This window comes from uncultured Cellulomonas sp., from assembly GCF_947494015.1.
In the GTDB taxonomy this organism is placed as follows: Bacteria; Actinomycetota; Actinomycetes; order Actinomycetales; family Cellulomonadaceae; genus Pengzhenrongella.
In genome coordinates, this window is record NZ_CANLTL010000013.1 from 1 (window position 1) to 57,671 (window position 57,671).

Annotated in this window: 45 protein-coding genes and 2 tRNA genes; 23 read left to right on the forward strand and 24 right to left on the reverse strand. The window is 74.1% G+C overall.

Annotated elements, in window-relative coordinates; translation table 11 throughout:
- Together Q0840_RS14215 and Q0840_RS14220 are read left to right on the forward strand one after the other, a co-directional pair.
- Nucleotides 1-567: hypothetical protein (locus tag Q0840_RS14215; RefSeq protein ID WP_298460466.1), on the forward strand; the 567-nt coding region annotated here is incomplete at its 5' end.
- A 222-nt stretch (nucleotides 568-789) separates the two neighbouring features.
- Complete coding sequence (locus Q0840_RS14220; protein WP_298460468.1) at nucleotides 790-3,111, forward strand: hypothetical protein; 2,322 nt, start codon at nucleotides 790-792, stop codon at nucleotides 3,109-3,111.
- A 36-nt stretch (nucleotides 3,112-3,147) separates the two neighbouring features.
- Here Q0840_RS14220 and Q0840_RS14225 read toward each other — a convergent pair whose 3' ends face one another.
- The 6 genes from Q0840_RS14225 to Q0840_RS14250 all read right to left on the reverse strand — a co-directional run bounded on the left by Q0840_RS14225 (nucleotide 3,148) and on the right by Q0840_RS14250 (nucleotide 8,428).
- Nucleotides 3,148-3,693, reverse strand: a complete 546-nt coding sequence (locus Q0840_RS14225) for an NUDIX domain-containing protein (protein WP_367183137.1) — start codon at nucleotides 3,691-3,693, stop codon at nucleotides 3,148-3,150.
- Complete coding sequence (locus tag Q0840_RS14230) at nucleotides 3,672-4,550, reverse strand: hypothetical protein (protein WP_298460470.1); 879 nt, start codon at nucleotides 4,548-4,550, stop codon at nucleotides 3,672-3,674. Before Q0840_RS14230 ends, Q0840_RS14225 begins: the two co-directional genes overlap by 22 nt.
- A 624-nt stretch (nucleotides 4,551-5,174) precedes the next feature.
- A complete protein-coding gene (locus Q0840_RS14235) occupies nucleotides 5,175-5,429 on the reverse strand; it encodes a tyrosine-type recombinase/integrase (protein ID WP_298460472.1) in 255 nt (84 codons plus the stop codon).
- An 876-nt stretch (nucleotides 5,430-6,305) separates the two neighbouring features.
- Nucleotides 6,306-7,172 (reverse strand): hypothetical protein, encoded by an 867-nt coding sequence (locus Q0840_RS14240; protein WP_298460474.1) that lies wholly within the window; start codon nucleotides 7,170-7,172, stop codon nucleotides 6,306-6,308.
- Nucleotides 7,173-7,390: 218 nt separating this feature from the next.
- The gene (locus Q0840_RS14245; RefSeq protein WP_298460476.1) at nucleotides 7,391-7,963 is read right to left on the reverse strand and encodes a hypothetical protein; all 573 of its coding nucleotides are present in this window, start codon (nucleotides 7,961-7,963) and stop codon (nucleotides 7,391-7,393) included.
- A 297-nt stretch (nucleotides 7,964-8,260) separates the two neighbouring features.
- On the reverse strand, nucleotides 8,261-8,428 hold the full coding sequence (locus Q0840_RS14250) for a hypothetical protein (protein ID WP_298460478.1): 168 nt from the start codon (nucleotides 8,426-8,428) through the stop codon (nucleotides 8,261-8,263).
- Between the two features lie 447 nt (nucleotides 8,429-8,875).
- Between Q0840_RS14250 and Q0840_RS14255 the strand changes: the two genes are divergently transcribed.
- The gene (locus Q0840_RS14255; RefSeq protein ID WP_298460480.1) at nucleotides 8,876-10,492 is read left to right on the forward strand and encodes a CYTH and CHAD domain-containing protein; all 1,617 of its coding nucleotides are present in this window, start codon (nucleotides 8,876-8,878) and stop codon (nucleotides 10,490-10,492) included.
- A 119-nt stretch (nucleotides 10,493-10,611) separates the two neighbouring features.
- Here Q0840_RS14255 and Q0840_RS14260 read toward each other — a convergent pair whose 3' ends face one another.
- The 6 genes from Q0840_RS14260 to Q0840_RS14285 form a co-directional block, all read right to left on the reverse strand.
- Entirely contained in the window at nucleotides 10,612-11,358 is a 747-nt protein-coding gene (locus Q0840_RS14260; RefSeq protein ID WP_298460482.1) for a phosphocholine cytidylyltransferase family protein, read from the reverse strand.
- Complete coding sequence (locus tag Q0840_RS14265) at nucleotides 11,355-12,440, reverse strand: CDP-glycerol glycerophosphotransferase family protein (protein ID WP_298460484.1); 1,086 nt, start codon at nucleotides 12,438-12,440, stop codon at nucleotides 11,355-11,357. Before Q0840_RS14265 ends, Q0840_RS14260 begins: the two co-directional genes overlap by 4 nt.
- A 552-nt stretch (nucleotides 12,441-12,992) precedes the next feature.
- Complete coding sequence (locus Q0840_RS14270) at nucleotides 12,993-14,045, reverse strand: ABC transporter ATP-binding protein (RefSeq protein WP_298460487.1); 1,053 nt, start codon at nucleotides 14,043-14,045, stop codon at nucleotides 12,993-12,995.
- On the reverse strand, nucleotides 14,042-15,565 hold the full coding sequence (locus Q0840_RS14275) for an iron ABC transporter permease (protein ID WP_298460489.1): 1,524 nt from the start codon (nucleotides 15,563-15,565) through the stop codon (nucleotides 14,042-14,044). Before Q0840_RS14275 ends, Q0840_RS14270 begins: the two co-directional genes overlap by 4 nt.
- Complete coding sequence (locus tag Q0840_RS14280) at nucleotides 15,549-16,622, reverse strand: extracellular solute-binding protein (RefSeq protein ID WP_298460491.1); 1,074 nt, start codon at nucleotides 16,620-16,622, stop codon at nucleotides 15,549-15,551. The genes Q0840_RS14275 and Q0840_RS14280 overlap by 17 nt, the downstream gene beginning before the upstream one ends.
- Nucleotides 16,619-19,366, reverse strand: coding sequence for an AMP-binding protein (locus Q0840_RS14285; protein ID WP_298460493.1), 2,748 nt, complete (start codon nucleotides 19,364-19,366; stop codon nucleotides 16,619-16,621). Before Q0840_RS14285 ends, Q0840_RS14280 begins: the two co-directional genes overlap by 4 nt.
- Nucleotides 19,367-19,389: 23 nt before the next feature.
- Here Q0840_RS14285 and Q0840_RS14290 point away from each other — a divergent pair, with 23 nt between their 5' ends.
- From Q0840_RS14290 to Q0840_RS14300, 3 genes are all read left to right on the forward strand, one after another.
- Entirely contained in the window at nucleotides 19,390-20,037 is a 648-nt protein-coding gene (locus Q0840_RS14290; protein WP_298460495.1) for a 4'-phosphopantetheinyl transferase superfamily protein, read from the forward strand.
- A 128-nt stretch (nucleotides 20,038-20,165) separates the two neighbouring features.
- A complete protein-coding gene (locus Q0840_RS14295) occupies nucleotides 20,166-22,181 on the forward strand; it encodes an SdrD B-like domain-containing protein (RefSeq protein ID WP_298460497.1) in 2,016 nt (671 codons plus the stop codon).
- Nucleotides 22,182-22,242: 61 nt separating this feature from the next.
- Nucleotides 22,243-23,793 (forward strand): NAD(P)/FAD-dependent oxidoreductase, encoded by a 1,551-nt coding sequence (locus Q0840_RS14300; protein WP_298460499.1) that lies wholly within the window; start codon nucleotides 22,243-22,245, stop codon nucleotides 23,791-23,793.
- Between the two features lie 132 nt (nucleotides 23,794-23,925).
- Here the strand turns inward: Q0840_RS14300 and Q0840_RS14305 are convergent, their stop codons facing one another.
- From Q0840_RS14305 to Q0840_RS14315, 3 genes are all read right to left on the reverse strand, one after another.
- Nucleotides 23,926-24,942: a glycine betaine ABC transporter substrate-binding protein gene (locus Q0840_RS14305; RefSeq protein WP_298460502.1), complete on the reverse strand. Its 1,017-nt coding sequence runs from the start codon at nucleotides 24,940-24,942 to the stop codon at nucleotides 23,926-23,928.
- Nucleotides 24,943-25,065: 123 nt separating this feature from the next.
- Entirely contained in the window at nucleotides 25,066-25,833 is a 768-nt protein-coding gene (locus Q0840_RS14310) for an ABC transporter permease (RefSeq protein WP_298460504.1), read from the reverse strand.
- Nucleotides 25,830-26,510, reverse strand: a complete 681-nt coding sequence (locus Q0840_RS14315; RefSeq protein ID WP_298460506.1) for an ABC transporter permease — start codon at nucleotides 26,508-26,510, stop codon at nucleotides 25,830-25,832. The genes Q0840_RS14310 and Q0840_RS14315 overlap by 4 nt, the downstream gene beginning before the upstream one ends.
- 81 nt (nucleotides 26,511-26,591) lie before the next feature.
- Here Q0840_RS14315 and Q0840_RS14320 point away from each other — a divergent pair, with 81 nt between their 5' ends.
- Both Q0840_RS14320 and Q0840_RS14325 read left to right on the forward strand, forming a co-directional pair.
- Complete coding sequence (locus Q0840_RS14320) at nucleotides 26,592-27,629, forward strand: ABC transporter ATP-binding protein (protein ID WP_298460507.1); 1,038 nt, start codon at nucleotides 26,592-26,594, stop codon at nucleotides 27,627-27,629.
- 9 nt (nucleotides 27,630-27,638) lie between these two features.
- The gene (locus tag Q0840_RS14325) at nucleotides 27,639-28,550 is read left to right on the forward strand and encodes a RimK family alpha-L-glutamate ligase (RefSeq protein WP_298460508.1); all 912 of its coding nucleotides are present in this window, start codon (nucleotides 27,639-27,641) and stop codon (nucleotides 28,548-28,550) included.
- A 76-nt stretch (nucleotides 28,551-28,626) separates the two neighbouring features.
- On the opposite strand, the gene Q0840_RS14330 is transcribed toward Q0840_RS14325, so the two are convergent.
- The 3 genes from Q0840_RS14330 to Q0840_RS14340 form a co-directional block, all read right to left on the reverse strand.
- Nucleotides 28,627-28,700: transfer RNA gene (locus Q0840_RS14330), tRNA-His, on the reverse strand.
- Between the two features lie 106 nt (nucleotides 28,701-28,806).
- Nucleotides 28,807-29,460: an oligoribonuclease gene (orn, locus tag Q0840_RS14335; protein ID WP_298460509.1), complete on the reverse strand. Its 654-nt coding sequence runs from the start codon at nucleotides 29,458-29,460 to the stop codon at nucleotides 28,807-28,809.
- 185 nt (nucleotides 29,461-29,645) lie between these two features.
- Nucleotides 29,646-29,771, reverse strand: coding sequence for a hypothetical protein (locus tag Q0840_RS14340; protein ID WP_298460511.1), 126 nt, complete (start codon nucleotides 29,769-29,771; stop codon nucleotides 29,646-29,648).
- 166 nt (nucleotides 29,772-29,937) lie between these two features.
- On the opposite strand from Q0840_RS14340, the gene Q0840_RS14345 reads away from it, so the two are divergent.
- A complete protein-coding gene (locus tag Q0840_RS14345; protein ID WP_298460513.1) occupies nucleotides 29,938-30,696 on the forward strand; it encodes a phosphatase PAP2 family protein in 759 nt (252 codons plus the stop codon).
- A gap of 18 nt (nucleotides 30,697-30,714) precedes the next feature.
- On the opposite strand, the gene Q0840_RS14350 is transcribed toward Q0840_RS14345, so the two are convergent.
- Nucleotides 30,715-33,780 (reverse strand): efflux RND transporter permease subunit, encoded by a 3,066-nt coding sequence (locus tag Q0840_RS14350; protein WP_298460515.1) that lies wholly within the window; start codon nucleotides 33,778-33,780, stop codon nucleotides 30,715-30,717.
- 144 nt (nucleotides 33,781-33,924) lie between these two features.
- Between Q0840_RS14350 and Q0840_RS14355 the strand changes: the two genes are divergently transcribed.
- The 4 genes from Q0840_RS14355 (at nucleotide 33,925) to Q0840_RS14370 (ending at nucleotide 37,380) form a co-directional block, all read left to right on the forward strand.
- Nucleotides 33,925-34,509 (forward strand): MarR family winged helix-turn-helix transcriptional regulator, encoded by a 585-nt coding sequence (locus Q0840_RS14355; protein ID WP_298460518.1) that lies wholly within the window; start codon nucleotides 33,925-33,927, stop codon nucleotides 34,507-34,509.
- A 170-nt stretch (nucleotides 34,510-34,679) separates the two neighbouring features.
- Nucleotides 34,680-36,641, forward strand: coding sequence for a SpoIIE family protein phosphatase (locus Q0840_RS14360; RefSeq protein WP_298460520.1), 1,962 nt, complete (start codon nucleotides 34,680-34,682; stop codon nucleotides 36,639-36,641).
- Nucleotides 36,638-36,994 carry an STAS domain-containing protein gene (locus Q0840_RS14365; RefSeq protein ID WP_298460523.1) on the forward strand — a complete coding sequence of 119 codons (357 nt, stop codon included), beginning with the start codon at nucleotides 36,638-36,640 and terminating at the stop codon, nucleotides 36,992-36,994. The genes Q0840_RS14360 and Q0840_RS14365 overlap by 4 nt, the downstream gene beginning before the upstream one ends.
- A complete protein-coding gene (locus Q0840_RS14370) occupies nucleotides 36,991-37,380 on the forward strand; it encodes an STAS domain-containing protein (RefSeq protein WP_298460525.1) in 390 nt (129 codons plus the stop codon). The genes Q0840_RS14365 and Q0840_RS14370 overlap by 4 nt, the downstream gene beginning before the upstream one ends.
- Nucleotides 37,381-37,496: 116 nt before the next feature.
- On the opposite strand, the gene Q0840_RS14375 is transcribed toward Q0840_RS14370, so the two are convergent.
- Nucleotides 37,497-37,569 (reverse strand) — tRNA-Arg (locus tag Q0840_RS14375).
- Nucleotides 37,570-37,645: 76 nt separating this feature from the next.
- Complete coding sequence (locus Q0840_RS14380; protein WP_298460527.1) at nucleotides 37,646-39,523, reverse strand: gamma-glutamyltransferase family protein; 1,878 nt, start codon at nucleotides 39,521-39,523, stop codon at nucleotides 37,646-37,648.
- Nucleotides 39,524-39,633: 110 nt separating this feature from the next.
- Here Q0840_RS14380 and Q0840_RS14385 point away from each other — a divergent pair, with 110 nt between their 5' ends.
- From Q0840_RS14385 to Q0840_RS14430, 10 genes are all read left to right on the forward strand, one after another.
- A complete protein-coding gene (locus Q0840_RS14385) occupies nucleotides 39,634-41,310 on the forward strand; it encodes a GTPase (protein ID WP_298460529.1) in 1,677 nt (558 codons plus the stop codon).
- Nucleotides 41,307-42,950: a GTPase gene (locus Q0840_RS14390; protein WP_298460531.1), complete on the forward strand. Its 1,644-nt coding sequence runs from the start codon at nucleotides 41,307-41,309 to the stop codon at nucleotides 42,948-42,950. Before Q0840_RS14385 ends, Q0840_RS14390 begins: the two co-directional genes overlap by 4 nt.
- A gap of 84 nt (nucleotides 42,951-43,034) precedes the next feature.
- Nucleotides 43,035-43,649, forward strand: coding sequence for a single-stranded DNA-binding protein (locus tag Q0840_RS14395; protein WP_298460533.1), 615 nt, complete (start codon nucleotides 43,035-43,037; stop codon nucleotides 43,647-43,649).
- A gap of 171 nt (nucleotides 43,650-43,820) precedes the next feature.
- Entirely contained in the window at nucleotides 43,821-45,503 is a 1,683-nt protein-coding gene (gene ettA / locus Q0840_RS14400; RefSeq protein WP_298460535.1) for an energy-dependent translational throttle protein EttA, read from the forward strand.
- Nucleotides 45,504-45,509: 6 nt separating this feature from the next.
- A complete protein-coding gene (locus Q0840_RS14405; protein ID WP_298460537.1) occupies nucleotides 45,510-47,573 on the forward strand; it encodes a dynamin family protein in 2,064 nt (687 codons plus the stop codon).
- Nucleotides 47,570-49,228: a GTPase gene (locus Q0840_RS14410; RefSeq protein WP_298460539.1), complete on the forward strand. Its 1,659-nt coding sequence runs from the start codon at nucleotides 47,570-47,572 to the stop codon at nucleotides 49,226-49,228. The genes Q0840_RS14405 and Q0840_RS14410 overlap by 4 nt, the downstream gene beginning before the upstream one ends.
- An 87-nt stretch (nucleotides 49,229-49,315) precedes the next feature.
- Nucleotides 49,316-49,810: a thioesterase family protein gene (locus tag Q0840_RS14415; RefSeq protein WP_298460565.1), complete on the forward strand. Its 495-nt coding sequence runs from the start codon at nucleotides 49,316-49,318 to the stop codon at nucleotides 49,808-49,810.
- Entirely contained in the window at nucleotides 49,807-50,562 is a 756-nt protein-coding gene (locus Q0840_RS14420; protein WP_298460567.1) for a glycosyltransferase family 2 protein, read from the forward strand. The genes Q0840_RS14415 and Q0840_RS14420 overlap by 4 nt, the downstream gene beginning before the upstream one ends.
- 103 nt (nucleotides 50,563-50,665) lie before the next feature.
- On the forward strand, nucleotides 50,666-52,702 hold the full coding sequence (locus Q0840_RS14425) for a bifunctional diguanylate cyclase/phosphodiesterase (RefSeq protein ID WP_298460569.1): 2,037 nt from the start codon (nucleotides 50,666-50,668) through the stop codon (nucleotides 52,700-52,702).
- The gene (locus Q0840_RS14430; RefSeq protein ID WP_298460571.1) at nucleotides 52,699-54,003 is read left to right on the forward strand and encodes an APC family permease; all 1,305 of its coding nucleotides are present in this window, start codon (nucleotides 52,699-52,701) and stop codon (nucleotides 54,001-54,003) included. Before Q0840_RS14425 ends, Q0840_RS14430 begins: the two co-directional genes overlap by 4 nt.
- 170 nt (nucleotides 54,004-54,173) lie before the next feature.
- On the opposite strand, the gene Q0840_RS14435 is transcribed toward Q0840_RS14430, so the two are convergent.
- The 3 genes from Q0840_RS14435 to Q0840_RS14445 are packed head-to-tail and all read right to left on the reverse strand — an operon-like array spanning nucleotide 54,174 to nucleotide 57,555.
- Nucleotides 54,174-55,697, reverse strand: coding sequence for an SDR family oxidoreductase (locus tag Q0840_RS14435; protein ID WP_298460573.1), 1,524 nt, complete (start codon nucleotides 55,695-55,697; stop codon nucleotides 54,174-54,176).
- Nucleotides 55,690-56,670 carry a DNA topoisomerase IB gene (locus Q0840_RS14440; protein ID WP_298460575.1) on the reverse strand — a complete coding sequence of 327 codons (981 nt, stop codon included), beginning with the start codon at nucleotides 56,668-56,670 and terminating at the stop codon, nucleotides 55,690-55,692. The genes Q0840_RS14435 and Q0840_RS14440 overlap by 8 nt, the downstream gene beginning before the upstream one ends.
- Before the next feature lie 45 nt (nucleotides 56,671-56,715).
- Nucleotides 56,716-57,555 carry an acyl-CoA thioesterase II gene (locus tag Q0840_RS14445; protein ID WP_298460694.1) on the reverse strand — a complete coding sequence of 280 codons (840 nt, stop codon included), beginning with the start codon at nucleotides 57,553-57,555 and terminating at the stop codon, nucleotides 56,716-56,718.
- Nucleotides 57,556-57,671 lie beyond the last annotated feature (116 nt).

Genomic DNA, 57,671 nt, shown 5'->3' on the forward strand with positions numbered 1-57,671 from the left:
TTGGGCACGGTGCACATCCTCCCAGCGGTGCCCCTCGGCACCACAGGTCAGGTGTCACCTATCCGTGCAGCAGACCCCCGCCTGCTGTCGGCGATCGGCACGACTCACCTCGTGGGGGCCATGGTCAGCGCTCGCTCGAAGGACCGCCGAAGCGCCGATATGCACCTGGCCGGCGCCCGCCGTGCGGCGACTGTGCTCGGGTCCGACGGCAACCACATGTGGACCGCGTTCGGCCCGACCAACGTCACGATCCACGAGGTGGCCGTCGCGGCCGAACTTGGCGACTTCCAACGGGCGGCAGCCCTAGGCCAGCAGGTCGACGCATCATCGATGCCGATGGAGCGGCAGGTCAGGCACAGTCTGGAGGTAGCGAGAGCGCTGCACTTCCAGCGCAAGCAACCTGAGGCGCTCGCGCTTTTGCTCGGAGCCGAGCTGCGCGCCCCTGAGCAGGTACGGCGGCACTACATGACCCACTCGCTCCTCCATGAGTGGCTTCGCACGCGACGCGTGACGCCCAGCACCGAGCTACACGGTTTGGCCAGTCGAGCCGGCATCCTCGCCGAGTGATCCGACCGCTACCTATCCTGACCACGTGACCGAGGAAGAGAAGTTCGCTACCCCCCGCGTGGCCGCCGGCGGAGCCGGCGCCTTGATCTCCTAGAGGCCAATTCGGCAGAGTAGCGTGAGCAACTATGAGTCGCAGGTGTCCGCGTAGATCGATAGCGGGCCCTGGGTTTTCGCCGGGCAGCCGCGCACCGCTTCAGTCAATCTCTACTAGGATGCCTGCGCATGACATATGAAATGGCCGAGGTTCGTGGACGGGTATCCATCCGTCCATGGAGGGTGAGTCCGCTGGTGGACGCAACATCGGCGACCGAGGTTCGCAATGCGATTGTGCGACTATCGGGGGTGTGGGGCGGCTATTACATGCCGATCCTCGATGTGAGGAGTTCGCCTGACCATTTGGAGGCTCAGGCCGAGATTCTTGATGTCGACTCGATCTATGCCGATGGGCCCGCGGGTCCTCACGAGGAACTTCTGCGCAAGGAAGGGTGGAGTTGGCCGGGAGGGAAAGAGTGGGGGCCCTTTAGCCGCTCGGAGCAAGGTTTCCGCACGGCTCTACTGCCGACAAACGCTGTGCTCAATTCCCGTGAACATGTTCTACTCCCAATCTGGCAACCGGGCGACACTTCTGATCTTCTATACGCTGCGACCTGGGGCGTACCCGAGGGTCTAGCCGACGGCGTCAGCGCGCGGCGGGATATTCAGATAGATACCGCGACGCTCAACGAAGTCCTGGGTTCGTGGAACGCAGGCGACTTGCAATCCGTTGGACTGTTGGACGTCGGCCGTCGACATGTCAGCATTCGATATGGCGCGGGGCTCGTTGGTTATCACGGAGTTTACATTGTGCGGGCCGGGCGCCCCGAAGACGTTGTAGGCTTCTGGAACTTGCGAAGTCACGGCATGCGGATGGTTGGCGTGCCGGACGACGGAGAAGCGGATGTCGTCGCCGCCCTGCTCGATGTTGGCTTTGCGGGCGTAGATTGGCAGTCGGGCGGGTCGCAGGCGGAGTCAAAGCGTGTGCTCAGCGTGTGGGGCATGGACGATGCCTCCACGTCCACAGTTCGTGCGATTAAGGAAGCTGCACATCGGTCCGGACTCGTTGCACTTCGTCGGGACCGCGAGCACTCTCCCCACCGCATGTTCCAAGGCCTCAAGACACCGTTCGTGCGTTCCGTCCGGGTTGACTGCCGGCCCGAGGCTCGCTGGTTCGACGTCCAGTTGCCAGCATTCGGACTAAGTGACGAGCCCGACGCCATTGCACGCGGCGTAGTCGCCGCCGAAGTATCGGTACATAGTGTGAATGGTCTAGATCCCCGACGCACGGCATCCATACCGCCTTTTCGTAGGCACTCGTCGCTATTGCGCTCGGCAGTCACGACCGAGAGTATTCGGCACTACCGCGTGACAAGCGAGGGCTTCGCGCTTGGCATCGAGGCCACCCGTGATAACGTCCGCGTGCCGTTCGCATACAATCTCGATGTAATGGCCGTCTTGTTTGATGACGAGGCAGTCACTATCGGTCAATCAGAGCTCGGGAAGTTCCAGACACGCGCCGCTGGCAAGCTAGGGGGGGCTTTTAGTGGCGTCTTGAATCAACCGGGAATTCGCGCAGCGCTCGCTCTGACGGCGGCTAGGGCGACAGGGGTTACGTTTCCGCATCTTCGCGAAGAGATCAGACGTAATCGAGGTTCTTGGCCCGACTCGCTGTTCGGGCCGGAGACAGATGAAAAAGCGTACGCGGCGGGTCAGTTGGACTTTCTTTTGCATAGCGGTCTTTTCGTCCCCATGTTGCGGGTCCACTGTAGCCACTGCCGGGTCGAACGCATGGTGTCTGCTGACGAGTTACTGGCCACGATGCGCTGCGAGCTCTGTGGGCAAGAATTCGGTCTGGCGTTGTCTTTATCGCTTGCGCCGAGCGAGTGGCGACTACGCCTTGCGGCTCATCTTCGTCCAGACCAGGTTCAGGCGCTCATGCCCGCCCTGGCGGTAACAGGGTTGATCCGGCAGTTCCGTCACATCGAAGAGCCTCCACTCGCCCACGTTCTTGGCCTTGAGGTGACCGCCAAGGGCAAGACGGTCGAGGTCGACGTTGCGGTGTTCATCCCGGACCGCGATTGGCTTGCAGTGCTCGGTGAGGTGAAGACAAGCAACCGCATCGATGGGAAAGACATTGACGGGCTGGAGAACCTACAGCGAAGACTTCTTGAGCGCGGCGTCCGCTGCATGTTGCTGTTCGCGACACTTAAGGAGCGCTTCACCGACGACGAGCGCCGGCAACTACGTGGCCTCGTGGAGCGATCCTCTCCTCTTAAGCTAGCGAGCGGGGCGTTGGCGCCGAACCTGCCAATCGTTCTGACGGGTCCGGATCTGTCGCAGCCGCCAGGCAGCCGGGATCACCCCTGGAGATGGAAGACACCCGCCGGGATTGGCTATGGCCTTGTGAGTACAGCTCAGGCCTCGTGCGAGCGCAACCTCGGGCTCAAAGAAGTGGCCGCGGGGCTCGAAGATGGTGAGCCGATGTTCCACTTCGAATGGGGCGATTGAAGATCCCGTCCGTGGCGGCGCACAACGTTCCATCTCTCATTTGGAGTGGCGTGTAGGCACAGGCCTGTCGTGCTCGAGATAGGTTGCGGTGTCATGGCGTGCGGCGTGGGATACACGACGAGCCAGGCGCTCGGGCATCAGGCCGGCTAGTTCTTCTACGCGGAAAAATTGAGCTTCGGATAGTTCCCTGTGATCGAGATCGAAGCGGTCGAGGTCCTCTTGCGCGAGCGTGCCACCGCGAAAGATGAACAGGAGTTTGTCACCTTCTGCGGGGTGCGGCGCCCAGTCCGAGACCAGTAGGTCAGTGACGTCCAGGTGCGCGCCGAGCTCTTCGCTCACCTCGCGAATTGCGGCGGCGCGGGGACTCTCGCCCTTCTCGACGTAGCCGCCCGGGATCTCCCAGCCGTCCTTGTAGGTCGGCTTCACGAGCAGGACGCGGCCGGTGTCATCGCGGAATAGGACGCCGGCGCCCGGCCTGCGGGCGGCGCTAGCGCGCCGTCCTCGGCCGGGCGTGCCGCACTCGACTGTACGGGCGCCCAGGTAACGACAACGGAGCTCCGCTATTTGACGGTTCGGAGAAATCTGATGCCAAACCCGCTCTTCGCGGCCCGATCCAACATCGTCGTCTGTACCACCTCCGGCAGCCTTCCGCCCACTTCCAGAGTAATGCGGCGCTGACTATCGACTTCGATCGGTCGTACACGCACCTGCACGCCCGCCGCTATCTCCTGCAGGTCCACGATCACGGCGACAGCGTCCGCAGGGAAGTCTCCGACAAGTTTCAGCGTCTCGTCAGCACGCGCGTGCCACCTGAAGTTGGCCAGCAAGTTTTCGGCCGAGCTGTGTGTGTCGTCGGACTCGCGGTCCCTTTTGCTTCCGCGCAATTCGGTGAGCACGAGATCCAGTTTTGCCGCGATTGGGTCATCTCCCTCGGGGGGAGTGCTCGCGCGCCTAGTGAGACCAAAGTACTGCCATAGAGGGTTCGACCCTGCGGCCCTATCCGCACTCGCACGAATGTGCGCAGCAAGTTTCTCAACCTCGCCCTCAAGCTTCCACGGCGCGAGGGTTGCGTCATACTGAAGTGTATTAATGCCTGACGTATCGAACGGCAGTCGTTCAGTCGTGGAGTCGCGAACTAGGGCAATCGGGCGGTCGAGCGCGGTGCGGATGCCAAGCTCAAAAAATACGTTCGGATTGTGGCGGCTGATATCGCAGAGCACTAGGTCTGCCAATTCCAGGTTCTTCACGATCTCGGCGTGAATGAGGTCGGCTCCACGCATGATTGGTCGGACGGCTTCAAATCCCGCTCGCTCGACCGCTGGTGCAAACAGGTGGTCGAGTACGTGAATAAAGTGCTCGATGTCACCACCGTACAAATCGAGGTCTTCGGGGTGAGTTGTCAAGGGCATGGCTATGAAGCATCTACGGGGGTCCGCCATGGCGACATGCTCGCAGAAACCGCGCCCACCTGCCGCGCCTATGGCGGGCGCGTTGCGAACAGGGTTGGCAGCGCTCGTTCACCAAGCACCGGCCCCACTTGGATCACGTTGGACTGCGCGATCGAACCTCCGAGCCGCCGACCCGATGGCCGAGCATCCGCCCGCCTCCGGCCCGCGTCAAGGGTGCCTGCGGCGTCACTACGTGATGAGCTGCGCTCACCCTTGACCCGGGCCTCCGTCGGGCTCTTTGCTCCGCTATCGGGTCGGTGGCTCTCCCTGGTCGCAGACCGCGCCTGTTGCGTGCCTGATGGGACCGCGGATCACGCTCGCACGTACCGATTGGTTGGCTACCGCGCTGACAGTCACCCCTGCAGTCGCACGTGTGCTGCCCGCGAGGGTGACCCATCTGACCTCCACGCCAGATCCCGAACTGGTGGTCTCGGTTGAGGTCGGGTCCACGTGCGGGTCCACGTCGTGGCGAGAACCACCATGGTCGCCCGGTCCGTCTACCAGACGCGACCTGCGCTTCCATGCTGCGCGCGCGGCCTACGTGGACGTCCAGACCAAATCAGCGGGTTCGGGGTTCGAGTCCCTGATGGCGCACCACCACCGCAGGCCAGCGACCTACACCGGGTCGCTGGCCTGAGGCATGTCCGGGGCCGGGTCCACGTGCTGTGCCGGGTCTCGATCGAACAGCGTGTCCAGGCTGGGCGCGACGTCGGCTCGGGGCAGCCGCCGGCCCATGTGGACGTCCTGCGTCATCGACACCCTCGCGTGGCCGAGCTGGTCGGCGATCGACCTCGCCGTCGACCCGTGCTCGTCGAGCAGCGTCGCCACCGTCCGGCGAGCCGTGTGCGGGACGAACCACTCGAACTCCATACCAGCCGCACCATGCGGACACCGCGACTGACGTCGTCGCAGTTCCACCAGCCGCCCGTGGTGTCGAGGAAGACCGCTCCGGCGCCGTCCGACGACGCCGGGCGCTCGCGCAGCATCGCCACGCACCAGACCGGCACCGGCAGGACGCGCTGCGACATCGTCGACTTGCGCCCGTGCCTCCTTTGCCTCGCAGGAGCGGTCGAGGACCTGAACACCCCGCCCGCCGCATCGCCTCATCGACAGACTGCGTGAGCGCTCGCTGTGCTGCCACCTTCGAGCGCCCGAGCGCGGTCCACCGGCCGCGGCGGCCCTGGTGGTCGCGGAGGTAGACCCGTGCCGCCACCGAGCCGTCGGGCGCACAGTGCGGGTGATCTCCGCTCGCCCGCCAGGTGCCAGGTGCCGCATCAGGCGACCACATCGATGGACAGACTGTCCCTGTACCTGGGCGTACCCGTGAACGATCGGTACGCCTGGCGCTCGGAGTGCCGAGGACCCTGCTTGGCCCGTCGCGTGGGTCGGTACCTGCACTACGGCCCGGACAACATGCGCGAGTGGGTGGCCAGGCAGCCGATCAACTCCGGCAGAGCGCACTGGACAGCGCGGACATGAGTTCTGTCCGGGAGTCACGTGCATGCGGCCCCGTGTCGGTCGGGCTTACCGCTTTTGCGCGGTTGGACTTCGGCGTGCGACCGCCGCTGCACGTGCGGCCACGTGCGTGTGTCGGCCGAAGCGCTTTCTAGTCAACCAGGTTCACCTTCCGCGCTTCGGCACTCGGCGGGACTGACCATCAGGGCGCAGGCTCCTGATCACCCGAGTCGCCGCTGACCTTCGGCCTTCCTCCTCTCCTACAGCCGTCCATCGTCGATGCACGCATGTTCAGAACAGCGCGAAGATGCCTGCGACGACCTTCCCGACGTCCACGATCTTCTTACCCACCGCGACTGCCTCATCGAGGTCGTGTGAGAGCATGTTGCGGGGGTTCTCCACCAAGAGAAGACGCACGGCAGCCATCTTCGCCATGATCTCCGTAGGGACGACCTCCTCGTAACTGCTTGTCCGCGACGAAGGTTTCCCCGGGATCCACGTGCCGTCCACGCCGAGGGTGTGCAGCTCGCTACGCCACAGCACAGCGTTGGCTTCGTCCACCACCAGCACGCCGCACGCTCCATGAAAGCCATAGGACTCGTTGCGAGTCCAGACATGCAACTCGGTGTGCAGTCGGCCGTCTCTGGTCAACGTCGCGTCGGCGGAGACCCACTTGCCTCTCGACAGTCGCGACTGACCGTTGATGCGCATCGGGAAGAGTGACTCGGCCGGCAAGACGGTCACCGTGAACGTCTCCCACTGAGCCGCCGCTGAGCGGTTGGCGACAACTTCCCGACCGCCCGCCCCTTCTGCGCAGATGTAATGCCCGTCATGAACTCGGAAGTGGACCTGGCAGCCGGAGGCGATGTCGGCGACACCGTCGACGCGCTCGATCAGGAAGGTCTCCCAGATGGACGGAACTGTCCTGTTGGCCACGACCTCCCTGTCCCCTCCACCTTCGGCGCACAAGAAATGCATGCCATCGGCGGTCACGATGTTGACCGGCACTCCGGATCTGAGCTCTGCGCCCTGGGCAGCCACGAGGCGGAACGTCTCCCACTGGGCCGGCCACGTACGAATCGCGTTGACACCACCACCGCCGCCGCCGTCCGCACTCACGTAGTGCTGGCCGTCGTAGGTCTTGAGCTGGATGAACATGAGTCCCCCTCGATCGGCCGGGTCTGGTCGGGGCCAGACGTCGATGCCCACACCTCGTGGGCCGGCTCAACACCCACGATGCTGACGACGCCACCGGCCCCACAGAGAACTTGGTCCTGAGCCACTCGACCGACTGCAAAAGCAGCTGAAGACGCGCGCTGCCCGCGCCATCGAGTTGCAGCCGCCCGTCCACGAGGATCTCGTGGGCGGGCGGAGCCTCATGCATGGCCCCGGACCGGCGGATGACCGTCCTGGTCGGCGCGTCCGGCAGCGCTCAGAGGCGGCGGAGGCGGCGGCGCATTCGGAGGTCCGATGTCCATCGACCTCTCCCGCAGTAGCATCGCCTGCTTCTGGCGTTCGAGGCGACGCTCGAGCCGCTTCAGGCCCCAGGTCGTCCGAGGGACTGCATAGGGATCGTGTGAGAACAGGCGGTTGATAGGAGGAGCGTCCTCGACCGCCTGGCGGACGTCGTCCTCCAGAGCAATGAGCCGGCCAGCGAGGGCCTTCAGCTCTGCGGGCGCCAGGTCGACGTCCGTGTAGTAGCCGGCATCATATTGCGCGCCGGTCTTCTGGTCGACACCGGGCACGGCAACATATCGGGTCTGAATGCTCTGCCAGCCTGCGCGACAGACATCGTTCAGCGGACCCTCCAACCTCATGAGGTCGCTGGCCGCCCTGCGGTGCTTTCGTGCTCGTTCGGTTGGGTCCCACGCCGCGTTGAGCGCAGAGACCACGGCCGTCGTGACGGCGAACACCGCCGTCAGAGCATCGTTGTTCGCGAACAGGCTCACCGCACTCAGGGACGCTGCGAGCGCAAGAGCTAGTCGGGTCCAGGAATCGAGGACGCTCCATCGCCCAGCGAGGATGTCATGCTTCTCGGCGCGCCACTGGGCCTCCTCAAGCGCCCAGCCCGCGCGGTCGTAGAGTTCTTGTCCCGATTGAGGATCCAGCCTGCTCGCCGTTCTCCGCCGGCTGGGGGCCCGGCGTCCGCGATTCCCCGCCGGAGCTCTGACCTCTCGGCTTGTCGTTGTGGCCGTACCAAAGTCAGTGGACATACGCCTCGCCTCCTAGCGAGACCACCAAGACAATCAGTCGAGCAATGCTGCGGCAAGGGACCAAGGTCCGGTGCCTGCGTCGCCGGCCACGACCCCTTTCGCGAACGTGATGTGGGCGGGAGCGAGCTCGTCCAGATCCGCGGTGACGCTGTTGTCGGCCGCCCACCAGGTGCAGGCACCGGCGATCGTCAGCGCGCCCACGCGCAGGTCGGCGCTGCAACGCTTGGAGCCGGCGGGGTGGGACGGGAGTCGAGTACACCGTCGCTCGCCGCCAGACGCGCAGCCGCTTCGCCGGCGGGGGTGACCCTCGACTCCCGGATGGCGCACCATCACCGCAGCTCGAAGGTCACCACGGCGCCGGGGGGCCGGTCGTCCGAGGTGACGTCGACGTGGCCCTCGAGCGGCCCGTCGATGCACACGTACTCCGCCATGACGACCTCCGGACGACGAGCGCAACCGCGGGCGTGATCCACGCGGGTGGGGGTGGTGCAGAGTTGAATGGTGCGGCTCCGTGGGCGCTGCTCCGCTGAACGGCGCATGAACGGTTGGTGAACGCCGGGCGCGTCGGCACATCCGCGCCGCGGCGGCGCGCGGCAGTCACGCACGGAACGACGGCGGCCACCTCAGGCCCGGTGGTACCACTGGCCCATGACGGAGCCACACCTCGAGGTCGAGGCGAAGTACGAGGCGGACGCCGCGTTCGAGATGCCGGACCTGGCTGCACTGGTCGAGTCGGTGCGCGGGGACGGTCGCGCGCCCGAGGGGGACCACGACCCGTGGACCGCGGGCGAGGCGGCGACGCAGCGGCTCCGGGCGACCTACTTCGACACCGCCGAGCTCGACCTGGTCCGGGCGGGCCTGACCCTGCGCCGGCGCACCGGCGGGGCCGACGCCGGGTGGCACCTGAAGGTGCCGACGGCCGACCGCGCCCGGTCGGAGGTCCGCCTGCCGCTGGGCCGGGGGACCACCGAGGTCCCCGCGGAGCTCGAGTCGATGACCTACGCGGTCACCCTCGGGCGTGCGCTGGTCCCCGTGGTGCGGATCGTGACCGCCCGGACGGTGCGGCAGCTGGTGGACGGTGCGGGGCGCGTCCGCCTGGAGGTCGCGGACGACCGGGTGACCGCCCGCCGGCTGGCGGCGCCCGGGACGTCCGAGCGGGACGGTGACGACGAGGTGTGGCGCGAGGTCGAGGTCGAGCTGGTGGACGCCGACCCGGGTCTGCTGGACGCCCTGGACCCGGCCCTGCGGGCGAGCGGTCTGGTGCCCGCCGGATCGGCGTCGAAGCTCGCCCGGGTGCTCGGGCCTGTGGCGGACGACGGCGCCGTCGGGCACGGCGCCGCACCCGTGAACCCGAGGCCGGTGCGGGCCGGGCGGTGGCGCAGGTCGTCGCCTGCCGGCGACGTCGCCCTGGCCCACATCGGCGCCCAGGTGGACCAGATCCGGGCTCTGGACCTGCCCGTGCGCCTCGACGCGCCCGGTGCGGTGCACGCGATGCGGGTTGCCAGCCGGCGCCTGCGCAGCGCGCTGCGGACCTACGAGCCGCTGTTGCGCGCCCACCGGACCCGGCCGCTCGGCATCGAGCTGCGCTGGCTGGCCGGCGTGCTCGGGCAGGCCCGCGACGCGGAGGTCATGCGCGACCGGGTCGTCGGGTCCACCGAGCAGCACGGCTCGGCGGACCTCGACGACGGTGCGCGGGACGAGGTGCGCGGCGAGCTCGACGCGACGTACCGCGCCGCCCACGACGACGTGCTCGCCCAGCTGGACGGCGAGCGCTACCGGGAGTTGCTCGCCGCGCTGACCGGCTTCATGGCCGACCCGCCGCTGCGCGGCCGTGCCCGTCGACCCGCCGGCGACGTCCTGCCCCGGCTCGTGGGGCGCAGCGAGCGGCGGGTCCGTCGCACGATGCGGGCCGCCCACGCGGCCGACGACGCCGCGCGCCGTGAGGAGCTGCTGCACGACGCGCGCAAGGCCGCCAAGCGGGCGCGCTACGCCGCCGAGTCGGCCGCCCCGGTGTTCGGCAGGGACGCCCGCCGGCTGGCCGCGGCCATGGAGGCGGTCCAGGAGCACCTCGGCGACCACCTGGACTCGCTGAACACCCGGGCGCGGCTGACCGAGCTCGCGTCGCGCACCCCGCGGCCGAGCACGGCGTTCGCGCTCGGGCGGCTGCACGCCCAGGAGGAGGTGCGGGCCGAGCAGTCGGCGGCGCGCGCCGACGCGGCCTGGCGCGCCGCGAAGAAGGAGCGCCTGCGCCGCTGGCTGCGTTGATCGCGCCACCGACCGCGCCACCGACCGCGCCACCGACCGCGCCACCGACCGCGCCACACCGACGCCGCCGACCGCGCCGGAGTGCCCCAGCACCCGACGCGTCCGGTCGCGAGACGCGGTCAGAAGGCGGAGTCGCCCATCGGCTCCATCCAGAGGTTCGCGGCGTCGATCTGGTCGGCGCGCTCCAGGTCGTCGGCGAAGTCGACCTCGACGACGTCGAAGGCGGACACGTCCACGGGGGCGACCCGCAGACCGCGACGCGCGATGGCCGTCTCCAGGGCGCGCTCGAAGTAGTCGGTCTCGGCGCAGTCCCGCAGCTCCTCGATCAGCACGGCCTTGTCCGACGCGCTGACGTAGTTGATCCCCACCGCTTCGCCGAGGCCATCGGTGACCGTCTTGGACAGCTCCCGCACGAAGCCTTCCGCGTCGACCGTGTACTTGACCTCCTCCTCGGCGACGGCCGCGGTGTTGACGCACACGAAGGTCTCGTCGCGCTCGAGCCACGGCCGCACGTGCCGCAGCACGCGCGGGTCGAAGACGATGTCGCCGTTCATCCACAGCACGCCCCCCGGGTGGGAGGTCTCCAGGGCGCGCAGCAGGCTCTGGGAGGTGTTCGTGGAGTCGAAGAGCTCGTTGTAGGCGAACCGCAGGTCCGGGTGCGCCTCCATGATCAGCAGCGCCTTGAAGCCGACCACGACGGCGACGCGGACGTCGGGTCCCAGGGCGGACGTCAGGTTGTCCAGCTGCTGGCGCATGATGGTGCGCCCGTCGCGCAGCGGGGTCTGCGACTTCGGCAGCGGCCGGCCGAGCCGGGTGCCGAGGCCCGCGGCCAGGATGACGGCCTGCACGGCCGGGGTGCGGCTCACGCGGACACCACCGCGGCGGGCAGGAGGAGGTCGAGCACGCGGTCGGCGGCGCGACCGTCCTCGGCGTGGCAGAACCGCTCCCGGAACTCCCGGTAGCGGTCCGCGGACGCCGCCTGCACGGCGTCGAGGTCGGCCAGGGCGTCCAGCACCTCCTCGCCCGTCCGCAGCAGCGGTCCGGGCGCGATCTCGGCCAGGTCGAAGTAGAAGCCGCGCAGCACGTCCCGGTAGTGCTCGAGGTCGTACACGAACGACAGGATCGGGCGGCCGGTCAGCGCGAAGTCGAACATCGCCGAGGAGTAGTCGGTCACCAGCACGTCGGCGGCCAGGTACAGGTCGTTGATGTCGGGGTGGTCCGAGACGTCCACGACGCCGGGCACGTCGCCGCCGCGGACGGCGTCCGGCACCAGGTGGTGCAGCCGCAGCAGCAGGACGTGGTCGTCGCCGAGGCGCTGCGCGAAGCGGTCGGGGTCGAGGGGCAGGCCCGAGGCGGGCGCGTCCCGCAGGCGGTCGTCGTCGCGCCAGGTGGGCGCGTACAGCACGGCGGTCCGGCCGTCCTCGATGCCCAGAGCGGCGCGCACGCGGTCGCGGCGTGCGGCGGCGTCGGGCGCGAGCAGGGCGTCGTTGCGCGGGTACCCGGTGACCGGGACGCGGCCGGTGAAGCCGAACGCGGCACGCAGCGGGACGGCGGCCGCCTCGCTCGGCCCGAGCAGGACGTCCCAGCGGGTGACGTCGTCGTCGAGCCGGGCCAGCACCTCCTCGCTGTCGGTCTGGCTGAGCGCGTCCCGGTGGATGCGCTTGAGCGGCGTGCCGTGCCAGGTCTGCAGGTAGGTGGTGCCCGGGCGCTTGTCCCACACCGGCAGGTGGTTGTCGGCGACGACGACGTCCGCCCCGTGCAGCGCCGCCAGGGCCTGCGGGGTGCGCACCGGGACCGTCACGGTGCCGGCGGGGAAGGCAGCGGCGCGCGAGGGGTGGGCCAGCCACACGTGCTCGACGTCGGCCGCGGTGCGGGTCAGCGCACGCTGGTGGAGGGCTCGCGGGCTGTCGGAGTACCGCCCCCCGAAGCTGTAGTAGACGATCTTCACGCTGCTCTTCCTGTCGTCGGACGGGTCACGCGATGGTGGACCCACGGTGAAGTGTGCCGCCTGCGCGGCCTCGACGACGCCGCGCGGCTGCGCGGGCGGCGTCCGGCGGCTGCGGTCGTCGGTGAGGGAGGGTCGTCGGCGAGGGTGACCGCCCGCCACGCTGTCCCGGTGGTGGGAACCATTGTGCGGCCGACGGCGGTTGGTTGGGGCCCTCCGGCGTCACCGCGTCAGGGCGGGGAACACCACGGCCGCGTCTGCAGCCGATGAGGCAGCCGACGGCGGCCTGGCCGGTGGTGTGCCGGCCGGCCCGCCACCGTGCGCAGGCGATCACCCGCCCGGCGAGCATCGCGACGACCGCCGCGGTCACGGCGACGCGCGCCGGCGGCGGCGAGGACGGCGCAGACCACGACACCGGGTCGAGCACCTGGCTGACGACGTGGCCCACCGGGGACCGGCGTGCGGCCGCCAGGCGGGCGGCGTCGGGATCGACGGTGGCCATGGGTGGGAGGGTCGGTGCCGGCGTCGCCGGACGCTGCGTGCGGTACCGCCGGGTCAGGTGACCACCGACGGCGGGTAGACGCGGACCGGCCCGATCACGTCGAGCCCGACCCGGTCGCCCGGGGAGGGCGGCTGGAGCCCGACCACGCGGGCGCGGATGCCGTGCCGGGTGGCGTCGTCGACCAGGTCGAGCTCCACGACGGCGTCGTGCCCGAAGTAGGCGATGCTCACGACGGTGGCGTCGACGCGTCCCGCGCCGGCCCGGGTGAGGGCGATCTGCTCGGGGCGCAGCATCACCTCGACCGGGCCGTGCGTGACGAAGCCGCGGACGGTGAGCGACCCCAGGGTGCAGTCCACACGTCCCGCGGTGGCGGTGCCCGGCACGAGGACGGCATCGCCGAGGAAGACGGCGACCTGGGCGTCCACCGGCTCCCCGTAGACGACCGGCGGTGCGGCGACCTGGCGGAAGGCGCCGCCGCCGAGGATGGCGACCTCGTCGGCGAACGACAGCGCCTCGCCCTGGTCGTGCGTGACGAGGATCGCCGTGGCGCCGGTGGCGCGCAGCGCGCGGGCGGTCGCCTGCCGGGTGGAGGCGCGCAGGGCGGTGTCGAGGGAGGAGAACGGCTCGTCGAGCAGCACGAGGTCCGGTCCGGGGGCCAGGGCCCGGGCCAGCGCGACCCGCTGCTGCTGCCCGCCGGACAGGTGGTCCGGCTGCCGGTCCGCGAGCTCGGCCGGCAGGCCGACCAGGTCCAGGAGCTCCAGCACCCGGTCGCGGTGGCGTCGGCGCGGCCACGGCAGGCCGAAGGCGATGTTGCCGGCGACCGACAGGTGCGGGAACAGGCTGCCCTCCTGGCGCACGTACCCCACGCCGCGCCGCTCCGGCGGCACCCACGTCCCCGGGCCGGCGACGGTGCGGCCGCCGATCGTCACCTCCCCGGCGGTGGGCCGCAGGAAGCCGGCGATGATCCGCAGCAGCGTCGTCTTGCCGCTGCCCGAGCCGCCGAGGACCGCCGTCGTGGAGCCGGCCCGCACGGTGAGGTCGACGGCGTCGAGCACGGGCGTGGCCGCGTACCCGGCGCTGATGCCGCTCAGCCGCACCTCGCTCACCGGTCGTCCTCCATCTGCCGCCGCAGCAGCACGGTCAGCGGGGCCGACAGCGCCACCATCGCGGCGGCGTACGGCGCTGCGGCAGCGTAGTCGAGCTCGCTGGCCGCCCTCCAGAACGCGATCGCGAGCGTCTGCGTCCCGGTCGGGGCGAGCAGCAGGGTGGCGGTGAGCTCGGTCGAGACGGCCAGCGCCACCAGCACGAACCCGGTGAGCATCGACGGCGCCGCGAGCGGCAGGACGACGCGGGCCAGCGTCGCGGTCCCGCCGAGCCCCAGGGAGCGCGCCGCCTCGGAGAGCTCGGGTGGCGCCGCCGCCAGCCCCGCGCGGAGCGTGACCATCGCCCGGGGGACGAACAGGATCGTGTAGGCCACCACGAGCAGCCCGACGGTCTGGTAGACCGGGCGCGCCCACCGCACGGACAGCGTCACGAGCGCCAGCCCGACCACGACGCCGGGCAGCGCGCTCGCGAGGAAGGTGGCCCGCTCGAGGAGCAGGGACGCCGCCGCACGACGTCGGTTGAGCAGCCAGGCACCGGGCAGCGCGGCCACGGTCGTCACCAGACCGCCGACCAGCGCCAGGGCGACCGTGCTCAGGGTCACCTGGGCCAGGTCCCCGGCCACGGCACCGGGCCGCTCGAGCCCGCGGACCAGCCACCGCGCCACCGTGGCGACCGGCACCACCAGGCCGCCGGCGACCACGGCGCCCAGCAGCACCGCCGCAGGGACCGACCACGGGCCCAGGTGCGCCGGCTCGGCCCGGCGGGGCGCGCCGGCTCCGACCCGGGCCACCCGACGGCGCCCCCGCGCCGCGACCTCGGCGGTGAGCACGACGAGGCAGAGGACGAGGAGGACCGAGGCCAGCAGGCTGCCCGTGACGTCGCTGAACCCGATCGCGTACTGCTGCATGACGGCGGTCGTGAACGTCTGGAACCGCATCATCTCCAGCACGCCGTACTCGGCCAGCCCGTGCAGGGCGACCAGCAGCGCGCCGCCGGAGATCGCCGGCCGCAGCCGCGGCAGGACGGTCCGTCGCACGACGGCGGCCGGCGACAGGCCCAGCGACCGGGCCGCCTCCTCGTCGCCGGCGTCCAGGGTGCGCAGGACCGCGGCGACCGGCAGGAAGACGAACGGGAAGTACGCGAGCGTCGTGACCAGGGCGGCGCCGGCGAACCCGGTCATCGCGGGCGCGACGGTCACCCACGCGTAGGCGCTGACGAAGGCCGGGACCGCGAGCGGCGCCAGCAGCAGCGTGCGCCACAGGCTCGCGCCGGGCAGGTTCGTCCGCTCGACCAGCCACGCGGCGAGGGTCCCCAGGACCACCGTGGCGGGCACCGTGACGGCGAGGAGCGCGAGCGTGTTCCCCATCAGCGTCCCGACCCGCGGGCGCAGCAGGTACTGGGTCGCGGTCGCGGCACCGGCGGACACCGCGTCGGCGAGGACGACGACCAGGGGCAGGAGGGTGACGGCGGCGACGAGCGCCGCGGCGAGGGTGACCCCCCGGAGGCTAGAGGATGCCCGCATCGGTCATGAGCGCGATCACGCGCTCCGAGTCCAGCGCGAACGGGTCGACCGGGGGAGCCCCCAGCGAGTCCAGCGGGGGCAGGGCCGGGTCGGACGCGTCACCTTCCCCGATGGCGTACTCCATCGAGCCGCTGTCGACCAGCACCTGCTGACCGGCGGGGCTGGTGACGTAGGCGAGGAACTGCTGAGCCTCCTCGGGCATGTCGGACGACGCCAGCACACCACCCGCCGAGAGGCTCACGAAGGCGCCCGGGTCCTCGTTGCCGAAGTAGTGCAGCGCGGTGTTGGCGCTGCCCTCGGAGTCGGCGGCCTGGTCCCGGTACCAGTAGTAGTGGTACATGATGCCGACCGGCACCTCGCCGGCGTTCACCGCCTTCATCGTCGCGATGTTGTTCTGGTAGACCTCGGCGTTCTCCGCCAGGGCGGACAGCCAGGCCGCGGTCCGGTCCTCGCCCTGGTCGGCGAGCATGCCGGCGACGATCGCCTGGAAGTCCGCGCCGCCCGGCGCCGCGCCCCAGCGGCCGGCCCACTGCGGGTCGGCCAGGTCCATGATCGACTCCGGCAGCTCGTCCTCGCCGATCTCGTCGGTGTTGTAGACCAGCACGGTCGACCGGGCCGCGATCGCGGTCCAGTCACCCGACGACGGCGCCATCCCGTCCCGCGTCGTGGCGAGGGTCGCCGCGTCGACGGGGGCGAGCAGGCCCGCACGCTCGACGAGCGTCATCGCCGGGGAGTTCTCGGTGAGGAACACGTCGGCGGGGGAGGCGTCGCCCTCCCCGACGATCATGTGCCCCATCGACGCGTCCTGACCCTCGCGGACCTGGGTGGGGATGCCGGTCTGCTCGGTGAAGGCCTGCGTCCAGGCCTCGGTGACGTTGCGGTGCTGCGAGGAGTAGATCTGCAGAGCCTCGGGGTCCGGCTCGAAGGTCTCCTCCTGGGTCCCGCCGCCACCGCTGCAGGCGGTGAGAGCGAGGGTGGCGGCGAGCAGGCACCCGAGGAGGGCGCGGCGGTGCAGGGGCACGAGGGTGTCCGTCTTCCTGGTGGCGGGGTGGGTCATCGGGTCGGGGGGCGGACCAGGTCCTGCAGTGCGCGCACCGGACGGGCCGTCAGGCGCCACAGCAGGCACCCCGCGGCGATCGCGGTGACGGTCGCCGGCAGCGGCCCGGGGATCACGGCCAGGATCTGGAACTGGATGAGGTAGATGTGCAGCGAGGCCGCGGCGAGCACGGTGATCACCGGCAGCCAGCGGGTCGGCACCCTGACCTCGGGCACCAGCGTGAGGACGGCGATCCCCGCCAGGACGGCGAGGTTGCGCGCCGGGTCGTCGGCGAAGAACGTCGCCCCGCCCACCACGGCGACCGCCAGGGTGAGCAGCCGGCGCCGGCGGCTGTCGGCGTACGCGGCGGCGGCGCCGACCGCGAACAGCCAGAACGTCGTCGGCATGATGCCCCGCAGCACCCCCTCGCCGTAGTGCAGCACGGCGAACCGCGGCACGAGCGCGACGACGGCGACCGTGGCCGCGACCCGCCACGGGTCCCGCCGCCAGGCCCGGGCGACCCGTGGCACCGAGAGGACCAGCGCGAGCACCACGAGGCTGGCCGCGAGCGCGTCGACGAACCACAGCTCGTTGCGGAAGCCGTACGTGACGTCGCCGACCAGCCAGTTCGCCAGGGCCACGTTGCCCCACCCGTAGCGGTTCTGGGTCGCCATCCCGACCAGGGCGATGGCCGCGGTCGGGGCCGCGAGGCCGATGAGCATCCGGGCGGTGCCGCGCCACCGTCCGGTGACGGTCGGCACCGAGAGCCCGAACCGTGCCGCGTTGAACCCGGCGACGGCCAGCAGCGTGTGGGCACCGCCGAGGATGCGGAAGAGGTCGGCGTGCGAGCCGCAGATGACGACGACCGCAACGGCTCGCAGCAGCACCGACATCTCCACGGTGCGCCGCTCGCGCGTGGCCCGCGGTGGTCGGCCGTCGGGTCGGTCAGCGCGGGGGAGCGGCGCGGCGGCGTCGTCGTCTGCGGCCGCGGGGCTGCCCGCGGCGGTGTCCGCGCCGGCCGCACCGCGTGTGCCGACGTCGGCCCGTCGACGCCGGCCCAGCTCGACGAGCTCGGCGAGCGGCCGCTGGTGCCACCCGCGCGGCAGGGGACCGACCAGGCCCTCGAGGCGCACCGACGCCTGGACGTGGCTCAGCGAGTCGCCACCGTGCTGGACGAAGCTCCGGTCGAGGTCGACCCCGTCGCCGCCGAGGACCTCCGCCAGCGCGGCCGCGACCCGGACGGCCAGCGGGGGCGTCGCGCCCATCGACTCCGCCACCCGCACCCGGGCGTCCGTGCACGCGTCGGCGGCGTTGCCGCGGACCAGCGCGTCGCACCCGTTGCGGTCCACCTTGCCGCTGTCCAGCCGGGCCAGGGGGACCACCGCGACCGTCACGGCAGCGGTGCCGACACCGGAGGCCTCGCCGGCCAGCCGCCGCGCCCGTCCCGCGGTCTGCACGGCGCTCGCGCCGTCCTCGGGCTCGACGGCGACGCGCAGGCCGGCGTCGTCCCCGGTCACGCACGGCGTCAGGCCCGCGGCCTCCAGGGCCCGCTCGACGCCGGACAGGTCCACGCGCAGACCCATGATCTTGACGAAGCCCGACCGCCGGCCCACCACCCGCAGCAGCCCCTGGCCGTCCAGGACCCCGAGGTCACCGGTGCGCAGCTCGGTCAGCATGGCGCCCAGCGCCAGGTCGTCGACGTGCTCGGCGTAGCCCATCATCACGCCGGGCCCCTGCACCACGACCTCGCCCGCGCCGCCGTGGGCCTCGGGGACCGTGGTGTCCAGGCGCACGGAGGTGCCCGCCACCGGCCGCCCCACCGCGTCCGGGTGGTCGGCGACGAGCGCCGGGTCGAGCACGCAGATCCGCGCGGTCGCCTCGGTCTGGCCGTACATGACCGCCAGGTCCCAGCCGTGCTCGGCGCCGGCCCGGGCGGTCCGCCGCACCTGGTCCGCCGGCATCCGTCCGCCGGCCTGGGCCACCAGGCGCAGCGAGGGGTGCGGGCGTCGCAGGACGCCGGAGGACTCCATGAGGTCGACCATGTGAGGCACGACGGCGAGGGTGGTCACGGCGCGGGAGTCCACGGCGTCCCAGAAGGCGGGGTCCAGGACCGAGCCGTCGTGCAGGACCACCGAGCCGCCGGCGACCAGGTGCGAGGTCAGCACCGACAGACCGAAGCAGTAGTGCAGCGGCAGGCTGGTGATCGCCGTGTCGGCGGCGGTGAGGCGCAGTGCCTCGGCGATCGCGGCCGCGTTGCTGCGCACGTTGCGGTGCGACAGCCGCACGAGCTTCGGCGACCCGGTGCTGCCGGAGGTGCTGAGCAGGACTGCGAGGTCCGGGTGCAGCGCGTGCTGGGGCGCAGCGGCGAGCAGCTCGAACGGGGCGTCGCGGTCCGCGCTCGTCCGGACGTCCGGCGGGTAGCGCCGCAGGATGCGGTGGCTGCGGTCCTCCTCACCCGTGACCAGGGCGACGTGGCCGGCCTGCAGGACGGCGAGGTAGGCGGTCACCGCCGCCGCGTCCCGACGCAGCGGCACGTGCACCAGGCGGCGCCCGTCGGCGGCTGGCGGCAGCCCTGCCGCCAGCCCGCCGACGCGGTCGCGCAGGTCCTGGTGGGTGAGCACCTCGCCGTCCGGGGTGACCAGCGCGGGTGCGTGGCCGGCGTCCGTGGGCGGCGCGATGGTCAGCGGCCCGGCCGGCGCGACCGGCCGGAGAGATCGGCCGGGTGCGCCGTGGCGGAGGTCGGCACCCGGGCCGAGGATGGTCACGTAGGTGAGGCTAACCTCCAGTGGTGACGCGGAACAAAGTCGGCCCCGGCCCGTCCGACGTCCGGCGCCCGGAGGTCGAGGTCTGGTGGTCGACGCTCCTCGCCGCCGACCACGGTCTGCTCGACGTCCTGGACGCCACCGAGCGGGACCGCGTCCGGTCCCTGTCACGCCCGGCCGACCAGGGCCGGTCGATGCTCGCTGCGGCGCTGCTGCGCACCGCCGTCGGGCAGTGCGTCGGGGCCCCACCGGCGGAGGTCGTCCTCGACCGGAGCTGCGCCGACTGCGGGCGGCCGCACGGCCGCCCGCGCGTCGTGGGACCCGGGCGGGTACGGCCGCACGTGTCGGTCTCGCACTCCGGCCTGCTCGTGGTGGTCGCCGTGTCGGCCGGGGCGCCGGTCGGCGTCGACGTGCAGCGGGTGGCCGACGTCGCCGCGGCGGCCGGCCCGGCCGGTGGCGGGGCCGGTTCCGACGCGGTGGGAGACCGCGCCCGGGCGTGGGTGCGGCGCGAGGCGTTGGTGAAGGCCGGTGACGACGGGGTCGCGCCCGGTGTACTCGTCCTGCCCACCCCGCTCGACGGGTACGTCGCGGCGCTCGCCACGCTGGCGGCCCGCCCGCTGACCGAGGACGACGTCGTCGTCCGGGCCTGGCCACCCGACCCGACGCCCGGGTAGCGGCGCGGCGACGGCGAGCACCACAGCGACGGCGGCGTACCGACCCGCCCGTTTCGTCAGATCCCTCCCGATGCGGCCGATGGGCGAGGCGGATCCGCTCGGGGTCCGCCGCAGGCGAGGAGTGGACCATGGTGGGACGCGGGCACGCGTTCGGAGGCGCAGCCCTGTCCGGGCTGCTGCTGCTGGGAGGACTCGGCGTCGCGACGTCGGCCCACGCGGCGCCCGGCGGGAAGGTCGGCATCTGCCACCGGACCCACTCGACCAAGAACCCGTACCGCCTGATCAACGTCGCGCAGTCGGCCGTCAACGGCGGCGGCGCGAACGACCACACCGGCCACAGCGGGCCGGTCTTCAACCCCACGATCGTGTACCCGTCGAACGCCAAGATCTGGGGCGACATCGTCCCGGACCAGGCATCGGGCGGCGCGCGGACGGGCATCAACTGGCCCGCGGGCGCGACGTCGCTCGCGCAGGCGGTGAGCCGGCTCGGGATGGCCTGCGGTGCGCTGACCGCCCAGGAGTTCTACAACGTCGAGCGTGAAGCCGGGATCCCGCGGGAGCAGATCCTCGCCGACCTTGCCGAGCAGGGCGCCGACGGCGACCCGCTCCCGACCGCCCTCGGGTCCATCGCCTACACGGGCAGCGACCCCGTGGTCGTCAGTGAGGAGACCGGCCAGCCGGTGCCTGGCACCGACCCCGCGCCGGAGCCGGTCCCCGCGCCGGAGCCGGCACCTCAGCCGGAGCCCGTGCCGGAGCCGGAGCCCGACCCGGAGCCCGCGCCCGCGCCCGCGCCTGAGCCGGAGCCGGTGCCGGGGCCCATCGGTGAGCCGGAGCCGGAGCCGTGGGTGGAGCCGGAGCCGGCGCCCGCGCCCGAGCCGGCGCCCGCGCCCGAGCCGGCGCCTGAGCCGGAGCCGGTGCCGGGGCCCATCGGTGACCCGGAGCCGGAGCCGTGGGTGGACCCGGAGCCGGAGCCCGACCCCGCGCCGAACCCCGTGCCGTCGCCTCAACCGGAGCCCGCGCCTGCCCCAGAGCCGGACCCTGCACCCGAGCCGCAGCCGGCCCCGCCGTCCCCGCGCCAGGGGCTCAGCGGCGTCGTCTGGCTCGACCAGAACCGCAACGGCCTGCAGGACGCCCGTGAGGCGGGCATGCCGGGCGTGCGCGTGGAGCTGCAGCGCCGGGTCGAGGCGCTGCCGGCGTACCGGCCGGCGTTCCTCGACACCTCGGTGCTGCTCGGCAGCGTGGTCCTGGCGCCCGCCGACGTCCTGGCCAGCCAGGTCACCGACGCCGCCGGACGGTTCTCGTTCGCGGCGCTGGACGCGCGAACCTACCGCGTCGTCGCGGTGCGGCCCCAGGTCCTCCAGGTGACCGCCGACTCCGAGGGCGACGCCGACGCCGCCGCCGAGGTGGTGGTCCCCGAGGGCGGGCAGGGCGACGCCTTCGTCGGCCTGGTCGGCGACGCCGCCCTGGACGTCCCGGTCCTGGTGGGTGAGCGGCTGCTGCCCGACGGCGACGAGGTGCTCGTCCGCTGGGCCGGCCTCGACGGCGAGCTCGGCACCGACGACGACATGCTCCTGCCCGGAACCGTCGCGAACGGCCGCGTCTCGGTCGTGGGCCTGCCGGGTGGTCTGTACCGCGTGGAGTACCCCGGCGGTGAGGAGACGGCCGGCGTCGAGCTGGCCGCGGGGGCGACGCTCGTCGACGAGCTCGTCCTCAGGGCTCCTGCCGTGGACGAGCCGCCGGTGACGCAGCCTCCCGTCGACGAGCCCCCGGTCGCCGAGCCGCCCGTCACCGAGCCGCCCGTCACAGAGCCGGAGCCCGAGGAGCCTCCCGCGACCCAGCCCGACCCGGAGCCGAGCCCGGAGCCCGGGACCGGTCCCCAGCCCGAGCCGCAGCCCGAGCCCGAGGCGACCCCGGTGGCGTCGGAGCCGACGGTCATCCCGCCCGCGTCCACCCCCGTCACGCCGGTGACCGCGACGGGCGCGACGACCCCGGCGCACGCGACCGGGGCGGCCACCCTCGCGGCCACCGGCTTCGGCGCCGCGGGCGCCGGTGCGGCCGGTGCCGCCCTGGTCGCGGCGGGTGCGTGGCTCTCCCGCTGGGTCCGTCGGCAGCGGTCGGCCACGGTGGGGCGCCACGTCGGCTGACGCGGGCGTCCGGGCGGTGGACGATGGGGCGGACCGTCCGTCCCCGTCCCCGAGGAGCACCATGACCGCCACACCCACCCCCGACAGCAGCGCGACCGGCAGCACCGGTCGGGACGGCTCGGGCGACGCGACCGAGCGCACCTACGACGTCGTCGTCCTCGGGGCCGGGGCGGTGGGGGAGAACGTGGCCGACCGGGCCGGGCGCGGCGGGCTGTCGGTCGCGATCGTCGAGTCCGAGCTGGTCGGTGGCGAGTGCTCGTACTGGGCGTGCATGCCGTCCAAGGCCCTGCTGCGCCCGGGTGCCGCGCTGGAGGCCGCGCGGGCGGTCCCAGGCGCGGATGCTGCCGTCACCGGCACGCTGGACGTCCCCGCGGTGCTGGCCCGGCGCGACTCGTTCACCTCCGACTGGGACGACTCGGGCCAGGTGGAGTGGCTGCAGAGCGCCGGCATCGAGCTCGTGCGCGGCGCGGCGCGCTTCACCGGCCCCCGGCGGCTGGAGGTCCGTGACGGCGACGGCGCCGCCACCACGGTGGTCGCCCGGCACGCCGTGGTGGTCGCCACCGGCAGCGAGCCGGTCATCCCCGACGTGCCCGGTCTCGCCACCGCGCGGCCGTGGACCAGCCGTGAGGCCACCGCCGCGCAGGAGGTCCCCGGGTCGCTCGCCGTCGTCGGCGGCGGGGTGGTGGCCACCGAGATGGCGACCGCCTACGCGGACCTGGGTGCGCAGGTGACCCTGCTCGTGCGCGGGGACGGGCTGCTGCCCGGGATGGAGCCGTTCGCGGGCGAGGCGGTCGCCGGCGCGCTCACCGCCCGCGGCGTGGACGTGCGCTTCGGCACCGAGGCCCGACGGGTCCGGCGCGCCGACGACGGGGTTCACCTGGAGCTGTCGTCGGGCGACACCCTGGTCGCCGACGAGGTCCTGGTCGCGACCGGCCGGCGGCCTCGGACTGCGGACCTGGGCCTGGACACCCTCGGGCTCGAGCCCGGCGGCGCCCTGGAGGTCGACGACAGCCTGCGCGTGACCGCGGTCGACGACGGCTGGCTCTACGCCACCGGGGACGTCACCGGCCGGACCGCCACCACGCACCAGGGCAAGTACGACGCCCGGGTCGCCGGTGACGTCATCGCCGCGCGCTTCGCCGGGGGCGGGACCGACGGCGCCGTGGTCGGCGGGGACGGGCCCACCGCGGGCGCGACGCCGTCCGACGTCGAGGGCGGCGCACCGTGGAGCCGCTGGCGGGCGACGGCGGACCACGCCGCCGTCCCGCAGGTGGTGTTCACCCGGCCCGAGGTGGCCGCCGTGGGGCTGACCGAGGCCCAGGCGCGCGACGCGGGCCTGCCGGTCCGGGTCGTGCAGTACCCGATCGGCTCCGTCGCGGGCGCATCGCTGTACGCCCAGGGCTACGAGGGCACCGCGTCGATCGTCGTCGACACCGACCGGGAGGTGGTCGTCGGAGCGACCTTCGTCGGACCCGAGGTGGCCGAGATGCTGCACGCGGCCACGATCGCCGTCGTCGGGCAGGTGCCGCTGAGCCGGCTGTGGCACGCGGTGCCGTCCTACCCCACGGTGAGCGAGGTGTGGCTGCGCCTGCTCGAGAGCTACGGGCTGTAGGCCGCGTGGTCCGGGCCTGCACGGTCCGGGCGCCGCGGGCCCGGACCTTCCCGACCGGCCTCGGGGACGACGGAGCCCGGCTCACCCCGTGCGGGCGAGCCGGGCTCCGTCGTGCAGCGGGTGCCGGATCCCTCAGCCTGCGAGCGCGGCGTCGGAGGAGAAGACCAGCCCGACGGCGATCTCGCCCTGCTGCAGGGCGGCCTTGGTCAGCGGGCCGCCGGCGTCCAGCGAGACGAACTCGGTGACGTCCAGACCGTAGGTCTCCTCCAGCCCGGGCTGGCAGAAGGGGCGCTCCGGGCACTCCGGCGGGCCGCCGAGCACGACCCCGCCGCACGTCTCGGCGAGCTCGCTGAGGGTCGCCACGCCGTACTCGTCGGCGAACGCGGTGGTCACGGCGAAGGCGTTCTGGTCCTGCGCCTGCGACGGGGTGCCGAACACGAGCCCGACCTGCTCCCCGAGCGCGGTGAGCTCGGTGACCGTCGCGTCCAGGTCCGAGCTGGCGACCGCGGTGGCGTCGGCGCCGTTGACCGACTTGTTGAGGAACTCCGTGAGCGTGCCGACGTACTCGGGCACGACCGTGAGCTCGCCCGCCTCGAGCGCCGGCGCGTACGTCTCGCGGTTGCCGATGGCCTGCGTCGAGGCGTCGTAGCCGGCGGCCCGCAGGACACCTGCGTACAGCTCGGCGAGGGTCGCGCTCTCGGAGAAGTTGCCGGCGCCGACGACGACGGGCCGTCCCTCGCCGACGGGGTCCTGCGCGGCCAGGCCGTTGTCGGCCAGGTACTGCTCGGCGACCTGCGAGGAGGTCTGCCGCTCGACGTCGACCGCGCTGTTCAGCTCGATCAGCGCCGGGGTGTCCAGCGTCGCGGAGACCGAGTCGAGGAGCGGGACCAGGTTGGGGTCGGCCGCGGCGGCGGCCGCGTTGACCGCCGGGACGATGTTGTCGACCGTCTGCAGGTTCTGGTCGTCCTCGAGCACGACCAGCGCGTCGCCCGCCACGGGCTCGCACGCATCGGCGGTGGTCCCGCCCGTCGCGGCGGGTGCGGACGCGGCCGGGGAGGCCGTGCCGGACGAGCCTCCCTCGCCGCAGGCGGCGGTGACCGTCAGGACACCGATCGCGAGGAGGGACAGCAGGGGGCGTCGAGCGTTCATGGCAGGGCTCCAGGAGTCAGGCTGCGCGAGGCGGCGTCCGGCCCTCATTGGACCCCGATCCGGGCGCTGCGGCAACGCTGGGGACTGTGCCCGGTGTCACACCCGGCAGCGGCGCGGACCGGGTCAGGCGCCCGGCGCCGGTGCGGCTGCGCCGGCCCGGCCCCGGCGCGGCGCGCGCAGCCCGACCGGTGTGACGGCGCGCTGCGCGACCGCGAGGACCGCCTCGGCGACCAGGCACAGCCCGGCCACCAGCACCGCGCCGGCCAGCACCTGGCCGAACCTGCGGTTGGCGAAACCGGACACGATGATCGGGCCCAGCCCGCCGCCGCCGACCAGGGCGGCCAGCGGGACGGTGGCGATCACCTGCACGGTCGCGGTGCGCAGACCCGCCGCGACCAGCGGGACCGCCAGCGGCAGCTCCATCCGCAGCAGCGAGCGCATCGGCGTCATGCCCATCGCGTGGGCGGCGTCGCGCACGTCCGGGTCGACTCCGAGCACGCCGGTGTACGCGTTCGTCAGGATCGGCGGGATCGCGAAGACGGCCGCGGCCAGCACGGTGGCGCGGTTGCCGAAGCCGATCGCGGTGGACGCGAAGATCAGCAGCAGGGCGAGCGTCGGCAGCGCCCGGGACGCGTTGGCCAGCACGACGGCGAGCCCGCCGCCGCGGCGCACGTGGCCCAGGTAGATCCCGACCGGCAGCGCCACGGCGGCGGCCAGCAGGACGGCGAGCGCCGACATGCCCAGGTGCTCCACCAGCCGGGACGGCACGCCGGACTGGCCGGTCCAGTTGAACGGGTCGTTCAGCCAGGTGATGGCGTCGCCGACCACCGACGTCCGGTCCGCGGTGCCGCTCACCGTGGGGATCACGGTGCCGTTCACCGTGCCGTTCACCGGGCCCCCTGCGTCCGCAGCCAGGGTGTCACCAGGTGCCCGAGCACCCGCAGCGCGACGTCCGCGACGAGCGCGAGGGCCACGCACAGCAGCGTCGCCGTCATGATCTCGGCGTGGTAGTCGCTCTGGAACCCGCGGAACAGCAGCTGGCCCAGCCCGCCGTACCCCACCACGACCCCGATCGTGACCAGCGCGACCGTGGTCACCGTGGCCAGCCGCAGCCCCGCGACCACGGCCGGTGTCGCGTGCGGCAGCTCGACCGTCAGCAGCATCCGCAGGCGCCGGTAGCCCAGCCCGCGGGCGGCGTCGCGGACCTCCTCCGGCACCCCCTGGAGCCCGACCAGCACGTTGCGCACCAGGACCAGCAGCGCGTACATGACCAGGCCGATGAGCACGGACAGCCGCGCGTCCAGCAGGAACGGGTAGACCAGCGCGAAGAGAGCCAGCGACGGCACCGTGTACAGCGCGCCGGACACCCCGAGGATCGCCCCCGCCAGCCGAGGACGCAGGTGCGCGAGCACGGCGAGCGGCAGCGCGATCGCCGTCGCGACCAGCACCGCCTGGAGCGTGAGACCGACGTGCTGGCCGAGGGCCTCGGAGATGTCGCCCCAGTTGTCCCGCACGTACGGCCAGGACAGCCACGGGTTGGGCCGGGCGTCCCCCGCACTGGTGATCACCGCCCGGACGCTACCCGGACCGGCCGGGCGACGGCGCGTGACGCGGCAGTGACGGCGCGGCGGGCGGGTAGCGTGCAGCGCATGAGCGACGCCGCGGCGCCCGTCATCCGCTACGAGCGAGTGCGCAAGGAGTACGACGACGGCACGGTCGCCGTCGAGGAGCTGGACCTCGACGTGCGCACGCACGAGCTGCTCGCCCTGGTGGGCCCGTCGGGGTGCGGCAAGTCCACGACGCTGCGGATGGCCAACCGGCTCGTGGAGCCGACGTCGGGCCGGGTCGTGGTGGAGGGCGAGGACGTCGCCGGCACGGACCCCGTCGAGCTGCGCCGGCGGATGGGCTACGTGATCCAGAACGTGGGGCTGTTCCCGCACCGCACCGTCGAGCAGAACGTCGCGACCGTGCCGCACCTGCTGGGCTGGGCCCGTGATCGCACGCGCTCGCGGGTCACCGACCTGCTCGAGCTCGTCGGTCTGGCACCGAGCACCTACGCGCGCCGCTACCCGCACCAGCTGTCCGGTGGCGAGCGGCAGCGGGTCGGGGTCGCGCGGGCCCTCGCGACCGACCCGCCCGTGCTGCTCATGGACGAGCCGTTCGGCGCGGTCGACCCGGTCGGGCGGCGACGCCTGCAGACCGAGTTCGGTCGGATCCGGCGCGAGCTCGGGACCACCGTGCTGCTGGTCACGCACGACATCGACGAGGCCGTGCGGCTCGCCGACCGGGTGGCCGTGTTCAGCCGCGGCGGTCACCTCGAGCAGCTCGCCGACCCGGTGCGGCTGCTGGCCCGTCCCGCGACCGCGATGGTCGCAGACTTCGTCGGCCGCGGGGGAGCGGTGCGCCTGCTCGGGCTCGGCCGGCTCGAGCGCGCCGACGTCGTCCCCGGCGACCCGGCTGCCGCGGTGGGCGGCGGCGCCGAGCCCGCCGTCACGTCGGCCGTCGCGCTCGGTGCGCCGCTCGACGAGGTGCTCGGCGCCCTCGCGACGGCCCCGCCGGGCGGCCTGAGGGTGCACGACGACGCCGGCGCCGGCGTCGGGGTGGTCACGGCCGAGTCGGTGCTGACCGCGCTGCACCGCATGACCGACGGCGCGCACGCACCGGCCGGCACCGGTCCGCGCCGGTAGCCTGCGGCCATGACGACGCCGCGGATCGCCCTGGCCACCTGCTCCACCTTCCCCGGACTCGACGCCGACGACGCGCCGGTGATCGGCGCCCTCGACGCCCGCGGGGTGCAGGCGGTCGCCGCCGTGTGGGACGACCCCGCGGTGGACTGGAGCACCTTCGACCTCGTCGTCGTCCGCAACACCTGGGACTACTCGCCGCGCCGCGAGGACTTCCTCGCCTGGGCGTCGTCCCTGCCCGCCGTCGCCAACCCCGCGTCCGTGCTCGCGTGGAACACCGACAAGGGGTACCTGCGCGACCTGGAGGCGGCCGGGCTGCCGACCGTGCCGACCATCTGGCTGGACCCGGCCCGCAACCTGACCTCGCGGGCCGTGCACACCCGGTTCCCGGCCACCGGCCACTTCGTCATCAAGCCGACGGTGAGCGCGGGCGCCAAGGACGTCGGGCGCTACGACGCGAACGAGGCCGACGAGCGCGGGATGGCGATCGTGCACGCCCGCGACCTGCTGCGAGCGGGCCGGCACGTGATGATCCAGCCGTACCTGTCCCGCGTCGACACCGCGGGCGAGACGGCACTGGTGTACGTGGACGGGCGGTTCAGCCACTCGGTGCGCAAGGGCCCGCTGCTCGAGGGCCCGTACCGGGGCGTCGAGGGCCTGTTCAAGCCCGAGGAGATGGCCGCGCGCGAGGCGACCGACGAGGAGCGGGCGATCGGCGACCGGGTCGTGGCGGCCGTCGCCGACCTGGTCCCCGGCGCGGGCGACGGGCCGCTGCTGTACACCCGGGTCGACCTGCTGCAGGGGCCGGACGGCGCGCCGGTCGTCCTCGAGGTCGAGCTCACCGAGCCGTCGCTGTTCCTGTCCTTCGCCGACGGCGCGCTCGACCGGTTCGCCGACGCCGTCGCGGCGCGCGTCGCTGCCTAGGCGGGCCGTCGCGGCGGCGCGGCATCGACGAGACGAGGAACGGCGTCCGGCCCAAGGGCCGGACGCCGTTCGTGCGGGTGGCTAACGGGACTTGAACCCGCGACCCCCTGGACCACAACCAGGTGCTCTACCAGGCTGAGCTATAGCCACCATGACCGGCGTCGTGCTGACCGGCCGACGAGAAGTGTAGCGGGTTTCGCGGCGGTGCCTTGACCGGCGTCCGGCACCACCCGGTGGGGCGGCGACGGCGCGTCGCTCAGCGCGCCCCGGCGACGTCGTCGCGACGGGCCACCGAGGTCGCCTTGACCTCGGCGGCGATGGCCCTGGCGCTCGCAGAGTCCGGTCCGGGCAGCGGCACCAGCAGCGCCGCCCGGTAGTAGCGCAGCTCGTCGATGCTCTCCAGGATGTCCGCCAGCGCGCGGTGCCCGCCGGACTTCTCGGGGGAGGCGAAGTACACCCGCGGGTACCACCGGCGGGCGAGCTCCTTGATCGAGGACACGTCGATGATCCGGTAGTGCAGGTGCTGCATCAGCTCGGGCATGTCCCGGTCGAGGAACGCCTTGTCGGTGCCGACCGAGTTGCCGGCCAGCGGTGCACGGCCCGGCTCCGGGATCCACTCGCGCAGGTAGGCCAGGATCCGTGCCTCGGCGTCGGCCAGCGTGGTGCCGTTCGGCAGGTCCTCGAGCAGTCCGGACGTGGTGTGCATCTCGCGCACGAAGTCGCCCATCTGCTCCAGGGCGTCCGCCGGGGGCGTGATCACGACGTCGACGCCCTCGCCCAGCACGTTCAGGTCGGAGTCCGTGACGATGACGGCCACCTCGACCAAGGCGTCGGCGCCCAGGTCCAGGCCGGTCATCTCGCAGTCGATCCAGACGATGCGGTCGTTGCTGCCGGTGCTGTTGACGCTCACCGGCTCAGGGTACGGGTGCGGCGGCCGTGCGCGCGGTGCCCGCCACGTGCGGACGGGCCCGACCCGTCGTGGGTCGGGCCCGTCCGGTGGGGCGGATCGGCCTGGTGGCCTGCGTGGTGGTCTGCCTGAGGTTCTGCCCGGAGCTCTGCCGGGCCTCAGGCACGCCGGACGCCGGCATGCGGCGCTCAGCGCAACCCGAGGTGGAGCGGCAGGGTCGCCGCGGGGCTGCTCCGGCGGGCGGCGACCAGCCGGTCGATGCGGTCCGCCGAGCGGCGGGACCACAGCGAGCTGCGGACGGGGAGGCGGTACATCGGTGTCTCTCTTCGTGACGTGGTGGGGATGGGCCTGGCCGGGCCCGGGACGTCACCGCGGTGTGCTCACCTCACCACCGCGCCACCGGCCGGGGCACGTCTTTTTCGGCCGGGCCGTCGTGCCCTCGGACGGCGCGCCGGAGGAGCCGCAGGTAGCGTTCGCCGGATGCCAGCCACAACCCCCGTCCGTCGCGCCGTGACCTGGTACGCCCACCAGCCGGTGCTGCGCGCCGTCGTCCCCGGGGTGCTGCTGATCGGCCTCGGCGTGCTGGTCTTCGGCGCGATGTACGACGCGGTCGACGAGCGCGACGACTTCTCCCTGCTGGACCGGCCCGTCCTGGAGTTCCTCGTCGCGGCGCGCAACGACGTCGCGACCTCCTTGCTGGCGGGGCTGACCTTCATCACCGGGCCCACCGTGCTGCCGATCGTCGTCCTGGTGGTGTGCCTGGTCTGGGGGCGGGTGCGACGCGAGTGGTGGCGACCGCTGCTGCTGGCCGGGGCGATGATCGGCTCGACCCTGCTGTCGCTCGCGGTCAAGGGGCTGGTCGCCCGGCCCCGGCCGCCCGAGGAGACGATGTACATCCCCGGCTCGGAGACGACCGGCTCGTTCCCGTCCGGGCACACCATCGGGACCGCGACGTTCCTGTTCGTCGCGGCGTACCTCGTGGCCAGCCGCAGCCGCACGACCCGGTCGGTCGTGGGGTGGCTGCTGCTGAGCCTGGTCGGCGTCACCGCGGTGGCGCTGAGCCGGCTCTACCTGGGGTACCACTTCCTGACCGACGTCATCGCCGCGACCGGCCTGGCCCTCGCCGTGGTCGGCGTCGTGACCGTCGTCGACCGCTTGCACGTGCTGCACGGGCTGCCGCGTAGCGAGCCGGACCCGGGCTGGAGCCCGCAGCCGCCGCGGAACCTGCCCGGGACCTAGCCCGCCGGGGGACCCGGCTCAGGCGGCGTGGCGCACCCGGCGCCCGCGGTGGCCGCGCAGGCGCTCGACCGCGAGGTACAGCACCGGGACCAGGACCAGCGTCAGCAGGGTCGAGGACACGAGCCCGCCGATCACCACGATGGCCAGCGGCTGGGAGATGAACGCGCCGCCGCCGGTGAGGCCGAACGCCATCGGCGTCAGGGCGAGGATCGTCGCGGCCGCGGTCATGAGGATCGGCCGCAGCCGCTGCCGGGCGCCCTCCAGCACCGCGTCGCGCGGGGAGCTGCCGCCCTCGCGGTACTGGTTCACGAGGTCGATGAGCACGATCGCGTTGGTCACCACGATGCCGATCAGCATGAGCATCCCGATCAGCGCCGCGACCCCCAGCGGCACCCCGGTGACCAGCAGCAGGCCGAGCGCGCCGATCGCCGCGAACGGGATCGACACCAGCAGGATCAGCGGCTGCACGAGCGAGCGGAAGGTCGCGACCATGACCAGGTAGACGATGGCGATCGCGACGACCAGCGCGAGGCCGAGCTGCCCGAACGCCTCGCTCTGGTCGGCCGAGACCCCGCCGACCTCCGCGGAGGCGCCCGCCGGCAGCTCGAGGTCGTCCAGCGCGGACTGCAGCGCGGCGGTCAGCGACCCGAGGTCGTCGCCGACCGGGGTGGCCGACACCGTGACGCTGCGGTCGCCGTCGACCCGGGTCACGGTGGTGGGCACCTGGACCTCCTCGACCGCGGCGAGCGCGGCCAGCGGGACGACCCCGGTCGCCGTCGGCACTGGGGTGGCCCGCAGGGCGTCCAGGTCGGCCGGCTCGGCACCGGCGGACAGCACGACGTCGAGCACGCCGTCGTCCAGCGTGACCGACCCGACGGGGACCGCCTGGATGGACCCGGCCACCACCTGGGCGACGGCGGCCTCGCTCAGTCCCGCGGCCGCGGCGGCGGCGCGGTCGACGACGACCTGCACGGTGGGCTGCACGACCGCCGCGTTGCTCGTGACGTCGGAGACGCCGTCGATGCCGCGGACGACGTCCAGCACGCGGGCCGAGGCCTCGTCCAGCGCGGCGTCGTCGGTCGCGGTGACGACGACCTCGACGGCGGAGGCGAAGCCCGTGTCGCCGCCGCTGACGGTGATCTCCCCGGCGTCGGGCAGGTCGGCGACCTCCGCCCGGACGGTGCCGAGCAGGGCCTCGGCGTCCGCGTCGGGGTCGGTGGTGACGGCGAACGAGGCGTCCGAGCCGCCACCGAGGAAGGCGGCGAAGCCCTCGCCGCCGCCGACGGTGGTCTGCACGGTCACCACGCCGTCGACGTCCAGCAGGACCTCCTCGACGGCGCGGGCGGCCTCGTCCTTGGCGGCGAGCGACGTCCCCGGCTCCAGGACCTGGCTGACCGTGAGGGTGTTCTGGCCCGAGTCGCCGAGGAAGTTCGTCTTGAGCAGCGGCGACGCCGCGCCGGTGGCGACCAGCAGCACGACGGCGACGGCCACCGTGACGACCGGGTGGCGGATCGCCGCGCGCAGCACGGGCAGGTACCCGCGCTGCAGCCGGCCGCGGCGCTCGTGGACGTCGGCCTCGGCGCGCACGGCCTCGGCGTCGACCTCGCCGGCGGGCGAGCGCAGGAACACCGAGGCGAGCACGGGAACGATCGTCAGCGAGACCAGCAGGGACGCCAGCAGCGCGATGGTCACGGTCATCGCGAACGGCCGGAACAGCTCGCCGACCTGGCCGCCGACGATCGCGATCGGCAGGAACACCGCGACGGTCGCCAGCGTCGAGGACGTGATCGCGGTCGCGACCTCCTTGACGGCCGTGAAGATCGCGCCCGCCTTCGGCTCGCCGTAGGACAGGTGCCGCTTGATGTTCTCGATCACGACGATCGAGTCGTCCACCACGCGCCCGATGGCGACGGTGAGGGCACCGAGCGTGAGGATGTTGAGGCTGTACCCGCCGACGTACAGGCCGATGAAGGTCACCAGGACGGACAGCGGGATCGAGATCGCCGTGACCAGCGTCGACCGGATCGAGGTGAGGAACACCAGGATCACCACGACGGCGAACAGCAGGCCGAGGCCGCCCTCGGTGGTCAGTCCCTCGACCGACTGCTCGATGAACGGGGCCTGGTCGAAGACGACCGAGAAGGTGGCGTCGCCACCGAGGACCTCCTCGAGCTCGGGGCGCAGCTCGTCGACCGCGTGGGACACGTCCACGGTGTTGCCGGCGGGGGTCTTGGTGATCGCGACGGCCAGGCTCGGCTCGCCGTTCGTGCGGGCCAGCGAGGTCGCCGGGGCCTCGGTGCGGACGACCTCGGCGACGTCGCCGAGGGTCAGCGGCGCACCGGCGCCGCCGAGCAGCGGCAGCGCCCGGACGTCGTCCACGGTCGACAGGCCCTGCCCGGCCTGGACGGTCAGCGTCCGGTCCCCCTCGGTGAGGGTCCCGAGCGGCAGCAGCGAGCCGTTCTGCGCCAGGGCGTCGCTCACCGCGGTGGGGGACAGCCCCGCGGTGAGCAGCGCGATCTGGTCGAGCCGGATCTCGATCCGCTCCACCGGGGCGCCGGACACGGTGACGTCGCGGACGCCGTCCAGCGCGGACAGGCGCGGGACGACGTCGGCCCGCACCCGGTCGGCGAGCTCGCCCAGGTCGCCGGGGGACGCCACGGCGAGCTGCACCACGGGGAAGTCGTCGAGGCTGCCGGCGATCACGGTCGGCTCCACCTCGTCCGGCAGGCCGGTGCCCGAGGCGCGAACCGCGGACTCCAGCTCGCGCTGGGCGGCGTCCAGATCCGTGCCGTACTCCAGGTCGACCAGGACCGTCGCCACGCCGGTGCTCGACGTGGACGTGACGCTCTCCACGCCGTCGAGGGTCCCGGCGGCGTCCTCGAGCGGGATCGTGACCTGCTGCTCGACCACCTCCGGGGCCGACCCGGGATACGGCGCGACCACGGCCAGGGTCGGGATCTGCAGCGACGGGATGAGCTCGAGCTTGAGCGACGTCAGCGACACCACGCCGAAGACGGCGATCAGCACGGTGGCGAGCGCGACCAGGGCGCGGTTGCGCAGGCTGAACTGGGCAAGGCGTGACATGGCTCTCCGGGCGGGGCTGACTGGCGGGCGGACGGCTGGGTGCGGACGGCGGGGTGCGGACGGCTGGCTGCCGACGCCGAGTGCGGCGACGGGTGCTGGAGTAGAGTAAGCCTCAGGCTAATGGTTCGGCGGAGGCTAACGAGGTTGGAGCGGGGAGCCGGCGGGTACGCGGGCGGTGCGGGCGGTGACGGGCTCGACCCGGCCGGCGTCGACCCGTGTCCTGCCGACCCGTCCCGGGCCGACCTGCTCGACCGGCTCCGCGCCGACACGCACGCGGTGTCGACCTTCGCGGCGCGGCGCGGGATGGACCCGGTGATGTCCCTGCCGCTGACCATCCAGCAGCTCAAGCTGCTGATGGTCGTGGTCACCGCGGGGCCGGTGACCACGCACCACGTCGCCGAGGACCTGGGGCTCACCGCCGCCACCGTGTCCGGCATCGTGGACCGCCTGGTCGAGCGCGACCTGGTCGTGCGGGACCACGACGCGAGCGACCGGCGCATCCGCCCGCTGCGTGCGACGCCGGCCGGGGTCGCGATCGTCGACGGCCTGACGAAGGTCACGGCGTGGCACGAGCAGGAGGTCCTGTCGCGGCTGGCGACCGACGACCTCGCGGCCCTCGTGCGCGGGTTCGGCGCGCTGCGCCGAGCGGTCGACGAGCTGGCGGCGGGCGGGTCCGGCCCGGCCGGGGGCGGGTTCGGCACGCCGGGGGACGGCCCGGCTGCCCGCTGACACCGGCGACGCACGGGCGGCGTCTTTCACCCGCTCGGTCGCCGGCGGCCCGGTCGAAGCACCACCGCGCACTCACGAGCCGCGCCATGATGAGCCGGTGGTGACCCGCGGTCCGTGCGGGCACCGGTCCACCATCTCGTCGGTCCCGCCGAGCGCGTGAGGGAGCCCCCGTGGTCCGTCGCCGAGGGCAGCACCCGCCGGGGACCGCCACGCCGCAGCGCCGGGCCGGGGACGGCGTCGAGGCGTCCGCCCCGCGCCGGCAGATGGTCGCCATCGGGCTGGCCGGGATGGTGCTGCCGATCGTGCTGGTCGGCACCGCGCTGGACGCGCTGGAGGACGTCGAGGCCGCGCACGACGACGTCGGGCGCATCACCGACGCGCAGGCGCACTTCCAGGACGCCGACATGGCGCACGACGCGCTGATCGCCGACGCCTACCGGCTGCTGCGCTCCGACCGGCCGGCGGCGGGGAACCCCGGTGCCGAGGTGGACCGCGACGTCGAGGCCTACCTCGGCTTCCTCGCCGAGGTCGACGACGTCCCCGAGCTCCCCGACCAGGTCACCGCGCTGCTGAGCGCGATCCGCCCGCAGCAGGAGCAGTACGCCACCACGGCGACGCGGCTGCGGGCGCTCGCGACGACGGACCCCGTGGCCGCGCGCGCCGTCCTGGACGACCTGGACCGTCAGTACGAGGCGCTGACCACGGTCCAGGCGAGCGTCACCGACGCGATGGCGTCGGAGGCCGACCAGCGCCAGCGGGGCGCCGACGCCGCCCGGGCGCACGTGCGCTGGCGGGTGGTCAGCGCCGCGCTCGCGGCCGTGGTCGCCATGCTCGGGCTGACCCTGCTGCTCGGCCGGCTGGGCGGCGCGCTGGGGCGCACGCTCGCCCGCGAGCGCGGCGTCGCCGAGTCGCTGCAGCGCAGCCTGCTGCCGGACCGGCTGCCGCACGTGCCGGGCGTGGACCTGGCGGCGCGCTACCAGCCCGGCGCGGTGGGCACCGAGGTCGGCGGGGACTGGTACGACGTCGTCCCGCTGCCCAGCGGCGAGGTGGGGCTGGTGATGGGCGACGTCGTCGGGCACGACCTGGAGGCCGCGGCCAGCATGGGCCAGCTCCGCAACGCGCTGCGCGCGTGCGCCGCGGAGGGCGCGGACCCGCACACGGTGCTCGAGCGCCTCAACCGGCTCTGCCTCCAGCAGGACCTCGGGTCGATGGCGACGGTGCTGTACGCCGTGCTCGACCCCGTGCTGGGGACCGTCCGGATGGCCAGCGCGGGTCACTACCCGCCGCTGCTCGTGTGCGAGGACGGCGCGGATCGCCTGCGGACCGCGGAGTTCCTCGAGCCGGAGCCGCACCCGCCGATCGGCGCGGTCCGTGAGGTGCAGTACGTCACCACGGTGCACCGGCTTCCCCCCGGGAGCCTGCTGCTGCTGTACACCGACGGCCTGGTCGAGAGCCGCGACCTGCCGGTGGCGGACGGCATGGCCCGCCTGCGCGAGCTCGCGGCCGTCCCGGTCGGGACGCCGGACGAGACGTGCGACGCGCTGCTGACCGGGATGCTCGGCGGCCGGCCGCCGCAGGACGACGTCGCTCTGCTCGCCGTGGCACCGTGCGCGCGGCTGGGGTCGCAGCTCCGGCTGGTCCTGCCCGCGCACGCGGAGCAGCTCGCCGTGCTGCGGCGCACGCTCGAGCGGTGGCTCACCGAGGCCGGCGCGAGCGACCCGGAGGTCTTCGAGATCACGGTCGCCTGCTCGGAGGCCACGACCAACGCGATCGAGCATGCCTACGGCCCCGGCCGGGCGGACGTCGAGGTGACCTGCCAGGCCACCGACGGGCTGGTGCGCCTGACGGTGCGGGACTGGGGGCACTGGCGCGAGGCACGCGGCCGCGACCGCGGGCGCGGGCTGTCGCTCATGCGCGAGCTGATGGACGACGTCGTGGTCACCCACGGCGAGCGTGGCACCCACGTGGAGCTCACCCGCCGGCTCGCAGGCGGCGACGACGGCTCGGCCGCGGCGGGCGACACGGCGGCCGGGCCGTCCGCCCACTCGCCGTCCGCCCACTCGCCGTCCGCCCACTCGCTGTCGGCCGACACACCGGCGGCCGGCCCGGCCGGCGACCGGATCCGGGCATGAGCACGCCCGGGGTCGAGGAGTCCGGCCAGGCGGGGTGGCCCCTGGTGCGGCTGTCCGGCGCGATCGACCTGGCCAACGTCGAGCCGCTCGGCTCGCGCCTCGAGCGCGCGGTGAGCAACCACGCCCTCGGACTGGTCCTGGACCTGTCCGCGGTCACCTACCTGGACAGCACGGGGGTGCGGCTCATCTACCGGCTCGCGCGCCAGCTCGGCGACCGGCAGCAGTCGCTGCGCCTGGTCGTCCCGGACGGCTCGCGGATCCGCCGGGTGCTGTCGCTCGCGGGTGTGGCGTCGGTCGCGCTCGTGGTCCACGATCGGGCCGACCTGGCCCGGCACGAGGAGGAGTCGCCATGACCGCCCGCGAGGCCACGTCGTTCTCGCAGTCGCTGCACGCCGGAGCCGTCGTCGTCGAGGCCCACGGCGAGCTCGACGTCGCGACCGCACCCGCGTTCCGCACGGCCGTGCGGAACGCCGTCGACACCGGCCGCGCCCTGGTCGTGGTGGACCTCGGGCACGTCTCGTTCCTCGACTCCGCGGCCCTGTCCGTGCTGTTCGCGGCGCAGCGCGGGCTGCCGCTCACGCAGCGGATCACGCTCGTGGAGGTGCCCGAGCGGATGCGCCGGATGCTGCGGGTGTCCGGCGTGGACGCGGTGGTCGACGTGCACGGGCCGGGCGCGCCGCGGCCCTGGCTGGACGACGGCGGGAACGGGTGGGCGGCGGGCTCCTCGCCCGACCGCTGAGATGGGCGCCGTCGTCGGGCATGGCCCCAGCCGGGCGGCCGGCAGGCGGGTCCCGGCAGGTGAGAGGCGGGCTACGGCCGGTGAGCGGAGCCACAGCCGGCGGGACCGGCCTGGCGCGCCCCCAGCAGGACTCGAACCTGCAACCTACGGATTAGAAGGCCGTTGCTCTATCCATTGAGCTATGGGGGCCGGGGCCGCGCGGCCCGCACCCGTACAGCGTCGCACAGCGGCCCGGCGCGTTCGATCCGGGCCGGCGGGCAGCCGGTCAGCGACCGACCGCGTACGCCTGCATGCTGCGGGCGGTGGCCGCGCCGCGGAGCATCCCGTCCGGGCGGGTGCCCACGGCGCTGAGCCGGCCCAGCGACCACGGGCCGGTGACGGTGACCCGGTGCCCGCGCCGGCGCAGCTCGGCCAGCACGTCCGGCCCCAGCCGATCCTCCGCGTGCAGCCCGCGCAGCTCGATCTCCCGCGGGTCGAAGGACGACACGAGGTGGGTGGTGTGCCAGGTGGGCTGGTCGATCGCCTCCTGGATGCCCATCCCGAACACGAGGTGGTTGAGCAGGAACGGCAGCTGCCACTGGTCCTGCTGGTCGCCGCCGGGCGTGCCGCAGGCGAGCTCGGCGGCGCCGTCGCGCAGCACGAGCGTCGGGCTGAGGGTCGTGCGCGGTCGCTTGCGCGGAGCCAGCGAGTTGGGCAGGCCCTGCTCCACCCAGAACATCTGCGCGCGCGTCGGCAGCGGGAACCCGAGCGCGGGGATGACCGGCGAGCTCTGCAGCCAGCCGCCGCTCGGGGTCACCGACACCACGTTGCCGCGGGAGTCGACGACGTCGAGGTGGCAGGTGTCGCCCCGCGCGACCCCGTCGGTGCCGGTGCGCGGGTCGGTGCCGGTCAGCGGGTCCGGTCCCGCGTCGGGGGCGAAGGTCGGCTCGCCGACCCCCGCGGCGCGGGCCGACGACCCGCCACCGTCCCCGCCCCGACGGGCGGCCTCGACCTCGGCCAGCACGCGCTGCGGCAGCCGGGGCTCGCGGCCACCGGGACGCCCCGGCCGCAGCTCGTCGGACGCCTCGGTGCCGATCAGCGCGCGGCGCTCGCCGGCGTAGGCCGCGGACAGCAGGTCGTCCAGGGGCACGTCGGTGTGGTCGGGGTCCCCGTACCAGGCGTCCCGGTCGGCCAGGGCCAGCTTGGCGCCCTCCACCACGGCGTGGACCAGCTCGGCCGAGCCTGGCCGGGTGTCGGTGAGGTCCAGACCGGCGAGCACCCGGATCTGCTGCAGCAGTGCGGGGCCCTGCCCCCACGGCCCGGTCTTGGCGATCGTGCGGCCCGCGAGCTCGGCGGTCGCGGCGCGCTCCTCGCGCACCCGCCACGACGCGAGGTCGTCGTAGCGCAGGAACCCCGCGTGCGGGCTGCCCGAGGCGTCCATGACCGACGTCGACGCGCTAAACCGGTCGATCTCCTCCGCGACGAACCCCTCGTAGAACGCGGCGCGCGCGGCCTCGATCCCGGCCTCCCGGTCCGGACCCGCGGCATCCGCGGCCGCCACCAGACGCTCGAGCGTCTCGGCCAGCGCGACGTTGCGGAACCGCTCACCGGGCCCCGGGGGACGGCCGCCGGCGAGGTAGACCGCGGCCGACGTGGGCCAGTGCTCGCTGAACATGTCCGCGACCCGCGCCACCGTCGCCGCGGCCTGGGGCAGCATCGGCGCCCCGGACCGCGCGTTCCCGATCGCGTACTGCAGGACGTCGCGCACCGGCAGCGTCCCGTACCGCGCCAGCAGGTCCATCCAGGTACCGAAGGCGCCCGGGACGACGGCGGGCAGCAGCCCGGTGCCCGGGACGAGGTCCACGCCGAGATCGGCGAACGCCTCGGCGGTCGCCAGGGCCGGCGACGGTCCCTGGCCGCTGAGCACGAACGGCTCGCCGCTGCCGGCGACGCACCCGATCACCGGCACGTCACCGCCCAGGCCGTTCAGGTGCGGCTCGACGACGTGCAGGACCATCCCGGTCGCCACCGCGGCGTCGAACGCGTTGCCGCCCGCCTCGAGCACCGCCATCCCGGACTGCGAGGCGAGCCAGTGCGTGGACGCGACCATGCCGACGGTGCCGACGAGCTCGGGACGGGTGGTGAACGGCGGTGGCGTGCTCATCCCGGCATGCTCGCACGGTGGTCCGGCGTGCGCCGGTGCGGGCGGATCCGCCGCCCCCGCCCCGGCGCGGGCGTTTGGAGCGACCGACGGCGCTACGGGAGGATGGGACGGTGAGCCTGCAGCCGGTTGTCGACGCGACCGACGCGAGCCGCGAGCCGTCCGCCGAGCCCTCGGTCGGGGCGCCCGCCGTGACGCCGTCCCTGCTCGACGCCGTCCGGGATCTGCGGCGCGACGTGCAGCGCACCCGGTTCCCCCTGGAGATCCCCGGTGTCCAGGGCGCCCGCGCGTCGCGCGGGCAGCTCCTCGACCAGCTGTCGGACCACCTCCTGCCGCGGCTGGAGGAGCTGTCCGCACCCGCGGTGGTCGTGGCCGCCGGGTCGACCGGCGCCGGGAAGTCCACCCTGGTGAACTCGCTGCTGGGCACCGAGGTCTCCGCGGCCGGCGTGCTGCGGCCCACGACCCGCCGCCCGGTGCTCGTGCACCACCCCGCCGACGCAGATCTGCTCGCCGACCACCCGCTGCTCGGCGCCGTCGACGTCGTCGTGCACGACCGGGTCCCGCGCGGGATCACGCTGCTCGACGCCCCGGACCTCGACTCGGTGCTCACCCAGAACCGCGAGGTCGCGCACCGCCTGCTCGAGGCCGCGGACCTGTGGCTGTTCGTGACCACCGCGGCGCGCTACGGCGACGCCCTGCCGTGGCGCGTGCTGGAGGGGGCGATGGCCCGGGGCGCGTCCGTCGCGATGGTGCTCAACCGAGTCCCGGCGCAGGCGCTGGCGACGGTGCGAGGCGACCTGCTGATGCGGCTACGTGAGCGGGGGATGCAGGCGGTGCCGCTGTTCACCGTGCCCGACGCCGGGCCGCACGAGGGGCTGCTGGACGCCGCCGCCGTCGCGCCGATCCACCGGTGGCTGACCACCCTGGCCGGCCCGGACCGGGCGCGCGCCGTCATCGCCCGCACCCTGCGTGGGTCGCTGACGTCCCTGCGGTCGTGGGTGGGCAGCCAGGCGGACGCGGTCCAGGCGCAGGTCGACGCGGCGTCGGTGCTGCGGGTGGAGATCGCCGCCGCGGTCTCCGGTCCGGCCGGGGCCGCCCAGGCGTCGGTGCTGGCCGGTGCGCTCGCGGACGGACCGGCGCGGGTGCGCTGGACCGACGCCACGACCGGGCCCGGGCCGCTGACCCGGGTGCTGGGACGGTCCGGCAGGCTGCGCGGGACCCGGCGGACCGCCCGCCGGCGCGAGGCGGCGCTGGTCACGCTCACGGACGACCTGCGGACGTCGGCCGCGGCGAACCTGGTCGCGGCGGGCGCCGCCGGCGAGGTCGCGCTGCGGTCCCGGCTGGCCGCGCCGTCGGCGCCACCCGGAGCCGCCGGGCTCGTCGAGGGCTGGCCCGCCGCCGACCACGTCGCGGCCCGCGAGCGTGACGCCGCCACGGCGGCCGCGGCCTGGGTGGCCGAGGCCGAGACCGCGGTCGGGGACCTGCTGTCCGGGCCGGAACGCCGCCGCGCCGGCGACGCCGCCGCCGCGCTGGGTCCACGAGGTCTGGCCGCCGTCGTGCTGGCCGCCGCCGCCGGGCTCGAGCCGGCCTCCGCGCTGCTCGATGCGATCCTGCCGGGCGACGGCGCCGCCCTCGCGGACCGGCTCCGGTCGTCGCTCGCCGCGCAGGCCCGCGCGGCGGTGGACCGCGAGGCGGAGTCGCTCGAGGAGCTGCTGGGCGTCGCGGACCTCGCACCCGACGCCGCGTCGCGGCTGCGGCTGCGGCTGGCCGTGCTCAAGGGGCTGACATGACCCAGTCGCACGACGGACGGCACGTGGGACGCCCGGCCGGGCCGCCCGGCGCCGCCGGCGCCGGGGGAGCACCCGCCCGCGGGGCGCACCGCTCGCTGAGCTCCGAGCTCACCGGCCGCGTCGAGGCGCTCGATGCCGCGCTGGCCGCCGCCGGGGACCGCCTGACGCCCGGCGTCGCCCAGGACGTGCGGCGCACCGTCGCCGCGGTGCGCGACCGGCTGGGCCGCGGCATCGACCACACCCTGGTCGCGCTGGTCGGCGGCACCGGCTCGGGCAAGTCGAGCCTGTTCAACGCGTTGTGCGGGCTGCCCCTCGCCGACGTCGACGTACGACGACCCACGACGTCGGAGGCGACCGCGTGCGTCTGGGGCCGGTCGGGGGAGGCGCTGCTCGACTGGCTCGGCGTGGCGCCCGGCCGCCGGTTCCAGCGCGAGACGGCGCTCGACGGCGACGCCGAGGCCGACCTGCGCGGGCTCGTCCTGCTCGACCTGCCCGACCACGACTCGGTGGCGTCCGGCCACCGCGAGGTGGTCGACCGGCTGCTGCCGATGGTCGACCTGCTCGTGTGGGTGGTGGACCCGCAGAAGTACGCCGACGACGCGCTGCACTCGGCGTACCTGCGCGCGCTGGTGGGGCAGGAGGCCGCGATGGTCGTCGTGATGAACCAGGTCGACACCGTGCCCGCCGACGTCCGCGACCGCCTGCTGGCCGACGTCGGGCGCCTGCTCGCCGAGGACGGACTGGTCGGGGTGCCGGTGCTGGCGACGTCCGTCCCCGAGGGCACGGGCATCACCGAGCTGCGCGCCACCCTCGCCGGGGTGGTGGCCGGCTCCAGCGTGGCGGCCGTCCGGGCCGGCGCGGAGCTCGCCGTGGCCGGCCGCGCGCTCGCCACGGACGTCGCACCGGCGGTCGAGCTCTCGCCCGACCACCTGCCCACCGGCGCCGTCGTCGACGCCCTGGTCGACGCGGCGGGGCTGCCCGCGATCGCCGACGCGGTGGGCGCCACCGTGCAGCGGGGCACCGGCGCCGTCGCGCCCGTCGGCGCGGTGCAGGCGCACACCGTGGGACTGGCTCGGCACCGCTGGCTGGGCGAGGTGGGACGGGGTCTGCCGGTCGGGTGGCGGCGGTCCCTCGACGAGCGCCTGCCCGCGTCCGCCGAGCTCGCCCAGGCGGTGGGATCGGCGCTGCCCGGCGTCACGCCGGCCGCCCGGCGGTCGCGTGCGGCGACCGCGTTCGCGTTCGCCTCGGTCGTGCTGGGTCTGGCCGCGGTCGCGGTCGCCGGGGCGCTGGGGGCCGATGCGCTGCTGGGCACCGACGTGGCCGACGCCGTCGCGGGGGTGCCGGTCACGGCGGGGCTCGGGGCGGGGTTGGCGGTGCTGCTCGCCGTGCTGGCGCTCGGGGCCTGGGCCGTCGCCCGGTCGGCGCGCCGCCGCGCTGCGCGGCGCCGGTCCGCGACGGTCCGGCGCGAGGGCCGGGCCGCCGTGGAGGACGTCGTGGCGCACCGCCTCGTGGAGCCGACGCTGGCGCTGCTCGCCGAGCACCGGCATGTGCGTGACCTGGCCGGCACGGCCGCCGCCGATGACCACCCGATCGCGCCGGCGACCCCAGGCGCACCCGCCGCGACGCCGTCCACCGGCTGACCGGATCGGCGCTCGCCGGGCCGGTGCGACCGGCGAGCCTCGAGCACCGGGTCGGCGCCGTCGACCCTCGCGCGAGGAGGAACGATGAGCACGAGCGACCCGACGCTGACCCTGGTCGGATGGGTGGGGACCGAGCCCAGGCACTACACCGGTGCGACCGTCACGCCGTTCACCAGCTTCCGGATGGCCACCACCCGGCGGTGGTTCGACCGGACCCAGAACACGTGGGTCGACGGCCGCACCGAGTGGTTCACGGTCAAGAGCTGGCGGCAGTCGGCGCTCAACGTCGCCGGCTCGCTGCGCAAGGGCGACCCCGTGCTGGTGCACGGGCGGCTCGCGACCGAGCAGTGGGACGGCCCCGACGGGCCGCGCACGTCGCTCGTGCTCGAGGCGCTGGCGATCGGGCCGGACCTCACCTACGGCCGGGCGAGCTTCGCGCGGACGGTGCACGTCACGTCCGGGCACGGCGACTCCGGCGGCGCCGGTGGCGCGGGCGGTGGCGGTGCGGGCGGTGACGGGACCGGGTCGACCGACGCGGCCGACCTCGGCCTCGACGACCCGTGGGCGACCGACGTCGGCGGACCGCCGCCCGGCATCGCGACCGACGACTCCGCCGAGGGGGACGCCATCGCCGAGGGGGACAGCGCGCACCGGACCGACGTCGGCGACGACGTCGACGTGCTGGACCCGGTGCGCTGACGCCGCACCGTGGCGACGCGGGACCGGGGCCGGGTGGCCCCGGTGCCCACGTCCGCCCCGCTCGCCGTAGGCTGGGGAGTCGTGGCCGCCGCGCCCGACAGCACCGACAGGTGCCGGTGGCGGCCGGACCGGACAGCACCCGACATCGAGCGTGAGGCGGACGACGAGCCCGTGGCTGAGTTCATCTACTCCATGTACAAGGCGCGCAAGGCGCACGGCGACAAGGTCATCCTCGACGACGTCACCCTGAACTTCCTGCCCGGCGCGAAGATCGGCGTCGTCGGCCCCAACGGCGCCGGGAAGTCCACGATCCTGAAGATCATGGCCGGCCTGGAGCAGCCCTCCAACGGCGAGGCCCGGCTCTCGCCCGGCTACAGCGTGGGCATCCTCATGCAGGAGCCGGACCTCGACGAGACCAAGACCGTGCTGGGCAACGTGCAGGACGGCGTCGCCGAGCTCAAGGGCCAGATCGACCGGTTCAACGAGATCTCGGCCCTGATGGCGGAGCCCGACGCCGACTTCGACTCGCTGCTCGCCGAGATGGGTGAGCTGCAGGAGAAGATCGACGCGGCCGACGGGTGGGACCTCGACGCCCAGCTCGAGCAGGCGATGGACGCGCTGCGGTGCCCGCCGCCGGACGCCGACGTGTCGGTGCTCTCCGGTGGTGAGCGCCGCCGGGTCGCGCTGTGCAAGCTGCTGCTGGAGAAGCCGGACCTGCTGCTGCTCGACGAGCCCACCAACCACCTCGACGCCGAGAGCGTGCTCTGGCTTGAGCAGCACCTGTCGCAGTACGCGGGCGCCATCCTGGCCGTCACCCACGACCGGTACTTCCTGGACCACGTCGCGGAGTGGATCTGCGAGGTGGACCGCGGACGCCTGTACCCGTACGAGGGCAACTACTCCACCTACCTGGAGAAGAAGCAGGCCCGCCTGGAGGTCCAGGGCAAGAAGGACGCCAAGCTGGCCAAGCGGCTCGCCGAGGAGCTGACCTGGGTGCGGATGAACGCCAAGGGCCGCCAGACCAAGTCCAAGTCCCGCCTCGCGCGCTACGAGGAGATGGCGGCCGAGGCCGACCGCACCCGCAAGCTGGACTTCGAGGAGATCCAGATCCCGCCGGGCCCGCGCCTGGGGTCGGTCGTGATCGAGGCGAAGGACCTGGAGAAGGGCTTCGACGGGCGGGTGCTCATCGACGGGCTGTCCTTCACCCTCCCGCGCAACGGCATCGTCGGGGTGATCGGGCCCAACGGCGTCGGCAAGACGACGCTGTTCAAGACGATCGTCGGCCTGGAGTCCCTCGACGACGGCCAGCTCAAGATCGGCGAGACGGTCAAGCTGTCCTACGTCGACCAGAACCGCGGCGGCATCGACCCGAAGAAGTCCCTGTGGGAGGTCGTCTCCGACGGCCTGGACTACATGAAGGTCGGCAACACCGAGATGCCGTCCCGTGCCTACGTCGCGGCCTTCGGGTTCAAGGGTCCCGACCAGCAGAAGCCAGCCGGCGTGCTGTCCGGTGGGGAGCGCAACCGGCTCAACCTCGCGCTGACCCTCAAGCAGGGCGGCAACGTGCTGCTGCTCGACGAGCCCACCAACGACCTGGACGTCGAGACGCTGGGGTCGCTGGAGAACGCCCTGCTGGAGTTCCCGGGGTGCGCCGTGGTCGTCTCGCACGACCGGTGGTTCCTCGACCGGGTGGCGACGCACATCCTGGCGTACGAGGGCACCGAGGAGAACCCGTCGAGCTGGTACTGGTTCGAGGGCAACTTCGCCGCCTACGAGGAGAACAAGGTCGCCCGGCTCGGACCCGACGCGGCCCGTCCGCACCGGGTCACGTACCGCAAGCTCACCCGGAGCTGACCGCCGGTGACCACGGGCGTCGGGGACGAGGGCACGGTCGCTGACCGGTCCTCGGCGGAGCTGCTCGCTGCCCTCGTGGGGCTGCGGGGAGCCGTCGCCGAGGTCCGGCTGCCCCTCGACGTCGCCGGCGCCGAGGAGCAGCGCGACGCCCGCACCCAGGTGCTGGACCAGCTCGACGACTACCTGCTGCCGCGCTTGCGGGCGGCCGCGGCCCCGCTCCTGGTGGTGGTCGGCGGGTCCACCGGCGCCGGCAAGTCGACCCTGGTCAACTCCCTGCTCGGCGCCCCGGTCAGCCGCAGCGGGGTGCTGCGGCCGACCACGCGCTCGCCCGTGCTGGTCCACCACCCCCTGGACGCCCAGTGGTTCCGGGGCGACCGGATCCTGCCCGGCATGGCGCGGCTGACCGGCGACGCGGCCGACGGCGGGTCCGCACGCGCCCTGCGGCTCGCGGCGTCGGACGCCCTGCCGCCCGGTCTGGCGCTGCTCGACGCCCCGGACATCGACTCGGTGGTCGCCGAGAACCGCCGGATCGCCGCGCAGCTGCTGGGCGCGGCGGACGTCTGGCTGTTCGTCACCACCGCCGCCCGGTACGCCGACGCCGTCCCCTGGGACCTGCTGCAGGACGCCGCGCGGCGGCACGCCCAGGTCGCGCTCGTGCTGGACCGTGTGGACCCCGGTGCCCGGGAGGCGGTCGCGACGCACCTCGCGTCGATGCTCGCCGAGCACGATCTGGGCGACTCCCCGGTCCTCGTGGTGCCCGAGTCGCCGCTCGAGGACGGCATGCTGCCGGCGCACACCGTGACGCCGGTGGCCGACTGGCTCACCGCGCTCGGCGGCGACGAGGCGACCCGTCAGGCGGCGATCGCCCGCACGCGGGACGGCGCGACGGCCGACCTGGTCGAGCGGGCCGGTGCGCTGGCGACCGCCGCCGACGAGCAGCGGGCGGCCGACGCCCACCTGCGCCGGGTCGTCACCGACGCCCACGAGGACGCCGCCCGGACGGTGCGGCAGGCGACGTCGGACGGCACGATGCTGCGCGGGGAGGTGCTCGCGCGCTGGCAGGACGTCGTGGGCACCGGGGAGTTCCTGCGCGCGGTCGAGCAGCGGGTCGGCCGGATGCGGGACAAGCTGACCGCCGTCGTCCGGGGCCGTTCCACGGCGGAGCCCGAGCTCGCGCAGGCGATCGGGCACGGACTCGAGGCCGTCATCCAGGACGCCGCCGAGGGCGCCGCCGAGCGGTCGTACACCGCCTGGCGTGCCGACCCTGCCGGTGCCGCCCTCCTGGACGGGCTCGAGCTCGCGCGGGGCGGCAGCGACCTGCGGGCCCGTATCGCCGAGCAGATCCGGGGCTGGCAGTCCGACGTGCTGTCCCTGGTCGCCGAGGAGGGCGCCGACAAGCGGTCCACGGCTCGGGCGCTCTCCCTCGGCGTCAACGGGCTGGGCGCCGCGCTCATGGTCGCGGTGTTCGCCTCCACCGGTGGGCTCACCGGCGCCGAGGTGGGCATCGCCGGTGGGTCGGCCCTGCTGGCCCAGCGGCTGCTGGAAGCGGTGTTCGGCGACGACGCCGTCCGCCAGCTCACCAAGGTCGCGCACCAGCGTCTGGACCAGCGGGTCGGCGACGTGCTCGCCGCCCAGGCGCAGCGGTTCACGGTGCAGCTGGACGCGCTCGGCGCCGGCCAGCCCGGCGGGACCGCACTGCGCGACGCGGTCACCCGGGTGCGCACGGCCGCGGCCGCGGTCGCCCCCAGCAGCGCGGCGGGCCCGGTCGACGCCGCCACCGGGCTGCGGCTCGGGACCCCGACGTCCGGGGTCGGCCGTGCCGGGGACGGCGTCGGCGGGGCGAGCTCCGGCCGCGGTCGGCTGCGCGGCGCCGGGCTGACCTCACCGGCCGCGGGCCGCGTCGGGGCCGCCGGCACGCACGCCGGTGCGCCCGCCGGTTCGCTCGGGCCGGCGGGCGCGGGCGGTGACGAGACGACGGCGGTGGACGCCCGGGCGCCCCGGCCCGCCCAGCCCGAGCCCGGTGGGCTGCGTGGCTGGTGGCAGCGGTTCACCCGCGGTCCGGACGCATGAGTCGACGTGGACCGGACCTGGCGACGCGGGTGGCTGCGCTCGCCGAGGCCGTCGACCTGGGGGCCGGTCGGCTGCCGGAGGTGGCCCTCGACGGCGCCCGCGGGGTCGCGACGCGGGCCCGGGAGCGGGCGGCGCTGTCCCCGGACCACACCGTGGTCGCGCTGGCCGGGTCGACGGGGTCGGGCAAGTCGTCGCTGCTCAACGCGCTCGCGGGCGAGGAGATCGCCCGGGCCGGCGTCACGCGACCGACCACCGGCCACGCGTCGGCCGCCGTCTGGGCGCCCGCCGGGGACGCCGGCGACGTGCCCGGGCGGGACACCGACGACGCCGGTCACCTGCTCGACTGGCTCGAGGTCGGCTCGCGCCGCTACCTCGGGCCGGCCGGCGCGCACCCCTCCCCGGGAGCCCCGACAGCGGCCGGGGCGGTACCCACGGGGCTGGTGCTGCTCGACCTGCCGGACCACGACTCGGTCGTCGTCGAGCACCGCATCCGCGCCGAGCGGCTGGTCGAGCGGGTGGACCTGCTCGTGTGGGTGATGGACCCCCAGAAGTACGCCGACGCCGCGCTGCACGAGCGGTACCTGCAGCCGCTCGCCGGGCACGGCGACGTCGTCGTGCTCGTGCTCAACCAGGTGGACCGGCTCTCCGACAGCGAGCGGGAGGCGTGCCTGGCCGATGTGCGCCGGCTGGCCGCCGAGGACGGGCTGCCGGGCGTGCGGGTCCTGGGCGTGTCGGCGGCGACCGGCCACGGCCTGGACGCGCTTCGCGAGCTGCTCGCCGACGCCGCCCGTCGGCGGGTCGCCGCGACCGCACGGCTGACCGCGGACGTGCGCGACGCCGCCCGGCGGCTGGCGGACGCGTGCGGGGACCCCGTCCCCGCCAAGGTCCGGGGAGCCGCGCGCGAGGAGCTCGTCACCGCGCTGGAGCAGGCCGCCGAGGTCCGGACGGTCGTGGCGGCCGTGCGGTCGGCCTCGGCCCGGCGGGCCCGGGCGGTGACCGGGTGGCCCCCCACGCGGTGGCTCGCGCGCTTGCGGCCCGACCCGCTGCGTCGCCTGCACCTGGACCAGCCCACCGACCGTCCGGACCTGGCCCGCACCTCGCTGCCCGGTGCGGGCGCCGCAGCGCGGGCCCGCGCGAGCAGCGCCGTGCGCGCGTACGCGGACACCGCGACCGCCGGCGCACCCGACGCGTGGGTGATCGCCGCCCGGGAGGCCGCCGCCGCGCCCGGCCTGTCGGACGCGCTCGACCAGGCCGTGGCGGGCACGCGGCTCGACGCCGAACGCCGGCCGGTCTGGTGGCGACTGGTCGGCGTCCTCCAGTGGATGCTGCTCGCCGCCCTGGTCGGCGGACTGGCATGGCTCGGCGTGCTGGCCGGGCTCGCCTACCTCCGGCTGCCCGAACCGGTCACGCCGATGTGGTGGGGCATGCCCGCGCCGACCATGCTGGTCGCCGGCGGGCTGCTGCTCGGGGTTCTGCTGGCGCTGCTGTCCCGGTTCGCCGCCTCGGTGGGAGCGAACCGGCGGGCGGCCCGGGCACGCACCCGGCTGCGGGCCGCCGTCGCCCGTGTCACCGACGCCCGGGTGGTCGAGCCGGTCGCCGCCGAGCTGGCGGCGCTCGAGGGGTGCCGGGTCGCGGCCCGGACCGCCGCCCAGTGACCGCGCGCTCAGCGACCGCACCCAGCGGTCCCCCCGCCCGGAGGGATCCCGCCCGGTGATCCCCGGCCACGACAGGAGAAGGTGCCGATGAGCCGCCTCAGGGTCCCGGTCCAGCTGCGCTGGGCCGACATGGACGCGTACGGGCACGTCAACAACGTGCAGATGCTCCAGCTGCTGGAGGAGGCTCGGATCGAGGCGTTCTGGTCGCACCCGGACGCCGCCGAGGGGGAGCGGCCCACCGCTGTGCTCGACGCCGGACCCGGCGCCGCCACGACCACCCTGGTCGCCCGGCAGGAGATCGAGTACCTCCGGCCGCTCGCGTACCGCCGGGCCCCGGTCGTCATCGAGCTGTGGGTCGGGCACCTCGGCGGGGCGAGCATCGACGTCTGCTACGAGGTGCGCGACGCCGCCACGCCGACCTCCGGTCCGGTCGTCTACGCCCGGGCCTGCACCACCCTGGTCCTCGTGGACACCACGACCGGCTCGCCGCGGCGCATCAGCGACGCCGAGCGTGCGGCATGGTCGCCGTACGAGGGCGAGATGGTGACGCTGCGCCGCCGTCGGACGCCCGACGCCGGGTGAGCGCGCCCCCGACGCTGCGGACCTCCGTCGTCGTGCCCGCGCACGACGAGGAGGCGCTGCTCGGCGCGTGCCTGGCGTCGCTGGCGCGGCAGACCCGGCCGCCCCTGGAGGTCGTCGTCGTCGACAACAACTCCCGCGACCGGACCGTGCAGATCGCGCGGGCGTACGGCGCGCGCGTGGTCACCGAGCCCGTGCAGGGGATCTGGCCCGCGGCGGCGACCGGCTACGACGCCGCGGCCGGTGACGTGATCGCCCGCTGCGACGCCGACTCGGTGCTCCCGCCGGACTGGGTCCAGCGGATCGAGGACGCGTTCGCCGGCGACGCGGGCCTGCGCGCGGTCACCGGGCCGGGGGTGTTCGCCGGGCTGGGGCCGGTGCGGCGCCGGCTCGCGGACGTGCTGTACATGCGGGCGTACTTCGTCCTGGTCGGGCTGGCCCTGGGCCACCCGCCGCTGTTCGGCTCCAACCTCGCCATGCGCGCCGAGGCGTGGCGCGCGGTGCGCGGCGAGGTGCACGCCGCGTCCGACGCCGTGCACGACGACATCGACCTCAGCTTCCACATCGGCCGGGGGACCCAGATCCGGCTCGACCCCTCGTTGCGCGTCGACATCTCGGCGCGGCCGCTCGGTGACGTGCGCGGGATGGCGCTGCGCGTGGTGAAGGGCTTCCGGTCGGTCCGGATCCACTCGCCGGGGGACGGGCCCTGGGCGCGGTACGGCCAGAAGCTGCTGGCGGCGACCGGACGGGACTGACCGGTGCCGGTGCCGGTGCCGGTGCCGGTGCCTGGTGCTCGTGGGGGCATCACCCGGACGGATGAGTCCGTCACGATCCGGGCGGGACGTCCGATAGCCAGGTGTGGACATCCGCCGGCACGTCGAGCCCCGGGACGCCGTCGTGGCGGCGCGGACCGCCGGCGCGCTCGTCGTCATCGGCGCGGCGGTGACCGCCGTGGTGGCCGTCGTCGGCCGCGTGGGCGGCGGCACGGGCGGTGGCAGGGGCGGCGTCGCGACGATCGCGCTGCCGGTGCTGCTGCTGGTCACCGGCCTGGTGCTGCTGTCGCGGTGGGGGCCCCGGTCGTGGCTGCTGCTCGCGCTGGCCCCGCTCGTCGGGCTCGGGGCGATCGCCGCGATGGACCTGGGGACCCACGACGCGACGGCCGCGGGCCACATCTTCTTCTGCTACCCGGTCCTGTACGCCGCGTCGCACCTGCGCACCGGCGCCGCCGCCGTCGTCACCGCAGCCGCCGTGGCCGCCGACGCCGTCGTGGCGTTCCACGTGTCACCGCCGGACCGGGCGCTGACCGACGTGCTCTACATGACGACCACCCTCGTGGTGATCGCCGTCATCCTCGTCGGCAAGGGACGCCGCCACGACGTCATCGTGCACGAGCTGCGGCGGGGGGAGCGGGCCCTGACCCGGCAGGCGACCCACGACGCGCTGACCGGCCTGCCGAACCGCGTGCTGTTCCACGAGCGGCTGCGGTGCGCGCTCGCGGGCGGGGGGCGTCCTGGCCCGGCCACCCGTCCCCCCGCGCCTGCGGACGGTCCGGGACGCCCGCAGTGCCCGGCGCCGGGCCCGGACCCGACCCACGACCGGCGAGCGTCCCGACGGTCGTCCGGCGTCGCCGTGCTGTTCTGCGACCTCGACGGGTTCAAGGCCGTCAACGACAGCCTCGGCCACCGTGCCGGCGACGAGCTGCTGCGGGTGGTGGCTCAGCGGCTGCGTGACGGGGTGCGGGACGTGGACCTCGTCGCCCGCCTGGGCGGGGACGAGTTCGCCGTCCTGCTGCGCGACGTCGACCAGGACGCCGCGCGCGCCGTCGCGGACCGCGTGCTGGCGGCCGTGGCCGACGCCGTCCCCGTCGCGGGGGAGCACGTGCACGTCGGGATCAGCATCGGCATCGCGCTCGGGTCGTGCGGGGTGGGCGCCGACGTCGACGCGCTTATCCGGGAGGCCGACGTCGCCATGTACGAGGCGAAGGCCGCGGGCCGAGGCAGGCACGTGCTGTTCACCCCGCAGATGCTCGCCGCCCAGGTCGAGCAGGCGTCCCTGGTGCAGGACCTGCACGGCGCGGTGTCCCGCGGGGAGCTGTTCGTGGAGTACCAGCCGGTCGTCGACCTCGGCACGGGCCTGGCGGACGGGATCGAGGCGCTGGCCCGGTGGGCGCACCCCCGGCGGGGCCTCGTCCCGCCGGCCACGTTCATCCCGCTGGCCGAGAAGGCGGGGCTCGCCGGTGAGGTGGGAGCGTTCGTGCTGGCCACCGCCCAGCGCGACGCCCGGGCGTTCGCCGCCTCGGCCGGGCGGCAGGTCAGCATCGGGGTGAACGTCTCCGCGCGTCAGCTGGCCGACGGCGGCATCCTCGAGCACATCGAGGCCGGCCGCACCGAGGCGCTGCAGCTGCTGGTCGAGGTCACCGAGACCACTCTGCTGCGTGCCGACGTGATCCCGGTGCTCGAGGAGCTGCGCCGCCGGGACGTGCGCGTCGCGATGGACGACTTCGGCGTCGGACGGTCCTCGATCGCCGCGCTGAGACTGATGCCCGTGGACGCGATCAAGCTGGACCGCGCGTTCACGGTGGACGTGTCGTGGGACCCGCGGGCCGCCGCCGTCGTGCGGGCCGTGTCGACCATGGCGCGCGAGCTCGAGCTCAGCCTGGTCGCGGAGGGCATCGAGACCGTGGAGCAGCACGAGGCGCTGACGGGGCTGGGATGCCGGCTCGGCCAGGGCTACCTGCTCGCCCGACCCATGGGGGCACCGGCGCTGTGCGACTACCTCACCGCGGCCGCGGCCGCGGGCGCGCCCGTCGCGGACCGGCGACGGGACGACGTCCGGCAGGTCGGCTCGTCCCTGCGGCTGCGGACGGAGCGCGCCGCCCCTAGCGTGCTCGGGTGAGCGACCAACGACGACAGGTGTCCCTGACCGGCTCGGTCTCCCTCGGCACGGGGGTGATGGTCGGCGCCGGGATCTTCGCACTGGTGGGCCAGGTCGCCCAGCTCGCCGGTCCCTACGTGCCGCACGCGTTCCTGGCGGGCGCCCTCGTCACGGCGGTCAGCGCGTACTCCTACGCCCGGTACTCCGCCGCCAACCCGAGCGCCGGCGGCATCGCGATGCTGCTCAAGGCCGCTTACGGGCCCGGATTCATCACGGGGTCGTTCGCCCTGTTCATGTACGTCTCGATGGTGGTGGCCGAGAGCCTGCTCGCGCGGACCTTCGGCACGTACGTGCTGCGTCCGTTCGGCCTGCAGGACTCGCCCGTCCTGGTTCCCGCGCTCGGTGTGGTGGTGATCGCCGTCGCTGCGGCGGTCAACATCCGCGGGACGCGGCTCGTGGAGGGGTCGGCGGTCGGTTCGGCGGTGATCAAGGTGATCGGCCTGGCCGCGCTCGCCGTCGCCGGGCTGGTCGCCGCAGGAGCGTCCGGGATCGGGGACGCGCTGCTCGCGCCGTCCGGCACCGACCGCGCCGACGGGTGGATCGGGGTCGTGGGCGCGACGACGCTGTGCGTGCTCGCGTACAAGGGGTTCACGACGATCACCAACCAGGGTGACGACCTGCGCGACGCCCGGCGCAACCTGCCGCGGTCCATCGGCCTGTCGATCGTGCTGACCACGGTCGTGTACCTGCTGCTGACGACGGCGGTCACCGCGAACCTGGACGTCGCGGGGATCATCGAGGCGCGCGACTACGCCGTCGCGGCGGCGGCCGAACCGGCCTTCGGGTCGTGGGGCGTCAACCTGACCATCGTGCTCGCCGCGGTGGCGACGTTCTCCGGGCTGCTCGCGAGCATCTACGCCGTGAGCCGGCTCTACGACATGCTGCACAGCATGGGCCACGTGCCCGAGCTGCCCCTGTCACTGCACCGGCAGCCGGTGCTCATCACGGCCGGGCTCGCGATCCTGGTGACCGTCTTCTTCGACCTGAGCCAGATGGCGTCGATCGGTGCGCTGCTCTACCTGACCATGGACGTCGTCGTGCAGTGGGGTGTCGCGCGGCGGCTCGCCGGGGACATCTCCGCGCGGCGGTGGATCCCGGTGGTCGCCATCGTGCTCGACGTCGTCGTGCTCGGCGCCTTTCTCGTGCTCCGGATCCAGCAGCACCCGTCCGCCGTCGTGGCCAGCGTCGCCATCGCAGGCGCCATCCTCGCCGCTCAGGCCGTGGTCGCGCGGCACCGGTCACGCGAGGACAGCGAGGTCTGAGGGGTCGTCGGCGGGCCGCTGCGGTGCGATCGCGGGCGTCCGCCGTGAGATGGGTCCGCCGGAGCTCTGCTGGATGCCGCTGGGCGGCGTCCGGCACCGGCTGAGGCAGCTCAGCGCGGTCAGCCCCCCGTCACGCGACCAGGCCGTCACCGCGACGACCGGCGTCACGCTCACGCCGCTGCGGCGCCCGCTCTGCGCTGCGCCGTCCGACGTTCCGCCTCGAGTGCGATCCCGCGTTGCATCCCGCCGAAGACCACGCCGTGGAAGGGGGCGACCGACCACCAGTACAGCTGCCCGACCAGCCCGTGCGGGTGGAACACCGCACGCTGGGAGAACACCGGGGCGTCGCGCGACCCCTCCACCCGCAGCTCCAACCACGCCAGCCCGGGCAGCCGCATCTCGGCGCGCAGCCGCAGCAGCCGGCCCGGCTCGATCTCCTCCACGCGCCAGAAGTCGACGGCGTCGTCCACGGCGAGCCGCTGGGGGTCACGCCGGCCGCGGCGCAGGCCCGGCCCGCCGGACAGTCGGTCGAGCAGTCCGCGGACCCGCCACGCGAGCGCCCACGAGTACCAGCCGCGGTCGCCGCCGACGCTCTCCAGCACCGTCCACAGGTCCTCGGGGTCTGCTCGGACGGGTGTCGTGCGCTCGTCGACGTACAGCGACCCGCCCGCCCAGTCCGGGTCGGTGGGCAGCGGGTCGCTGGGAGCGCCCGCGACGGACGCCGACGACCACCGCGTCACGACGTCGGCCTCGTGGATGCGGGCCAGGGCGAGTCGCACGGCGTCGTCGAACGAGACCAGCCCACCGGGCGGGTCGGGGACGTACCGGGCGATGTCGTGCTCGTCGCACACCACCTCGTGCACGAGGGACTCCACGAGCGGCCGGGCCAGCCCCGACGGCACCGGGGTCACCAGCCCCACCCACAGGCTGGACAGCCGCGGCGACAGGACCGGCACGGCGACGATGACGCGCCGCGGCAGCCCGGCCACGCGCGCGTACCGCTGCATCATGTCGCGGTAGGTGAGCACCTCCGGACCGCCGATGTCGAAGGACCGGTTGACGTCGCCGGGCAGCCGCGCGGCGCCGACGAGGTACCGCAGTACGTCCCGGATCGCGATCGGCTGGATCCGGTTCTCGACCCAGCGCGGTGTCGTCATCGCCGGCAGCCGCTCGGTGAGGTACCGCATCATCTCGAACGACGCCGACCCGGACCCGAGGATCACCGCCGCGCGCAGCACCGCCGTCGGCACCCCGGAGGCCAGCAGGATCTCCCCGACCTCCTTGCGCGACTCCAGGTGCGGCGACAGCGCCTCGCCCTCGGGGTACAGCCCGCCGAGGTAGACGATCCGCCCCACACCGGCCTCCCGCGCCGCCTGCGCGAACGTCAGCGCCGTCCGGCGGTCGCGGGCCTCGAACCGTCGCCCCGACCCCAGGGAGTGCACCAGGTAGTAGGCGACGTCGACCCCGGTCAGCGCGGCGCGGATCTGCTCGGCGTCGCCGGCGTCCGCCTGCACGACGTCGACCTCGTCGTGCCATGGGCGCCCGCGCAGCCGCCCGGGGTTGCGGGCCAGCGCCCGCACGTGGTGGCCGGCGGCGAGCAGCTCGGGGACCAGGCGCCCCCCGACGTAGCCGGTGACCCCGGTCACGGCCACGGTGAGCGGCCCAGCAGAAGTCGGTGTCCCGGTGTCAGTCACTCAGCAGCTCCAGTACCGCTCGCTCGGCCTCGTCCCGTGAGCGGGTCCGGCCGATGGACTCCCCACGCTCCCACAGGTCCACCAGCCGGGGGTCGATGTACGACGCCCGGCAGACGGCCGGGGTGTTGCCGAGCGCCTCGCTCACGTCCCGCACCACCCCGGTGACCACCTTGCGGCGCGCGCGGTCCGACGTCGGCGGAGCACCGGCGTCCGCCAGGCCACGGGCGGCGAGCACGGTGGCGTGCCAGGTCCGGAAGTCCTTGGGGCTCGCGTCGTGACCCAGCACGTCCTTGACGTACGCCGTCACGTCGGCGCTCGAGATGTCGTACCAGGTACGCCCGTCGCGCCACGCGAGCAGCTCCTCACCGCCCCCCGTGCGCCGCCGCAGCGACGTCACCAGCCGTGCGACGTCGGGCTCGGCGACGACGACGTCGCGCACCTGCCCGGACTTGGCGGGGTACAGGAACCGCACCGTCCGGTCGCCGCGCACCTGCACGTGCTCGCGGCGCAGGGTCGCCAGCCCGTACGAGCCGTTGGTCCGCGCGTAGGTCTCGTTGCCCGCGCGGAAGTACGCCAGGTCGAGCAGCCGGAACGCCAGCGCCAGTGCGCGGCTGCGCGGCCACCCGGTCTGGTCCAGGTCCGCCTCGACCTGCTTGCGCGCGTCGGGCAGCCGGCGGGCGATCTCCAGCACGTGGTCGTGCTTCGCGCGGTCACGCCGCAGCCGCCACTGCGCGTGGTAGAGGTACTGGCGCCGGCCGGCGGCGTCGACGCCGGCGGCCTGGATGTGGCCGCCCGGCCACGGGCAGATCCACACGTCCTGCCAGGCCGGCGGGATCGCCAGCGACGAGATCCGCCCGATGGCCTCCGGGTCGGTCAGCCGGGTGCGGTCGGTGTCGAGGTAGACGAAGCCGTCCCCGGCGCGGGTACGGGTCCAGCCGGGGGAGTCGATCCGGACCCGGCGCAGGCGTGGCATGGCGTGAGTCTGACCCGCGCGGGGCGGCGGCGCGCGGCGAGGACGTCAGTCCGGGAGTCGCACCATGCCCTCCTGGGCGATGCTCGCCACCAGGTCGCCGTCCTGCGCGTACACCTTCGCGGCCGTCAGTCCGCGGCCGCCCTGCGCGCTGGGGGACGACTGCACGTACAGCAGCCACTCGTCGACGCGTGCGGGCCGGTGCCACCACATCGCGTGGTCGAGGCTCGCCATCGACAGCCCGGGGGAGATCCAGCTGTGCCCGTGCCGGCGCAGCACCGGCTCGAGCATGACCTGGTCGCAGGCGTACGCCATCAGCGCCCGCTGCAGCAGGGCGTCGTCGGGCACCGGGGTGCGTGCCCGGACCCAGACCATCTGCCGGTCGGTGGCCGCCGGCCCCGGGCCGAGGAAGATCGACGAGTCCACGTGGCGCAGGTCGAAGGCCGCCGACTCGGTGAAGAACGCTGCCATGGGGTGGTCGATGGGGCGCAGCAGGTCCAGCGCGCTGACCACCTCGTCCGGGGGTGGCGCGTCCGGCATCGCGTCGGCGTGGTCCAGGCCGGGCTGCTCCTCCTGGAACGACGTGATCATCGACAGGATCGGCTGGCCGCCCTGGAGCGCGTGCGTGCGACGGGCGCTGAACGACCGCCCGTCCCGCATCCGCTCGACGGCGAAGGTGATGGGCTGCCGGACGTCGCCCGGCCGCAGGAAGTACCCGTGCAGCGAGTGCGGCAACCTCCCGTCCGGCACGGTGCGCCCCGCCGCCACGAGCGCCTGGGCGAGCACCTGACCGCCGAAGACCCGGCCCAGCGGGCGCGGCAGGCTCGGGCCGACGAACTCGTCGTCGCCGACGGGCTCGAGCGTCAGCGCAGCGAGCACGCGGCTCATCGCGTCGGAGGTGCCGTCGCCGTGCTCGCCGGCGCGTGCGGCGTCGGGCGTGCTGTCGGAGGCGTCGGTGGAGCGCTCGGCGGGCGTCGGTGCGGTCATGCCGTCCACCCTCGTGG

Bases quoted from the DNA above. Each gene is read 5' to 3' on its own strand.
- Q0840_RS14370 (WP_298460525.1), top strand. From the start codon at position 36,991: ATGACCGCCCGCGAGGCCACGTCGTTCTCGCAGTCGCTGCACGCCGGA.
- Q0840_RS14350 (WP_298460515.1), bottom strand. From the start codon at position 33,780: ATGTCACGCCTTGCCCAGTTCAGCCTGCGCAACCGCGCCCTGGTCGCG.
- Q0840_RS14280 (WP_298460491.1), bottom strand. From the start codon at position 16,622: ATGACCCACCCCGCCACCAGGAAGACGGACACCCTCGTGCCCCTGCAC.
- Q0840_RS14300 (WP_298460499.1), top strand. From the start codon at position 22,243: ATGACCGCCACACCCACCCCCGACAGCAGCGCGACCGGCAGCACCGGT.
- Q0840_RS14235 (WP_298460472.1), bottom strand. From the start codon at position 5,429: ATGGAGTTCGAGTGGTTCGTCCCGCACACGGCTCGCCGGACGGTGGCG.
- Q0840_RS14275 (WP_298460489.1), bottom strand. From the start codon at position 15,565: ATGCGGGCATCCTCTAGCCTCCGGGGGGTCACCCTCGCCGCGGCGCTC.
- Q0840_RS14340 (WP_298460511.1), bottom strand. From the start codon at position 29,771: ATGTACCGCCTCCCCGTCCGCAGCTCGCTGTGGTCCCGCCGCTCGGCG.
- Q0840_RS14295 (WP_298460497.1), top strand. From the start codon at position 20,166: ATGGTGGGACGCGGGCACGCGTTCGGAGGCGCAGCCCTGTCCGGGCTG.
- Q0840_RS14240 (WP_298460474.1), bottom strand. From the start codon at position 7,172: ATGTTCATCCAGCTCAAGACCTACGACGGCCAGCACTACGTGAGTGCG.
- Q0840_RS14345 (WP_298460513.1), top strand. From the start codon at position 29,938: ATGCCAGCCACAACCCCCGTCCGTCGCGCCGTGACCTGGTACGCCCAC.
- Q0840_RS14230 (WP_298460470.1), bottom strand. From the start codon at position 4,550: ATGGCGGACCCCCGTAGATGCTTCATAGCCATGCCCTTGACAACTCAC.
- Q0840_RS14395 (WP_298460533.1), top strand. From the start codon at position 43,035: ATGAGCACGAGCGACCCGACGCTGACCCTGGTCGGATGGGTGGGGACC.
- Q0840_RS14305 (WP_298460502.1), bottom strand. From the start codon at position 24,942: ATGAACGCTCGACGCCCCCTGCTGTCCCTCCTCGCGATCGGTGTCCTG.
- Q0840_RS14410 (WP_298460539.1), top strand. From the start codon at position 47,570: ATGAGTCGACGTGGACCGGACCTGGCGACGCGGGTGGCTGCGCTCGCC.
- Q0840_RS14380 (WP_298460527.1), bottom strand. From the start codon at position 39,523: ATGAGCACGCCACCGCCGTTCACCACCCGTCCCGAGCTCGTCGGCACC.
- Q0840_RS14390 (WP_298460531.1), top strand. From the start codon at position 41,307: ATGACCCAGTCGCACGACGGACGGCACGTGGGACGCCCGGCCGGGCCG.
- Q0840_RS14445 (WP_298460694.1), bottom strand. From the start codon at position 57,555: ATGAGCCGCGTGCTCGCTGCGCTGACGCTCGAGCCCGTCGGCGACGAC.
- Q0840_RS14220 (WP_298460468.1), top strand. From the start codon at position 790: ATGACATATGAAATGGCCGAGGTTCGTGGACGGGTATCCATCCGTCCA.
- Q0840_RS14440 (WP_298460575.1), bottom strand. From the start codon at position 56,670: ATGCCACGCCTGCGCCGGGTCCGGATCGACTCCCCCGGCTGGACCCGT.
- Q0840_RS14325 (WP_298460508.1), top strand. From the start codon at position 27,639: ATGACGACGCCGCGGATCGCCCTGGCCACCTGCTCCACCTTCCCCGGA.
- Q0840_RS14415 (WP_298460565.1), top strand. From the start codon at position 49,316: ATGAGCCGCCTCAGGGTCCCGGTCCAGCTGCGCTGGGCCGACATGGAC.
- Q0840_RS14320 (WP_298460507.1), top strand. From the start codon at position 26,592: ATGAGCGACGCCGCGGCGCCCGTCATCCGCTACGAGCGAGTGCGCAAG.
- Q0840_RS14365 (WP_298460523.1), top strand. From the start codon at position 36,638: ATGAGCACGCCCGGGGTCGAGGAGTCCGGCCAGGCGGGGTGGCCCCTG.
- Q0840_RS14255 (WP_298460480.1), top strand. From the start codon at position 8,876: ATGACGGAGCCACACCTCGAGGTCGAGGCGAAGTACGAGGCGGACGCC.